This is a genomic window from SAR202 cluster bacterium (assembly GCA_016872285.1).
Classification (GTDB): domain Bacteria; phylum Chloroflexota; class Dehalococcoidia; order Lucifugimonadales.
Genome location: VGZZ01000019.1, coordinates 1 through 46,651, shown reverse-complemented (window position 1 = coordinate 46,651; position 46,651 = coordinate 1). Strand labels below are relative to the sequence as shown.

Genomic DNA, 46,651 nt, shown 5'->3' with positions numbered 1-46,651 from the left:
GGAGGTGGTGCGCCTGTCGGTGGAGGCGGAGGTGGTGCGCCTGTCGGTGGAGGCGGAGGTGGTGGCTGCCCACCCGGCTGCCCTTCAGGCGGCTGGGGGCACGGAGGACCGGCGGGGCCGCCGCATCCCAACGCCCCGTCAGGTAGGCCGCCCGCTCCAGGGCCCGGGCACGGCGGCTGGTTCGCTCCACCGCAGGGCCCTGCGCCCGCGCCCGGCTTAGGACATGGAGGCTGGCCGACAGCGCCGCATGGCCCTGCTCCGCCCGGAACACCATCAGGGTTCTGTGGGCATGGCGGTTGCTGAGGCGCGCCGCAGGCTATGGGTCCGCCAGGGAAATCAGGACATGGAGGCTGTGCTGGCGCGCCGCACGCGATGGGACCAACCGGGCCGCCAGGGCACGGCGGCTGGTTCGCTCCGCCGCAGGCCGCAGGCCCGCCAGGGAATGTCGGGCACGGAGGCTGGTCTTGCCCTCCGCACGGCCCCAGCGGGCCGCCGGGAAGCGGGAACTCAGGGCACGGCGGCTGACCTGCCAGCCCGCAAGGCCCCGCCAGCCCGGGGAAGTCCGGACAAATCGGCTTCCCAGGCACTCCGCACGGTATCAGCCCCTCCTTAAACTCCGAAAACCCTCCCGTATCGATTCCACCAAAGAACGACGTAAAGAAGGCTGTAGGATCAAACCCCGGCCCGCCCGGCGGGCCTCCCCCCGCAAATGGTACCGGCGGGAACTCTCCATAAAACTTGCCCACTACTTCATTCCCGCCGCCCTGCTTAAACGCGTTGCCAAAATTCTGGAACTCCGGCGGAAGCGCCGCCGGCCCCACAAAGAACTTGCCCGGGTCAAAGAACGACGCCGGGCCGTTGGGGCCAGCCGGCCCGCCAGGGCCATTCGGGCCTCCCTGGAACACCCTGAAAAAGTCCGGCGGTGGCAGCAGCGGCCCGCCTGGCCCACCAGGTCCGCCCCCTCCTCCTGGAGGAGCAGGCGGCCCCGCGATTATCGGTAGGAAGTTTGCTATTCCCTGGGCCAGGTTCCCATGATTGCCGAATATATCCGCCAGCTCCGGCGGCAGGAAGAAGGGTGGAGGCGGCCCTCCGGGTCCTCCCCCTGGGGGAGGTGGCGGCGGTCCCTGGAAATTGAACCCACCCGCAAGGTTGCCCACAGCCTTGGCCATGGCCTGGTTAAACGCTTGCGCCGGGTCTATCCCGGAACCGGCCTGGAAAACGCCTCGCGCCTCATCATCCAGTGCGAACAGCCTACCCGCCGCCAGCAACTCCGCCCCGGGAACGTTGGACAGGTCGTCCGTGTTCTGCAGTATCTCGAATATAGGTGCTTTAAATACGTTACCCGCGGGCTGCGGTATGTTCAGCGCGTCCCCCGCCTTGGCCTCGTAGAACACCAGCCCGGCCTGGCCGGGAACGTTGTCATCCGGTGGGGCCCCGCCTGCCTCACCACCCGGATTAGTTGGAACGCTATCGTCAGGCGGCGCTCCTAGCCGCAGGGTACCCTGTCCCGCCTTGGCGAAGGCCGCCACCACCACCGGCTGCGTGCTCTGCACCACCGCCAGCACCAGGTTCTCCTGCGCGTCCTCCCCTGCTCCTTCCGCCGCCGGCTCGAAGCCCAGCGCGAACACCGCCCGTCCCTCCCACTGCGCCGACGGCGCTGACTCCGCCGAGCCTAGCGAAATGAGGAGCATCAGCAGGGCCATCAGGCCAACCGTGGCCCACCTCAACGCTCCGCCGGACCTGGGCATAGCTAAATGTTGCGTCTTCACTTCTTGTTCACCTCAAAGCTGGCAATGGTCATGTAGCCCTTTCGACCACTACCTATTCCTTCAGCGTCCCGCGTATCGTTATTACTTCGCTCGCCGTCGCGATCTCGAAGACCGACGGCGGATATACCAGGTCCTCCCTCACGTCGGCGGTTATCTTCCCCCGCACCAACGCTATCCTGGCTGTGCGAGTCCGCACCGCCTCTCCCTCCCACGTGACCCTGTAGTTCTGCACCTGGACTTCCGTGCTTGGCTCCAGCACAATCACGCTCCCATCACTGAACGTCACCGACGCTCTGGACGCCGACGGCGTCCGTATCGAGTCCCCCACCGCCAGCGATACGTTTCCGCTCGCCGCCAGCCAGTTGCTCAGGCCGCTGACTCGGTATTCGCCCGTCCCTTCCTTGACCGCCAATTGGGCAATGACCGTCCTGACTATGGGCGTAGGCGAAGGAATCAGCGTTGGGGTAGGTGTTGGCGTGGCGCCGGGTCGGGTGGTGGCCGTGGCGGTAGGCGTAGCCGCAGCTGTGGGAACGACTGTGGGGGCCGATATTGAAATAGGTGTGGTGCCGGTAACCGGAGTGGGAATAGACGTCGGGGTGGCCGTGGGTGGTAGAGACGTGGCCGTGGGTGGTAGAGACGTGGCCGTTGGTGATGGCTCCATAGGTGTGGAATCACCGCCCCCTCCCGACGTGCACGCCAGAGCTATGAATAAGATCCCAGCCGCCGCCAGTAGCCCTCTTGCAAGGTGCATGGCGAACCTCTATTAATATTTCGGACTCTTCTAAGGGAAGCTGCCCGCAAGCCAGCTAACTACTTTACAACAGAAGTCCGAATTTGTACAAGGTGCTAACACCCTTTCTACTCGAAAAAGTCATTCCCAATCGCTCCAATAATAACCCCTATTATGAGCCTTTTCGTAATCTTGCTTGCTGCTAAAGCAACTTTCAAATGTTGTCACCTAAGCTAATGCCCGGCTTCTTGCGTTAACTGTACTTTCGGGCTATGTTCATACGGACTTTCCATCAGCGAGGCCACCATGCCCACCACCAAAAGCATCGGCATTGCCGTCTCCTCCTCCACCGCCGTCGAAGCCCTCGACCGCATCCAGCGCGCCGACACCTTCGGTATCCCCGCTGCCTGGATGACCACCAGCGCCGCCGGCCCCGACGCCCTCACCATCTTCGCCGCCGCCGCGGCCCGCACCCAGCGCATAATGCTAGGGACCTCCATCACCCCCATCTGGCCCAAGCACCCCATCGCCATCGCCATGCAGGCCCTCGTCGTCCATCAAATCAGCGGCGGTCGATTTCGACTCGGCCTCGGCCCCAGCCACAAACCCGGCATCACCGCAGCCTTCGGATTTGACTTCAAAGAACCCCTGACCCACCTCAAAGAACACATACAAATCATTAAAACCTTGCTTCATAAAGGCAAAGTGGACTTTGACGGCCGCTACTACCACGCCCACGCCTCCATCCCAACTACCGCTCCCGTGCCCATCATGGCCTCCGCCCTGCGGCAGAAGTCCTACCAGCTCTGCGGCGCCCATGCCGACGCCGCCATAAGCTGGGTATCCCCCTGGACCTATCTCCGCGACACCGCCCTTCCAGCCCTCCAGGCTGCCGCCAAGGCCGCCAACCGTCCCACGCCTCCCCTCATCGCCCACTGCCCTATCGCCGTCCACACCAACTCCGCCGAGGTCCGCCAGGCCGTCCGCGAGCAGCTCGGCTACTTCCCCCGGCTCCCCTTCTACGCCCGGATGTTCGCCGACGCCGGCTTCCCTGAAGCCCTCCAATCCGCCGCCTGGAGCGACGCCATGATCGACTCCGTCGTCGCCCACGGGTCGGACTCCCACGTAGCCGACAAGCTCAAAGCTCTCCTCGCCTACGGCATGACGGAAATCATCGCCACCCCCATCCTCGTCGGCCCCGACAAAAATGCCGCCTGGGACAAAACGGCGCGTCTACTGGCTGATGTTGGAAAAACGCTGGACTAGTCCTTACGGTTTTGTCTAGTTAAGAACGGAAAGCCGGGGTTTCAGGCAAATATTCGTCATGAAACGCCCTCTCTCAAACAAAAACCACCTAAAGACTGTCCGTACGGGTGGTGCAAGCGATTGGTCTCTGTTTAACATAGATTATGGTTTAAGCCACTCCCCACGGAAACCAGCGGCCCCTCAGAAGCGCCTCCGGCTGAAGTTGATAGCTTTAAGGAGCAGTAATGATTAACGTCCTGGTTGTTGATAACCACACCCTGGTACGACAGGGCATCATTCGTCTTCTCGCAGTCGATGACAGTATTAACATCGTCGGCGAGGCATCCAACGGCTTTGACGCTCTCGGAAAAGCCCGTGATTTGAAACCGGACGTAGTGCTGACCGATATATACATGCCTGGACTAGATGGCCTCTCCCTTACCGGGCTGCTCAAAAATGAGATGCCGGAGGTGCAAGTGGTCATCGTTTCTGCCTCATTGACCGAAGAGGACATTGTTGAAGGCGTGCGTTCGGGCGCCCGCGGTTTTATCCCCAAGAACACCGATGCCGCCAACATGATCAAGCAGGTGAAGCAGGCCGCCGCTGGCGGCGTAGCCCTGACCGAAGACGTGACTGCCAAGCCGGTTACCGCGCTGGCCCAAAAAGTCGAGCGGCGCAACAGCGGCAACTCCATCCTTTATGCTCCTCTATCTGAACGAGAAAAGGACGTTCTGGAATTCATGGCCCAGGGGAAATCCAACAAGTACACAGCAGACGCCCTGGTCGTGTCAGTCAACACCATCAGGGCCCACGTGCGCAGCCTTATGCAAAAGCTGAACGTGGAAAACCGCACCCAGCTGGCCATTTACGGCCTCAGGGAAGGCTTTGGATTGCACCGGGCTAAGCCGGTGGTTAACAGTCAATCACGGTCCGCCGCGCAGGCGCCTTAGACTGTCCTGCCATGAGTAAATTCCACTACTTAATATCGTAGCGCGAGATTAGCAGGGAGGTGCCAGGGGAGGTATTCCGATTGAGAACAACGCTGGCATTCAGTGAAGTAGACGTCGCCTAATCCCAATGAAACCTATGCCGGTTCTTATAAAAATAAAGCAGCACCAGCGCCGCGCCCGCCACTCCTCCCATCACCATCGCCCCGTCATCAACCAGCCCCCGGCTCACAAAATCCAACAACCCCAAAATCCACCGCGCGAACTGATAGCCGAAATACGCCCCCACCAACACCACCAGCCCCACCCCCAACACCCTCACCCACTGATTACTCGCCGGCCCGCGCCTATAATACATTTAACTCTTCTCCGATCATGGCTCTCTCTCCGTCGCAAGTGACATCCGGGAACTTGCATAAGGTGCCACTGCTACGTTCCATATTACTGATCCCAGCTCCATGAGCTATCTTTTCTGGTCTCCTCTCCCCTTGAACGCCTGGTGCTAGTTGAGGCCAGAGGTGTATGAAAGGACTGACTGGCCTCCAAGAAAATCCCTTCCCCCTTAATGGGGAAAGGCGAAGGTTGAGGACTCACCGTGGAGAGATGAGGGTGAAACCCTAGAGGCACGATGCTTTATCACTGCCGCCTGCCATGCTGCGCTTATACATTCTCTCGCTTCCCGCGGGAGAGACAATGGTTGGGCCTCCCGTATAACCCCGTTACCCCTCCTTCAGCGCCGGTATCACTTCCCTCCCCCATAACTCTATCGACCTCATCACATCCTTATGCGCCATCGGCCCCTCCTGCCCGTAAATTAGCAGGTGTCCCGCCTTCAGGTCGTCCCGAAGCATCTTCATCTTCTTAATCACCGTCTTCGGACTGCCGACGATTATGTTATCCATCTCCACAAGCTGCTCGTAACTCCACTTCCCAAACCCGGGCTGCACCCTCCGAGACGCTATCTTCGCCGAATCCCGGCTCCGATACCCTGGCGGGTCCATATGCTCCTCCGGCCCCGCGAAGCGATACTTCTCATTCCACATAAACCCTTTCCCTATCTCATACGCCTTCTCATCCGTATCCGCCACAAAGGCCCGCACCAGGTAGCCGTAATGCTCCGCGGTCGTCTTATGCCCTGCCTCGTGGGCCGTCTTGTGGTACAGGTCGTTTATCTGTATCGCGATGTCCTTGAGGCTGCCCAGGCATATGTACGTGTACCCGCGCTCCGCCGCCCACACCACGCTCTCGACGCTCGATGTCCCTGGGTACCATATAGGCGGGTGGGGCTTCTGTATCGGCTTCATCCACGGGTTCACCACACGGTGGTGGTAGTGCTTTCCCTCCCACCGAAACGGCCCGTCCGTGGTCCACGTCTTCACAATCAGGTCGTGGGCCTCCTGGAACCGCTCCATGTTGTCCGCCGGGTTAACATTGGCCTGTAGGCTCTCGACGGGCGTCCCCCTCACAAACCCTGATATAATCCGGCCCCCCGATATCACGTCCAGCATGGCGATCTCCTCCGCCATACGTACCGGGTCGTTCACCGGAATCACGTTCCCTAATATCGCTATCTTGCACCGGCTGGTCACTTTGGCGATGACCGCCGCATCGATGTTCACCGCTGGCTTCATACACCACCAGGCGTTGTGGTGCTCGTTGGTCATGATGCCGTCGAACCCCACCTTGTCCGCCAGCCCGTACTGCTCGTGGTACTGGTTATATAGTCGATGCGCCTTCTTCGGATCGAACAGCTTATTTGGCAGCGTAAAATACGAGTCCTTCTGGTGCTTCGACAGCGTCTCCTCATCCATGGGCGCGTAGCCCATCTCCGTAAACCAGTGCACCTGTACCGTCATATGGCTCCCCTCCTGCCCCTCTGGTCTCTTCCCACTTGAGGGGGAAGATTAAGATAGGGGGTCGGCTTCCAATTTTTCTACTTACTCGTCAAAAACTCCTCCACCGCCTCCAAAAACTCCCTCGGCTTCTCCACCTGCGGCACATGCCCGCACTTATCGATAATCTGCACCTTGGAATTCACCATCGCCTGATGAAAAAGCTCCGCGCACTCCACCGGCACAATCGCGTCCTGCTTCCCCCAGACAATCAACGTCGGCGTGCTCACCTTCTTCAAATACTGCGGCAGGTTCGGGTTGTGCATGTACGGCTGCCAGCACAGCCTCTGCGACATCTCCCTGTTCTGCCTCTCCACGTTCTGCTCCTCCGCCGTCAGCTTCCGACCATAGGTCTGCTCGTAGTTTGGTATCTGCTTCGTGTCATAAAACCTCAGCTTCTCCACCTCCGACCTCGGCGTCAGGAACAGCTCCGCAATCTCCCCTTTCTTTGGCCGAATCCCCACCGGCGCCCCCAGCGCCATCTTCTTTATCCCGTCCTGCCGCATCGACGCCATCTCCGCCGCCAGCCACCCTCCCATCGAAGACCCCATCAAGTAATACTCTCCGAATCCTAGGTGCCGTATCAGCCCGTGATAATAGTGCGCCAGCGCTGTTATCGAGTCCACCCACCCTACCCTCTCCGACTTGTTGTATCCCGGATGCGACGGCGCGTGTACCGTGAAATGCTTAGACAGCGCCTCATGGAACCCCAGCCACCCCTGACTCCCTCCCACCCCGTGCAGGACAAGCAATGGCGCGCCCCTGCCTCCCTTCAGCACCTGCAGCTTAGCGCCCTCGTAATCAATAAACTCTTCCTTCCAACTCTGCGCCATCTCCTTCTCCCTGCATATATTATTATGACCGCTCGTTTAAGTGCGTCCCTTCTGGTCTCTTCCACCCTTGAGGTCGATCTCCTTGATGCTATCTAATCGCGAGATCCCGATAGCATCGGGAGGGAAGATTAAGATGGGGGGGGTCGGTGGTGAAGGGAGGAGAGTCGTCCCTCTCTATCCTCTGCTCCTCGCCTTAGTGCTTCGCCTAACCTTATCCTTCGCCTTCGCCCTCGACGGCAGCGCCTCGCTAAACCTCTGAATCGCCTCAATATGCTCCGACGGCTTGAGCCCCGACTTCATACTGTTCAGGCTCACGTGCGTCGCCCCGTAGCTCTCCCACTTCTCCGCCGCCGCCGCCCACTCCTCCGGCGCCCTGTCTCTGGTATCGATGAACGCCTCCAGACCTATCTTGCTCGCGTCTCTTCCCGCCTTTTCCGCACTCGTCCTGATAATCTCCATCTTAGACTTGAAATCGTCCCCCAGGGTTGTGTCACGAGTCGTCGTTATCCACCCGTCTCCCAGGCGGCCCACCCTGTCCAGCACCTCCGGCGCGCTGCCGCCCAGCCATATCGGAATAGGCCGCTGCACCGGCATAGGCCGCAACCCCGCGTGTACAATACGATTCCACTTCCCTTCAAAATTTACCTTGTCCTGCGTCCACAACGCCCTCAGCAGCGCAATCTGCTCCTCGCTGCGCCTCCCGCGATTGTGAAAGTCCTCTCCTAGCGCCTCGTACTCAACAAAATTCCAGCCCGTTCCCACACCGATCCTGAACCGACCCCCGCACAGCACATCCAGCGTCGACGCCTGCTTCGCCACTAGCGCCGTCTGCCGCTGCGGCAGAATCAAAATGCCCGTCACAAACTCCATCTTCTTCGTAATAGCCGCCGCATAGCTGAACAGATCGAAAGGCTCATAAAACTGGTCCTCCAGCGTATACAGCCCTCGCAGGTTTGTATGAAAACTTGTGTCCGCGCCCAGAACGTGGTCAAAGGCCACCATGTGGCTGAACCCCAGCGACTCCGCGGCCTTAATGTACTCCCTAACAACCCCGGGGTCCGTGCCAATCTCCGTTTGCGGAAACACCACGCCTATCCGCATGTAATGCTGCCTGCCTGGTAGATTTTAGGCCAGTATCTATCCTGCCGAAGGATGTGTCAACGCCAAACCACTTTTCGACACTCTCCCACCATTCATAAACTAAATTAACCTTCTTATTGCCGGTGTACCCGAGTGCGCTGCAAAGCCACCTACAAAGTCTATGCCGCCCCGATGCCCCGGGGCGGTAGGGTACCAGCCCATTAAGTACGGCAGGATTACCAAATTCAGTTGTTAAACATCACGAGAGCACGATACTCATTCTCCTCCCTCCAAAGCCTAGCCACCCATCACCCGCAATGAGATACTAACCTGTAGAGGTACTGCGCAATGCTCCAAGGATTCCTCGAACTAAACCTCCACTCCCGCGTCCTCCGAGCCCTGGAGGCTATGGGCTTCGAAGAGCCTACCCCCGTCCAGGGCCAAGTCATCCCCCACCTCCTCGACGGCAAGGACGTCATCGTCCAAGCCCAGACCGGCAGCGGCAAGACCGCCGCCTATGGCATCCCCATTGCCCAGAAAGTGGACCTCTCACAGCCCAAAATCCAGGCCCTGGTCCTCAGCCCCACCCGCGAGCTTGCCCTCCAGGTCTCCGTCCACCTCAGTCAGATCGGCCAGTTCCTAGGCCTGCGAGTCGTCCCCGTCTACGGCGGCCAGTCGTACCACCACCAGACCCGCGCCATCCGCGCCGGCGCCCACGTCGTCGTCGCCACCCCGGGCCGCCTCCTCGACCTCATGGAGCAGCGTGTTATCTCTTTGTCCAACATACGAATTCTCATCCTCGACGAGGCCGATGAAATGCTCGCCATGGGCTTCCAGGAGGACGTTGAACGCATCCTCGACCAGGCCCCCCAAGACCGGCAGACCGCCCTCTTCTCCGCCACCATGCCTCAGGAGATCATCCGCCTCGCCAATTCCTTCCTCCACGAACCCCAGCGCGTCATCCTCACCAAGCCCCGCGCCGTCACCGTCGAGACCGTCGAGCAGTCCTACTACATGGTGCCTCGCCCCTTCAAAATCGAAGCCCTCACCCAGCTCCTCGACCTCACCTCTCCGCAGCTTGCCCTCGTCTTCTGCGCCACCAAGCAAATGGCCGCCGATCTGGGCCGCGAGCTTCAGTCGCGAGGCTACCGCGCCGCCGCCCTCCATGGCGACATGACCCAGGCCCAGCGGGAGTCCGTCATGGCGGCCTGCCGCGCCGGTCACCACGAAGTCCTCGTCGCCACCGATGTCGCCGCCCGCGGCCTCGATATCCCGGAGGTCTCCCACGTCTTCAACTTCGATATCCCCCAGGACGCCGACCGCTACGTCCACCGCATTGGCCGCACCGCCCGCGCCGGTCGCGCCGGCGAGGCTATAACCCTCATCAGCCCCCGCGAAAGCGGCCTCTTTCGCACCATCCAGCAGACCGTCGGCACCCGCATCGGCCGCAAAGAGCTCCCTACCGCCGCCGAAATCGAAGAACGCGAGCGCGCCGGCATGGTCACCGAGATGGAGCAGGCCCTCCTAGACGGCCAGTGGAGCGCCTACCGCCCCCTCGTCGAGCAACTCGCCCAACGTCACGACCCCCTGGACCTGGCCGCCGCCGCCCTCAACCGGGCCTTCGGCCCTGCCAAACCCCGCCAGGAAATCCCCCGCGTTCGCGCCGAGGAACCCTCACAGCGCCGTGGCCCCCGGGGCCGCTCCACCCGACCCTTCCACAAACGGCCCGGTGGCGGCCAGGGCCGCCACCCACGCCGCCGCTAGCCAATAGCGAAAGGGCCAACCGTATCTCGGTGGCCCCTTCTCCTATCCTATCGTCTCAGTTGTGACTTCTCTTAGGCTCTTGCAGACAGTCGTCGCTTGGCCGCTCTCCGCGCCCACCGCCACCGCCTGCGGGCGGAACGCATGCTATCGGTCATCGCGTTCGTGAACGGCATCGTCGGCGCGCTCCTTGCCCCACCTTAAGAAAGCCAGTATCCAGAAAAGGGCCGGACCCGCGAACATCATTATTTGGCCCAGCTGTTCCAGAACGTTGTCCCAGCGCAGCCCATCTCTGACACCCTCATCTCCAATGGTACCGCCTGCATAGGTGTCAACGTACCCGCCAACAAGGTATAGGATGGCGCCCAGCAGTCCCGTCGACAGGCCATAGAAAAAGTACCGGATTGGCCTGTCCGTTTGTATAACCCTAATCTCATGAGCAAAATCCGCGTAAGCGTCTCTGTCGTACCTGGTCGTCGTCACCCTCTCGCCGCGTGCTTCCGTATTTGGAGCGTTTCTCACATCCCTCATTGTTCCTCCCCTGGTCCCCTCCCTCTGGCCCTTCGGCCATTGAAGAGACTGGCTCTTTCCTTATGAATTTTCAGGCTTCGGGCCGTCTCATCGCCCAAAACCTTGATATTAGTATTGCTTTCTGACTAATCTCCCACATCCCTCAGGCGGCCAGTTGTAAGCAAGCAGTAATAGCTAATCCTTGAAGCAAGTATGATGAAAGCGCTGGATAAGCATTCTGTATATGCAGTCGCTGGTTCTTAAACAAGACTCTTCGCCAGGTTACATAGCGGTCGGTTGCTTGCAGATATGCAGGCGTAAAAATAGTTCCACCTATGATAAAATCCCCTCAAACTACCCTTAGGTACATACCCATCCCATGACCACTCGCCACCACACCGAAATCCGCTACCCCGCCACCGAAATCGATAAGAAGTGGCAGGAGCGATGGCAGCGCGACGGTATCAACAAAGTCAACGACAACGACCCTCGACCCAAGCGCTATGAGCTCACCATGTACCCTTACCCATCCGGCGACCTCCACATCGGCCACTGGTACGCCATGGCCCCCTCCGACGCCCACGCTCGGTTTAAGCGCATGCAAGGCCACAACGTCCTCCACCCCATGGGCTTTGATGCCTTCGGTCTCCCCGCTGAAAACGCCGCCATCAAACGCGGCATCCACCCCTACGCCTGGACCATCGACAACATCCAGCGCATGCGCGGCCAGCTCCGCTCCATGGGCGCCATCTACGACTGGGACCGCGAGGTCGTCTGCTGCCTCCCCAAATACTACAGGTGGAACCAGTGGTTCTTCCTCCAGCTATTCAAGGCCGGCCTCGCCTACCGCGCCAAGGCCCCCGTCAACTGGTGCCCCTCTTGCCAGACCGTCCTCGCCAACGAGCAGGTCGTCAACGGCGCCTGTGAGCGATGCGACACCCTCGTCACCCGCCGCGACCTGGAGCAGTGGTTCTTCCGCATCACCAAGTACGCCGACAAGCTCCTCGACTTTTCCGGCCTCCTCGACTGGCCCGAAAAAATCCTCACCATGCAGCGCAACTGGATCGGACGCAGCGAGGGCGTGGAAATCTCCTTCGACATCTCCCACTACCGACTCCCCGAAAGAGAAATCCGCACCTTTACTACCCGCATCGACACTATCTTCGGCGTCTCCTTCGTCGTCCTTGCCCCTGAACACCCCCTGGTGGAAAAGCTCACCACCCCTCAGCAAAAAGCCGCCGTCCAGACCTACGTCGATGAAGCCCGCCGCCTCTCTGAAATCGACCGCCTCGCCGCCGACAAGGTCAAGACCGGCGTCCCCCTCGGCTCCTACGCCGTCAACCGCCTCAACAACCAGCGCATCCCCATCTTCACCGCCGACTATGTCCTCACTACCTACGGCACCGGCGCCGTCATGGGCGTCCCCGCCCACGACCAGCGCGACTATGAGTTCGCCGCCAAATACCAACTCCCCATCGTCACCGTTATCAAGCCGCCCTACGGACAGCAGGCCCCCCAGGGCCGCGCCTACGAGGACGAAGGGATCATAGCCAACTCCGGCCTCTTCACAGGCCTCCCCTCCGCCCAGGCCAAGGGCGACATCACTGCCCAGGTCGAAATGAAGCAATGGGGCCGCCGTCGTATCACCTACCGAGTCCGCGACTGGCTCATCTCCCGCCAGCGATATTGGGGCACCCCCATTCCCATCATCTACTGCCCCAAAGATGGCATCGTCCCCATCCCCGAGGCCGACCTCCCCGTCCTCCTCCCCCCTGACGCCGAGTTTAAGCCCACCGGCGAGTCCCCTCTCGCCACCCATCCCTCCTTCTCCCATACAACCTGCCCCACCTGCGGCGGCGACGCCCGCCGCGAGACCGACACCATGGACACCTTCGTGGACTCCTCCTGGTACTTCCTTCGATACACCAGCCCCGGCTACGACCAGGGTGCCTTCGACCCCGCCAAGGTCAAGAAGTGGATGCCCGTGGACCAGTATACCGGCGGCGCCGAACACGCCGTCATGCACCTCCTCTACGCCCGCTTCTTTATCAAGGCCCTGCGAGACATTGGCCTCGTCGACTTCGGCGAACCCTTCCTCCGTCTATTTAACCAGGGCACCATAATCTCCGGCGGCGCCAAAATGAGCAAATCGCGAGGCAACGTCATCGCCCCCGACGACTACGTCTCCTCCCTCGGCGCCGATGTCGTCCGCGCCTACCTCATGTTCATTGGCCCCTGGGACCAGGGCGGTGACTGGACCGATACCGGCATCAACGGCTCCGCCCGCTGGCTTAACCGGGTCTGGGAGCTGGCCCAACGCAACCTGTCTGATCTACCGACCCAGAATGATGACACACCTACGCGCCGTTTCTTACACCAGACCATCCAAAAAGTCCACGACGACCTGGACAAGTTCAAGTTCAACACCGCCATCGCCTCTCTTATGGAGTTCGGCAACCACCTCTCCAAAGCCTGGGAGGAAAAAAGTGTCAGCGGCCCCATGTGGCATGAGGCCATCAAAAATATGCTCCTCATGATGGCCCCCATGACCCCCCATATCGCCGAAGAACTGTGGGAGCGCGCCGGCCACCCCTACTCTATCCACAACAAACCGTTCCCCAAATGGGACCCCCAACTCGCCGCTGAGGACGTGGTCACCCTCGTCATTCAAGTCAACGGCCGCGTCCGCGACAAAATCGAAGCCCCCGCCTCCGTCACCGAAGACCAGGCCAAAGCCCTCGCCCTGGCCAGCGACAAAGTCCAGTCCTTCATCAACGGCCAGCAAGTCAAAAAAGCCATCTACGTCCCCGGCCGCCTCATCAACCTCGTCGTCGGCTAGCATTTATCCCCCAGGAAAGGGGCCTAGGGCGGGGTGCTACGTCATTTCGAGCGAAGTCGAAAAATCTCAACGTTCCGTACGTTACATACACCTTACCGGCTACCGAGCTTCGCATGGCTCCTCCCATTTAGGTTCTCCCCCTTCGGCCTGGAAGGCGAAGGGGGAGTTAGACGCCTTCCTGAGTATGTCGAATGGGGGTGATGAGGTGATCTCTTTTTCTCTTCCCCTTCCAGCGGGCTGTACTCAGTCCCGATACAGTCGGGTAAGGGGCTGCAAGCTCGCCGTGGCGAGATAAAGGGGATGGTATCCCAATTAAGAACAACGCCTGTCTTTCAGCACCCCACATATGTACCGACCACCCCCATGCCTCCTTCCCCACCAACCCCTCTCCCTACCATCCCGCCCCGCTTTAGGTGTATCCTCTTCCTTCGTGAGTAGCCCAATACCCAACCCCAACCCGGCCGGTAACCCCTGTCCGCCACTCCCATGAACCTCCACCTCCCCACCCCATCCGTCATGCGCGACCGCAACTTCCGCCTCCTTTGGACCGCCGGCACCATCGCCAACTCCGGCGAGCTTGCTGAGACCATCGTCGTGGGCTGGCTCGTCCTCCAGCTCGGGGGCTCCGCCTGGGAAATCGCCCTCGTCGCCCTCAGCCGCACCGCCTTCATGTTCGCCTTCTCCGTCTTCGCCGGTGCCATCGGCGACCGCATCGATCGGCGAATCCTCATGGCCGCCTCCCACGGCGCCAACGTCACCGCCGTCGCAAGCATCCTTGTCCTCCTTATCACCGGCGACATCCAAATCTGGCACCTCTACGCCCTCGGTGCTGTCCACGGCATCACCCGCGCTTTCGACAACACCAGCCGGCGCGCCGTCATGTTCCAGATCGTTGGCGCCAAAGGCCTCATGCAGGCCATTTCCATGGAGCACATGGGCTTCAGCACCGGACGCATCGTTGCCCCCATCATTGCCGGTCTCCTCTTGGAAGTCACCGACAGCGCCATCAGCAACTTTGCCGTGCTTCTAGGTCTTTACTCCATCTCCCTCTACAGCGTCTTCAATCTCCGGGTCAAAGGTCTCCAAGATAAGAAACCCTCCACGCCGGTTCTCAGCAGCATTGTGGAAGGGTTTAGATACGCCTACACCACTCCCGTCATCGCCGCCGTCCTCTGCGTCAGCATGGTCATGAACGTCCTCTTCCAGTACAACGTCTTCATCCCCGTCGTCGCCCAAGACTACCTCCATGTCGGCGAGACCCTCATGGGCCTCCTCGCCGCCGCTGACGGCATCGGCAAAGTCTCAGGCTCCATTGTCGCCAGCGTTCTGGTCGGCAAGATTAAACGCCACGGGCGAATCTACCTCTTAGGCTCCTTAGGCCTGTCACTGTCCCTCTTGGGCTTCGCCCTCTCTCCCTGGTATGCTCTCTCCTTCTTCCTTCTAGTAGCTTTAGGCTTCTCCCAGATAGGCTTCTCGACAATGCAAAGCGGCATAATCCTTATGTCCACCCCCACCAAGCTCCACGGTCGAGTCATGGGCGTCCAGCAGTTGGCCGTCGGCACCGGCCAGTTGGGCAGCCTTGAGCTTGGCGCTATGGTGGCCCTCATAGGCGTGCCTGCCACTCTCGCCGTCAACGCCGCTGTCGCCATCCTTCTCCTGGGCCTCATCGCTGTCTTCATGCCTGCCCTCCGGCGTCCCCTTCAGCGCCTCCCAGACGAACCGCAGCCCCCAGTGCCCTCAACACCCTCGGGGCGGGGGCCGAGCGAAGTCCTTCGGCAGAAGGCGGATAGAGTCGAGGGCCCTGCCGCGCCGTGTCCTACTGACGTCAACTAAGACGCCCCATGCAACCCTCCTCTCGACTGCCCCTCCTTGACGTTCTGCGGAACCGCAACTTCCGATTCCTCTGGGGCACCGGCGTCGTTTCCGCCACCGTGGAAATGTCGGAAATCCTGGTCCTAAGCTGGCTCGTCCTCCAGCTTACCGACTCGGCTTGGTATGTAGCCCTCGTCGGCGTCTGCCGCACCGGCTCTATGTTCGCCTTCAGCCTCTTCTCCGGCGCCCTCGGCGACCGCTTCGACCGCCGTCGCATCATGATGGTTATCGAATGCATAAACATCGCCGTCGTCGCTTCCATCATCGCCATCCTCGCTGCCGACTTTATCCAGCCGTGGCACCTCTTCATCGCCGCTGTTATTCGAGGCGGCGTCCGCTCCTTCGACAACACCTGCCGACGTGCCCTAACCTTCCAGGTAGTCCAGTCCCGCACCCTCATCCAAGCCGTCTCCCTGGACCATGTAGCCTTCAGCACGGGTAAAATCGTCGGCCCCATCTCCATGGGCGCCCTCCTCCAAGTGACCGACACCGCCGTCTCCGCCTACTCCGCCATCGCCGCCTTCCACCTGGTTTCCCTTTTCTGTCTCTTCATGGTCAAAGTCGACCCGGCCTCCCCCGCTCCTCCCCGCCGCCCCGTCCTCGCCAGCATCACCGAAGGTATGCGGCACGCCTTCTCCACTCCACCCATCGCCGGCGTCCTCGCCATCACCGTTCCCATGAACACCATCTTTCAGTACCAACTATTCATACCCGTCATCGCCCGGGACCACCTCCACGTCGGCCCCGGCCTCATGGGCCTCCTTGCCGCCGCCGACGGTATCGGCTTCATCATCGGCTCCGTCGCCATTGGGCTATGGGGCCACCTCATCAAATATCATGGCCGGATATTCCTCATCGGCTCCCTTGGCGTCTGCGTCCTCTTGGCCGCCTTTGCCGTATCTCCCTGGTATCCCCTCTCCTTCCTCCTCCTGGTAGCCGTAGGCTTCTCTCAGGTCGGCTTCTCCACCATGCAGGCCGGAATCCTCCTTCTCGCCAGCCCCCAGAACTTCCACGGACGAGTTTTTGGCGCTCAGCAAGTCGCCGTCGGCACCGGCAACTTCGGCAGCCTCCAGATTGGCGCCCTCGCCGCCGTCTACGAAGCCCCCGCCGCCCTCGCCGCCAACGGCATCGTGGGCGCGGCCCTCCTCCTCATCATCGCCCTCCTCATGCCCGCCCTCCGGCGTCCCCTCCCGGGCGCCCACCCTCCCCCGACGCCAGCCCTCCACCCGTCCCTGCCCCAACCCACCTCCCCATCGGCAAAAACCTCCCACCATAAATAAACCTGCACAAAGCCCCACATACGATTGTTATTAGGATAGCTGTTATAAGATAGCCCGATAAGTGTTCTGTCTTTATCGGCGAGGTTTTTATGGCATCCCGTTCCCCTCTGGTGCCCCCTCTTCTCCTAATTGCAAAGGAGAAGAGGGGGATAGGGGGGTGATGAGGTGATCCTTATTTTCTTTCCCTCTTCTCCCGTAGTCGGGAGAAGAGGGACTAAGGGTGATGAGGGCACCCCACTTAAAGCCAAGGCTGGCTTTCCATACCAACCTTTCCCCACTACAATTGCCCCCATCACCTCCCATAGGAGGCCCTCATGCCCAAAACCCTCCAAATAAAAGTCGAGCGCATGACCAGCGACACCTTCGCCCCCTTCGGCCAGCTCATCGACCCCGGCGACGCTCCCCACAACCCTCCCAGGTCTTTCCCCGTCGACTTCCAGGGCGGAAAAACCCGAATCAGCGCCGCCTTCCTCCCCTACAAAGGCCTCACCTTCAGCATCCTGGAGCAGCACTTCAACGTCACCCAGTCCTTCCTCCCCCTCAGCGGCGCCCCCGCCATCGTCGGCCTCGCTCCCCCCACCGACCCCCACAACCCCCATGCCATCCCCTCTACCGAGGACATCCGCATCTTCCTCATCGACGGCTCCGTCGGCTACCTACTTAAGAAAAACACCTGGCATTCCGACCGCCTTCCCTTCTTCGCCCCAGGCTCCCGCATGGCCATCATCACCGACGAAGAGACCTCCGAAGACCTGAGACTCCATGGGGCCGCTAGCGACCCTCCCCAGAAATGGGGCGGCTGGAAACTCAACCGAATCGTGGACTACAAGTCCAAATTCGGCGTCTCCTTCCAGGCCATCCTCTCTTAACCGCCCTCCACCGTCCTCCGTCATTCCAGCGGAAGCTGGAATCTAGCCCTTTCCCCACTAGGGGCTGGATAGGGGTTGGGATATACGTCATTTCGGTGAGCCTTTAGCCCTGAGCGAAGTCTGTACTCGGACGTAGCCGAATGGGGTAGTCGAGAAACCTCAGCGTGCCGTCCGCTAACAACACCCCATCCCGCCAACCGGTGCCTTCCCAAAACGCTGGTCAACCATTCCGACACTAGTAATAAAACAGAATTGTCATTCTGAGCGAAGTCCGCCTCTGGCGGACGCAGTCGAAGAATCTGTTATGCCTAGAACCTAGCTTCTGCCATCCCTCACCACAACCCGTCTGGTAACGTAGGGGCGAGGTCGCCTCTCCCTAACTTCCCGTTACTAGCCCCTCCCAATTTCCCGCCTACTCCTTTCTCATAATTGCACTTCCCTCACAACTGGGCCGCCATAGAATTAAGGATTTCGGAGGTGTAGTGGCAGTGGATGCCTGGGATGGATGGCCCCTGGGACGATTCCTCTACTTTTTCACCGCCGCCGCCTACCTCATGGTCGGGACCCAGCTCACCCTCTTCCACTGGCGAGGCGCCTTCCGAAGCCGCTTCATGTGGGGGCCAGTCCTCTACACCCCCCCCTCCTCATCGCCATCGCCGTCCTCATGGGCATTGTCCAGGGAGACGTCATTGAAATCATCTACGTTATTATGTTTAGCATCGGCGTCGTTGAAGGCCTCATGGGAGCTATGCTGCACATCCGAGGCGTGGCCTCCTACATAGGCGGCGTCAACCTCCGCAACCTCATGGCTGGCCCGCCTTTCATTATGCCTATGATGTACGCCACCCTCAGCGGTCTCGCCCTCCTGGTCTATTATTGGGACGACATCGCAGGCACTCCTTAATAGACGACGCCATGCCCACCCGCTACTCCCCAGACGAATACCAAAAGCTGATGCAACGATGGGACGGCGTCGAGCGGCAAGTCATCGAAAATCGCCTCAAGACCAACTATTCACGCCCTCGCCTTGAGCAGTTTTCTGATGACGAAGCCACCACCCTTGCCGCCATCCTCCAGCGCCTCATCCCCCAAGACGAAGGCATCGACCTCGTCGGCTTCCTCGACTGGGCTGTCGGCAAGCCCCTGGGCCGCGGCGACCGCCAGCCCGACATGCCCGACGAACCAGAACTCTTCCATCAAGGCCTCCAGGGCATAAGCCAGACCGCCCAGGCCAAATTCAGCAAGCCCTTCCTCCAACTCTCACTAGACCAGCAAGATGAAGTCCTACGCTCCATCCAGAAAGGCCATGCGGAAGGCCAGGTCTGGCAGCGCATCCCCAGCAGCGCCTTCTTCCTCCGGTTATATGCCAAAGCCCTCATGGGATACTTCGCCCACCCCAAAGCCTGGATGCGCATCGGCTTCCCCGGCCCCGCCTACCCTGAAGGCTACCTCTGGCTCACTGCCGGGCAGACAAAACAACGCCACCGCCGCCAACCCGGCTGGGACAAATTCTAAAACTAAGCGAGAACATGACTTCCATCCCCCTAACACCTCATCCAGACCTTCATAACACCGTACGCTACAAAGCCGCCAATAAGACCTATGCCGCACACTTCAGTGTGTCGAGCACCTCTATTTACCTATATCAATCGCGAGACCCCGCATGATAATCGGGGCGGTAGGGTACCAGCCCCCCACTAATTCGCCCCGCTTAAAACAAAGGCCTCTTTTTAGAAGCCAGGAGGAGCCCCCATGAAACCCTCCCGCGACATCATGAAACATCACACCGGCCCCGTGGACGTCTGCATCGTCGGCGCCGGCGCCGCTGGCAGTACTCTCGCCAAAACCCTCGCCGAAGGCGGCATGTCTGTCGTTGTCTTAGAAGCCGGCCCCTGGCTCGACACCCAGCAAGACTTCGTCAACGACGAGCTCGCCATGCTCGGCAAGATTGACTGGGACGACCTCCGAATAAGCGGCGGCAACCACCCCATCAGCCTGGGCCGAATCAACACCGGCCGTGCCGTCGGCGGCAGCACGATCCACTTTACCTCCATCAAGCTCCGCCTCCACCCCCAGGACTTCCTCCGAGGCTCTATGCAGGGCAGCGGCCCCGACTGGCCCCTCACCTACGACGACCTCTCCCCCTACTATCGAAAAGCTGAAGAGTTCCTCAGCGTCTTTGGCCCCCACCACTTCCCTTGGGGCGGCTTCCACGGCCCATACCCTCACGGCGAACTCCCCCTCTCCGCCGGCGATGAGGTCATCGCTCGCGGCTTCGAAAAGCTCGGCATGCGATGGACTATGTCACCCCACGCCATACTCACAGGCACAAAAGATGGCCGTAGCCCCTGCATGTACTACGGCTTCTGCGTCAACGGCTGCAAGAGCGACGCCCAGAGCACTGCCCTCGTCACCTGGATCCCCGCCGCCGTCCGCGCTGGCGCTGAAGTCCGCGATAACTCTTTCGCCCTCCGCATCAACGTCGACGACAACGGCCACGCCAAAAGCGTCACCTACCTCCACGAGGGACGAGAGGCCGAGCAGCAGGCCAAAATCATCATCGTAAGTTGCTACTCCATCGAAACTCCCCGATTACTCCTCAACTCCGCCACCGGACAGTGCCCCGACGGCCTCTGCAACCGCAGCGGCCAGGTCGGTCGCAACCTCATGGTTCACCCCCAGACTGAGGTCTATGGCCGCTTCCCAGGGCCCATGGACCACTTCATAACCCCACTTGTCGGCATCATCTCGCAAGACCCTTACGGCACCCAAAAGGGCCGCGACTTTACCGGCGGCTACTCTATGGTCCGCAACGCCCACTTCCCCATCGACTTCATCGCCACCCTCCTCACCGGCAGGCCCGACCTCTGGGGCAAAAAGATGTTCGATGTTATGGACCACTACACCCACTGGACCTCCCTTGTCACCATGAACGAAATGCTCCCCCGCCAGGACAACCGTGTCACCCTGGCCCGCGAGACGGACAAAAACGGCGTGCCCGTGGCTCACGTGACCATGAGCTACGACGATAACGACAATAAAATGCTCCAAGCCGCCGCCCGCCACGGCGAGGAAGTCCTGCGCGCCGGCGGAGCCGATGAAATCCTCCACACCACCGGCTCCGGCCATCTCCTCGGCACCTGCCGTATGGGCATGGACCCCAACACCTCCGTCGTCGACCCCTTCTGCCGCTCCCACGACGTGAGAAACCTCTTCATCTGCGACGGCAGCGTCTTCGTCACCGCCGGCGCCCTCAACCCCAGCCTCACCATAGAAGCCCTAGCCCTCCGCACCGCCGACCACATCCTTAACCGCCTTCCTTGAGCGGTCAGCGCGTTCCATCCCCCGCTCTCGAATTCTCTCGGCGCACGCAACCCTATCGCCACTTCAGGTACCTCCCTAGAGCTTGGCCGCACCTCATTCTCGGAGCGAGCTGAGTATCTACCTCAGGTCCCCCCCCCCCTCTTCTCCTTACACAGGGCCTGCCCTGAGCTTGTCGAAGGGGGATGATGAGGTGATCTTATTTTCTCTTCCCCTTCCAGCAGGCTGTACTCAGTCCCGATGTAGTCGGGAAAGGGGCCAGGGAATGGTATCCCATACCGCTTCACAAGGTAACATCTCATCAAAACAGGCGTGCATAAAAAGAAAAAGCCCCTTCCTCTGCCGGTAAAGGCCAAGGAAGGGGCCTATAGGTATTCAGCCCAATTCTAGCCGGCTCGCGGCCTGGGTCTAGCTCATCTCCCTATTGCCGCCGCCCTCCATCTCGCCGCGTGCGCCGCCCGTTCCTCCGGCTCCCGCCTTACTGGTCTCCTCCTCCTCCACGTGGATGCTATTGTGCTTGTCGAGCTCTTCCTGATTTGTGAAGCTCGCGCCGCACTTCTCGCATTTCCACTGGTTCATGCCTCCCTGGCCCTGATTCATCTCTTGTTCTCTCACGGTGACCTCCTATGGTGTGATACCGGCCTTACGCCGGCCCTTCGCAACCTTCTCTATCCATTAGGCCCTGCCCTTCCGGGCTAGCCTATCGTTCCACCGTGTTCTCCATAAAAACACGGTTAATCTACTCAGATAAGCTGCCGCACCTTGCTTGATATCGCCGTCAGCGCTATCTTCTCTCTGTTTGGCTCCCCCCTTATTAGCGACTTCGCGAAGTTCGTCACCTGCTCCAGCGTCGCCTTCGGCGGCATCGGCGGCTCAAAGGGGTCCACCACCGCCTCAATCAGCGCCGGCCCCTCGCACTCCAGCGCCTCCTCCATCACCGACCCGCACTCCCTCGGGTCCTCTATCCTGAACCCTCTCCCGCCGCACGCCTCCGCGAACTTCACAAAATCGATTGGCTGCAGCTCGCATCCATACTCCGGGTTCCCCAGGAACACCATCTGCTCCCACTTAATCATCCCCAGCGTATTGTTCTTGATCACCACAACCTTTACCGGCAAGTTGTACTTTACGCACGTGGCAAAGTCCGCCATCAGCATAGAAAATCCCCCATCGCCCACAAACGCCACGCACTGCCGGTTCGGGTACGCCACCTGCGCCGCGATAGCGTAAGGCAGCCCGTTCCCCATGGACGCCAGCGTGCCGGACAGCGAAAACATCTGCCCCCTTCGAGCCGGAATATGCCGCGCCCACCACACCGCTATCGTCCCGCTGTCGGAAGAAACTATCGCGTCGTCCCTTAAGCGCATCCCCAGCTCCCACGCCGCCACCTGCGGCTTCATCGGCTTATCGTCGCGAGTGCCCTGGCCCTTCACCAGCTCCCACCAGCGGTCCATCCCCTGCTGCGCCTTATGAAGAAAACCCTTGTCATCCTTTTTCTCCAGCATTGGCAGCAGCGCCCGCAGCGTGCGACGGCTGTCCCCCACCAGGCCCGCCTCCACCGGGTAACGCAGCCCCACCCGCGCCGGGTCCAGCTCAATCTGTACACCCCGCGCCTGTCCGGGCTTTGGATAAAACTCGATATATGGGAACGTGCTGCCCACGATTAGCAGCGTGTCGCACTGCTCCATCACCTCCTGCGACGGCCTGGTGCCCAGCAGTCCTATCTGTCCTGTGGTGTACGGGCTGTCGTCCGGCACACACGCTTTCCCCAGCAGCCCCTTGATAATCGGCGCCTCCAGCTTCTCCGCCGCGGCCTCCAGTTCGTCCGTGGCGTGTAACGCGCCAGCCCCCGCCAGGATCGCCACCCGCTTTCCCGAATTCAATATATCGGCGGCCCGCAGCAGGTCCTCCCTGGACGCCATCCCCGCCCCTTCTGCCCACTCCTGTGACGTATGGTTCGGCACGTTCCGTTTGGAGCGTTCCCCGGGATATTCCATCTCCTGTATATCCACCGGAAACGCTATATGGCTCACCGTCCTGTAACTCAGCGACGTGCGGCACGCCAAGTCCACAACGTTCTCCACGTGGGACGGCCCCATAATCCTCTGGCTGTGCTGCGCCACGTCGGAAAATAGCTTATCCAGCTCCACGTCCTGTTGCGTGTGTGTCCCTAGCAAGTCGTGAAACGGCATACCTGTCAGCGCCAGCACCGGCTGTCTGTCCAGCTTCGCGTCGTACAGCCCGTTCAGCAGATGTATCCCACCCGGGCCGGATGTCGCCAGGCACACGCCTATCTTCCCCGTGAACTTGGCATACCCGCACGCCATAAACGCCGCCGACTCCTCATGCCTGACCTGAATGAACTTAATCCTGTCCTCGTGAGTCCGCAGCGCCTCCATAATCCCATTTATCCCGTCCCCAGGCATCCCGAAAATAACATCCACTCCCCAGTCATAAAGCCTGTCGATTAGGACTTCAGCCGCTGTGGTCGCCATAGAACGCTCCTCAAATAGCTCAAGCCAGCCATGAAATCATTGCGAGTCTTTCAATCTCTGCGGCCTGTTCCTCCCAACGCCATCCACTCTCCCCAAGACCGCAGGTCCAATTCCTTCTATATCCGCTTAATACAACGTCTTGACGATGCCCGCGTCGCGACTGTAAATCGCTCTCTATCTTTATCCTAAGCGGGAAGAGTTACTAACTGGTGATGCTCAAAAAGTATTCTCGTCCGTCCGAATGGATAGACATCCCCTATAGCCTCTCCACGCTTCCGTCCCATCCCAGGCTTTGTGAGACACAGGGAGAGACGCATGATGCGTCTCTCCCTGCAATTTCAACGCAACCCCTAATGGCTAATACCTGGTTGCGGAGCGACGGCTATGGACATCCTGCGATCCAAACAGCACCGGCGCTATCAGCCCCAATAGCAGCATCGACCCGCCGATTATCATGTACAGCCAGCCGTTCCTGTCATGTACGCCCAGCCATTCGTGAAATTCTGCGGCAGGCTCTATCACCACTATGAGGCCAAATGCCAGAGCCACGACACCTAGGAAGACCATCATAGCTCGGCTCAGGTTGGGTGCCATTCCGCCTAGGGCCAACAGCCCTCCAAAGCCTATAGTTATCAGCCCCATAAGCGTAGTATGGTGGAATGTCCAGACCGATGTGTGCGCCTGGATATCGTCAAACCCGCCTCGGATCACCGCCAGCGCACCCAGGACCATGAAGGCCACACCGCCAGTAAGCGCTATCATCTGCGCCGGGCTCCACGGCATCCAGCTCACGGAACGGTGGCTCTCTACTTCCTGCTCACCGACGTGCCTGTCCACTACCGGCCTGTCATCGTACCTCGTCGCCGTGCGCCGAGTCTGCGGATGGTCATGCGTCAAGTCGTCGTGCTCGTGATCGACATCTCGGTCATGTCTGTGTGGCGTTCTTACCATTTTTCACCTCTTTCTTTCATGCCTTCTGACAATGCGCAACGCCGAAAACTAGGTGGCTTTGGATCGTCACGTAGGTAAAAACTGTGATAACTGCTTTGGTGGGCCTGGCCCTTAATTTCATGAACACCCATTGGTCATTGAGGGACCTCTAGCCTGCTCTCCGCAGATGTCTTATAGCGGGCAGCGCTCAGCCGGTCTGCCCACCGCCCATAGATAGGTGGTTTACAAAGGCTCGGTATCTCCATCGTTACCCAGCCATCCGCCTGTCTTCCCATCCCAACCTTTGCGTCGGGACCGAGCGCTGCTTATTTCATTAAAACAGGCCCTCCCTAGCAGTTCCTACCACTAAAAGACTATTCAACATATATCCAAATGGACTGACAAACCCGTCAGATTTCGCATAAACGTGAATCATCTCTCTCTTCGACGGCTCCGAAACGCTAAAACGTCCTCCGTCCTCCCCTTGGTATCTCCTCGTCTTTGGCATACAATGAGCCGTCGTTTTTATGCCCCACATCTCCCTCCTCAACAACCTTCCATCAGCCCGCCCATGAGACCCCGCGCCGCCCTCCCTGCGGTCTTGCGAAACCCCAGGTTCCGGCTCCTGTGGTCCACCGGCGTCAGCTCCGCCACTGCCGAAATGTCGGAAATCCTCGTCCTCGGCTGGCTTGTCCTCCAGCTCACCGGCTCCCCCTGGCAGGTGGCCCTCGCCGGCCTCTGCCGCACCGGCTCCATGTTCGCCCTCAGCCTCTTCGCCGGCGCCGTCGGCGACCGCGTTGACCGACGAAAGGTCGTCCTCGCCTCCCTCTTCCTCAACGTCCTCGTCACCTCCTCCATCCTCGCTCTCCTCGCCTCTGAGGCGATTCAGCCCTGGCACCTCTTCGTAGGTGCAGTCCTTCGTGGCGGCTCCCGCTCCTTCGACAACACCAGCCGTCGTGCCCTCACCTTCCACGTCGTCGGCTCAAAGAACCTCATCCAGGCCCTCTCTCTGGACAACATCGGCTTCAGCATCGGACGAATCATCGGTCCCCTCACCATCGGCATCCTCCTCCAGGTCACCAACACCGCCGTCTCCGCCTACTCCGCCCTCACCCTCCTCCACCTCACCTCTCTTACCCTGGTGCTACGCCTTCGACTCGACGACCCCCCCTCCACCCTCCCCAAACGCCCCGTCCTCGCCAGCATCACCGAGGGCCTTAAATTCGCCTTCTCCACCCCCGCCATCGCCGCCGTCCTGGCCGTTACAGTGCCCATGAACGTCATCTTCCAGTACCAAATCCTCGTGCCCGTCGTTGCCCAGGAACACCTCCACGTAGGCCCCGGCCTCATGGGCCTCCTCGCCTCCGCCGACGGCCTCGGCACCATCCTCGGCGGCCTCGCCTTCGGCGCCTTCGGCGGTCGAATCAAGCGTCATGGCCTCCTCTTCCTCTTCGGCTCCATAGGCGTCTGCGCCTTTCTCCTCGGCTTCGCCATCTCCCCCTTCTTCGCCTTATCCTTCGCCTTCCTCTTCGGCCTCGGCTTCACCCAGGTCGGCTTCTCGACGATGCAAAGCGGCATAATGCTGATGGCCAGCCCCGCCAGCATGCACAGCCGGGTCCTCGGCGCTCAGCAACTTGCTGTCGGTCTGGGCAACAACGTCGGCGGGCTGGAAATCGGCGCCCTCGCCGGCGCCCTGGGCGTCACCACCGCCCTCGCCCTCAACGCCGCTGTCGTCCTCGGCCTCCTAGCCCTCCTCGGCCTCCTCATGCCCGCCTTCCGACGCCCTCTCCGCCGCATCGATGACCTCCCCGAACCCGCCGAGACCCCGGGTCCCCTCATCACCAACAAACCCGCCCGCGACGAACGTGCCGCCGCAACCATTCCAAAAGTTTAACGCCCACAGTCACAGAGAGTCCTTCGCCGAGGGTTCGAGAAGCCTCAACGTACCGTCCGTTGCCACTGCTCGTTTATTACTAAAATGCTAACGATTTGTCATTCCGAGTGGAGTGCCGATGTACTCATCGGGACATAGTCGAGGAATCTGTTCGGACTGATGCCTTGCTTCCATCATCGGTCAAGCAGGCCGCATTGAAGCCAATGCCCTCTACCCCTTCTTGTGGAGAAAAGACAAAGCGGACGCTACCTCCCCCTACCCTCCCATCCTCACCACCGCCTCAAACTCCTCCTTCGTCACCGGCTGCACCGACAGCCTCATTCCCCGCTTCAGCACCACCATATTCTTCAGCGCCGCCGACGATCTCATCATCTCCACCGTCACCGGCGACTTGAACCGCTTCTCCGCCTTTATATCGACCATATACCATATGGGGTTCGATTTCGTGCTCTTCGGGTCCGGATGGTCTGACTTCGAGTCCCACGCCGTGTGGTCCGGGTACCCCTCCCGAGTCACCACCGCCGTCCCCACAATCGACAGCGGGTCTACGCTACTGTGATAAAACAGCACCTTGTCCCCTTTCTTGATATCATCCCGCAGCGTATTACGAGCCTGAAAATTCCTCACCCCGTCCCACTCCGCCACCCCATCCTTCACCAAATCGTCATATGAATACGCGTTCGGCTCCGATTTGAACAGCCAGTATTTAGGCATGGCGACGCTCCTCCATCCATCTTCGGCGGGGATTATACACTGGATTCTTAGTGCCCAAACATGATTTTCGTCATCTAACTTTCTCTCCTTTGAGAGCGACGCTTGACCCAAATTGGTGGTAAAGTTAGAGCGTCCTCAGTTTCACTGTAGTAATGGGTGAACTCAATGGCAGGAAAATCGGAGACCGCAACCCTCGCAGGCGGCTGCTTCTGGTGCCTCGAAGCCGTCTTTGAGCAGCTCGCAGGCGTCAATAAAGTCGTCTCCGGCTACTCCGGCGGCCACGTTCCCAACCCCACCTACAGTCAGGTCTGCTCAGGCACGACAGGCCACGCCGAAGCCGTCCAGATCACCTTCGACCCAACCGTCGTCTCTTATAAAGACCTACTGAACGTCTTCTTCACCATCCACGACCCTACCACCCTCAACCGTCAAGGCGGCGACGTGGGTACCCAGTACCGCTCCGCCATCTTCTACCACGACCCCGCGCAAAAAAAGGCCGCCGAGCAAGCCTTCATCGAGTTAACTAAGGTCAAACTCTGGCCCAATCCCATCGTCACCCAGCTTCTGCCTTCCCAAATCTTCTACCCGGCTGAGGCCTATCACCAGGGTTACTACCGCGCCAACTCCTACCAGCCCTACTGCCAGCTAGTAATTGCCCCCAAAGTGGCCAAGCTCAGAAAGCAGTTCCTGGAAAAGCTTAAGAAGTAACTGTTCCCGCTCGAATGGAACGGCCAAGTGTTAATCTGGTTAGATTCCTACCGACAGAGCCTATGCTACCCCGATGTGTTGGGCGGTAGGGACCAACCACCCATCTACGGGGTGGGTATTCCCCCTAAACCTTCATCTCCACCAGCCCCAGCTTCGCCTCCACCGGCTTCGTCGACACCAGGTGCCGCTGCATATTCAGCTCCTTGGGGCTAAACCCCAGCGCCAGCCCTATCAACTGCGGCAGATGCAACACAGGCAAGTCGATCTTCTCGCCCTTGTGCGCCGCCGCGTCCGCCTGCTTCCCGTCCAGTTCCAGGTGGCACAGAGGACATGGCGTCACCATCGCCTCCGCACCCTTCCCCTTGGCGTCCAGTGTGTGGTCGCCGCACATAGCCAGCGAGTTCTCTTCGTTCGACGTCAATATCGGGAACCCGCAGCACTTCGTCCGGCCCGAACTCTTCACCGCCTCGCCTCCCAGCGCCTCGATAATGTTCTCCAGCGCGCTGCGACGCGTCTTCCTGAAGGCCCCGGGCACCATCAGTTCCGGCGGTCGAATCAAATAGCATCCGTAGAAGGGCGCCACCTTCAGCCCGTTCAGCGGCCTCACCACCAGCGTCTTCAGCTTATCGACGCCGTAATCCTCTACCACCGACCACAGCATGTGCCGCACCTGCGTCGTCCCCTTATATTCCAGTCCCTCCTCGGCCAAAAACTCTTTGTTGATATAGTCTCGATATTCCTTCTCCTGCAATCGAGCGTTGGCCTGCGTCAGCACCCCCTGGCACGTGCTGCAAATGGTCATCATCGGCAACCCCTTGGCCTCAGCCTTCGCCAGCGTCCGCGCGTTTATCGGGTCAGACACCTCCCGGCTCAGCACCCCCGCCCCCGTGCAGCCCACGTCCTTCATCTCCTTCAGCTCGAACCCCAGGCTCTCCGCCACCTTCACCGCCGATGGGTATAGCTCCGGGCACCCTCCCCGCGACACGCAGCCAGGAAAAAACGCGTACTTCATTACTTCTTCTCCTTCTTCTCAAACCCTTGCTGTCATTTATTGAAAAGTGCCAGTTGCCATCCGCCGACTCATGTTCTCACCTTCTCTCCCTCGATAGGGGAGAACAGAAGAGAGAGTGAAACACTAGCACTACGTTCCGTCCGCCAGGCTATACCACACCTTCCACGGCCTTCCCGTCTGGTCCTCTCCCTCCTTGAGGGGGAGAGTTAGAGAGTGGGGTCGTGGTGGAGGTTCAGGGGGACATCCCCTTCTTCCCACCTGTTCAGTTCTCCCACACGAAAGAGGCCTAACCATGCCCCTTCTCATCACCCTTCTCCTTCTTCTGCTTCGCCTCCACCTTCTCAAAAATCCGCCTGATATGCTCCGCACCGGGCCGCTTCGGATGCAGCACGTAGGGCATTGGCCGCTTTCCCTTCGCTCCCGCCTTCAGCGCGAACGGTAGCAGCTTCAGCAGCCCACGCACGTTCGTCAAACCCTCCGTCTCCAAGGCCAGCCGCCCTTCGTCTAGCCACCCGTGCGCCTTCACCGACCTGGCAAAGCTCCCATAATGTCCTCGCACGTACGACGGCCCCGCCTTGTGCTCCATGGCCTTGTCATGCATGTCGAATATGTAGTGCGTCGGCCTCACCCCACGAGGGCAGTGCTCCGTCGCCTCAAAGCAGTGCGCGCAATCCCATATGCCCTTCTTCAGGCTCAGCTTCTCCAGCCGCTCCTTGGTCCGCGAGTCCCGGGGGTCGAACACCGTTCGATACCCGTGCGCCAGCGCAGCCGGCCCCAAATACGTTTTGTCCACCGCGATGACCACACAGCCCTGGTCGCACAGCCCGCAGTTGGTGCAAGCCATCGCCTCCTGTAGCGCCCCGGCCTCCGTCGCCGACATGATATGCTCCCCCTCCGCCGGCGCAGCCTTCGGCTCAATCCACGGCTCCACTGCCCGCAGCTTCGACCAGTGGAACAGCTCCTCGTCATATCTAAGGTCTCGCACCGCCGTGGTCATCTTTATCGGCGCCAGCGATATCGCATCCTCCCCTTCCTCGTCCGCCCCCTTCAGCCCCTTCCCAACGGTGTACCGGCATGCGATGCGCCCGTCGCCATTGATAGCCATAGTGCAGCCGCCGCACATCCCCGTGCGGCACCCCCCGCCGAAAGCCAGCGTCGGGTCCATCTCCTCCCGAATTCTCGCCAGCGCGTCCAGCACCGTCGCATCCTTCTCTATATCCACCGTATACACCTGCCACGCCGCCTTCCCGTTGCTCGACGGGCTGCTCCGCTTCACCTTAATCTTTACTTCCATTACTCACTCCGATTATGTCATTCCGAGCATAGTCGAGGAATCTGGCCTCACTATGACCTAGCCACCAAGTTCAGCACTATGCAGCCGTCCGGTTCCTCCTTCCCCCTTGATGGTGGAAGGTGCAGGATGAGGGTGTAACCCTGGCACTACGTTCCGTCCGCCAGGCTCCACCACACCCTCCAGGGCTTTCCTTTGGTCCCTATTTACCTCTCGCTCGAAAAGTCTTCAAACCAACCCTTCCATTCTACTCCAATCCCCTACCCTTTTGGCTTCCACTTCGTAATCTTCACCGCCTCAGTCCCCACCTTTGGCCCCTCCGACGAAAAATTCACCACCGTATGCTTCAGCCAGTTTCTATCATCCCGATTCGGAAAGTCCGACCGATAGTGGCTTCCCCGGCTCTCCCCCCTCGCCAACGACGACGCCACTATCGCTGACGCCAAGTCCAGCATATTCCCCACTTCTCGATATTGCGCCGCGTTCTTCGCCCCCGCCCGCCCATACCTCTCCCTCAGCACCTCTATCGCCTTCGACGCCTCCTTCAGCCCCGATGCATCCCTCTTGATTCCCACCTTCCCATTCATCACCGACGACAGCTCCCGCGCTATTACCCCCGGCAAAATATCTCCGCTGGCCGACGCCAGGCTGCTCTCCAGTCCCTTCATCACGTCTCCCACCATCGGCGCTCCACCTCTCTCCTCCTTCGCATGCCCCACCGCCGACTCCCCCGCCCGGCGACCAAACACCACGCTATCCAAAATCGAATTCCCTCCCAGCCGGCCCGCCCCATGCGCCCCGTTGCTGGCGCACTCTCCAGCCGCATATAGCCCTGCCACACTGGTCGCCCCATGCGCATCCGTCTTTACCCCACCGATGGGCCGGTGCATCGCCGGCTTCACCGGTATCAAGTCCTTCGACGGGTCCAGCCCCTCCAGGTCCTTCAGCATCATTCGAGTCTCCGGCAGTCGGCCCGACAATACCTTTTTATCGACTCCCCGGAGGTCCAAAAACACATACCCGTTCTCTCCTCGGCCCGCCGATATCGCCTCCGCCGCCGCCCTCGATGCCGCATCCCGAGTCGCTCCCGCCCTCACGACTTCATTCCCGCCCTTGTCCGCCAGCTTCCCCCCCAAAGCTCGCGCCATGTCAGTAATCAGCAGTCCTCGGCTCTTCAGCGTCGTCGGCGCGAACTGCGCCATCTCCATGTCCCGCAGCGCCGCCCCCGCTCTATACGCCAGCACCACCCCGTCCCCCGTCGCCAGCAGCGACGCCGTGCTGGGCGCGTACACCCTCCCGAAGCCCCCCGTCGCCAGTATCGTCGCCTTAGATGTGAACGCCTCCAGCTTCCCGCTCTTCGTATCCCTGGCTGCCACCCCCCTGCACACCCCCTCCTCCACTACCAGCGCCTCGACGAACCACTCCTCATACACCGGTATCTGGTGCCTCAATATCTGTTCAAATAAAACCTGCTGGATAATATGCCCCGTCGTGTCACCCGCGTACGCCGTCCTCGCCTTCCCAGACCCAGGCAGCGCGGCTAGGTCTATCCGACCCTCCCCGTTCCGGCTGAACACCACGCCCATGTGTTCCAGCGCAATGACATCCCCCGGCGCGTCCTTGCATAGCGCCTCCACCGCATCCTGGTCATTCAAATACGCCCCCACTAAAATCGTGTCCTGCGCGTGCCCCTCCCACGAGTCCCCCTTCTTCAGTGCCGCGTTTATCCCCCCATGCACTCCCGACGACATGCTGCGCATCGGATGTTGCTTGGAAACCATCGCCACTTCCGCCCCCGCGGCCTTCGCCGCCAGCGCGGCCCTCATCCCCGCCATTCCACCCCCAACTACAACTACATCATGCTGCGGCAACTCATTTCTCCTCTCTAATGTCCCTTCCCTCATTTCTTGCGAAGGAAGGGCCAAGCTCGAAGACTCGCCTTGGCGAGACGAGAGATCCCCTTTTCTTCCTCTCCCTTGATGTGAGAGGATTAAAGTGAGGTTGAAGCCCTAGCTCCACGCTCCGTCCGCCAGGCTAGACCATACCTCCCACTGGGCTTCCCATTAGGTTCTCTACCCCCTTGAGGGGGAGAGTTAGAGAGGGGGGTCGGGGTTCTGGCGGAAGGGTTATCATTAAATCCTTCGCCTTCAAAACCGGCCTTTTTACGCACTAACCGAGCGTGAGGCCATTGTATTGGAGGCCGATTAGGGTGTCAATTCAGGAATAAACAGCCCTGACCGCTGCCCCTCATTTAACGGCTGTAGCCACAGGCACAACAGGCAACGACATGCTGCGCCACTCAGCAAGCCCGCCCTCCAGCGCCGCCACGTTGAAGCCCATCGCCTGTAGCTCCTGCGCCGCACGGGCGCTCGTCGCCTCGTTTCTTCAAGTGCAGTAAGTGACTATGAGTCGGTCCTTGGGCCGGCCCGCCGCCCATTCAGATATCCTGTCCGGCTCCACACGAATGCTTCCAGGAATCTGACTCCCGTCCGCCTCGTAGCTGGACCGAGAGCGGACGTCCAGCACTATCGGCGCCAAAGGCTGGCTAAGTAACGCGTGAAGCTCCTTGGATTTTATTCGTGATACCGTCTCCGTACCTGGCGCGAACAGCCCCGCCGCGGTGCTCTCCCGTTCCTCTTCGAGCGTCTCCGATGCCACCTTTCGCGCGTACATCGCGGCCGCCGGCGCCGCCGTCGCTCCGTGTAACGCCACCGAAGTTATTACCACAAACCCCACGGCAGACAGCAGCAGTTCCCCCTCGGGCAGCCCGGCTTGCACCGCCAGCAAGGCCAACAGCAAAGTGCTTAGTCCCCTAGGCCCAAACCAGACTATGAACGCCTTTGCCGCCTGGCTCATCCTAGCTTTAGAAAGTAAGGCCGTCAGTACAGCAGGCCGAACAGCAACAATAACGATTGCTGCCAGGGCTATGCCTTCCAGGGGGTTCACCCTGCCAAGGATGCCAGATAGAACGGCCCCAAAAAGCAAGAACGCGAAAAGCATCGCCATCTCAGAGGTCGTTTCTCCGTATTCTAGAAAGCAGTCGCACAGCTTCTGGCCGAAGACCACTACCCCTAGGCCGGCGGCAAAGGCCGCCAGAAACCCATCCCCGCCCGCCGCAGTCGCCGCCGAGTACGCCGCCAGCACCATACCCAACCCGTACAAAGCCTGATGCTCCCGCCGAATACTCAGTCGCGTGTCAGCCTGGGAAATCAGCCAGGAGCCTACCCCTCCAATCGCAAGTCCAATTACCGGACCCACGACCGGGGTCTTCGCCAGAAAAGCGCTCCATTCGCCCGCGTCGTCGAAATGGCTCCCAGCGACCGCGATGAGTATAAGAATCACCGGCAGCACTATTATATCATTTAACCCCGCTTCTATCTGAAGGGTCTGCCTGATCGACCGCGGAAGGCGCGAGTCTCTTAGGATATCTCGAAGCACCACAGGGTCAGTGGAAGCAATAGCCGCGCCGCCAATGAACGCGACTGTCCATGACAACCCTAGCATTAGCCCCAGCGGAAGCGCGCCCAAGGCCATAACCAGTGCCGTCCCCGGCACCAGGACCAGGAATGGCACCACCCAGCGCCTGCCTAACTCACGAATGTTCAGCTTCACCGCATCCAGGAACAGCACCAGCGCCAGGCTCAGGGTCGCCACTACCTCTAGCAGCCTGTTCTCAGGCGTAAGGTCTATGACCCCGAAGACCGGTCGTCCCAGCAGCAACCCCAGGACCAAAAACAACAAAGGAATCGAGATATGCCAGCGGTCCACCACCCGCGAAGCCAGCGCAGCGACCGCTATTATCAGTCCGACAAGGCCAAATGCCAGCGACACATCGGGCACAGATCTGCCTCTTTATTGCCCATATACGGATAAAAAAACTTCCTCTCCGTTATCATAGACATCCGCTTGCTCCCCCGCTATCCTTTCACCCAAATGACCACTCCATCCCCCAAGACCACAGGCGTCTGGCCCGCCCATTTCATCGACGACGCCATCACCCACGGCCACGTCCGACCCCACGGCGCCCTCCCTCCCATCCCGCCCGAAAATATCCAGCCCGCCAGCCTTGACCTCCGCCTCGGCGAAGTCGCCCACCTCCTCCAGTGCAGCTTCATCCCCGGCGCCGAATCCGTCACCTCCAAGCTGCGACACCTCTCTATGGGCCAAATCCGCCTCGACCAGCCTGAAGGCGCCATCCTCCATAAAGACCAGGCCTATCTAATCCCCCTCATGGAAGAACTAGCCCTCCCCGACTGCCTCAAAGCCCGCGCCAACCCCAAAAGCTCCACCGGCAGGCTGGACATCTTCACCCGCGTCATCACCGACCACGGCCATCAGTTCGACGAAATTAAAGAAGGCTACCACGGTCGCCTGTTTTTAGAGCTCGTATCCCGCACCTTCACCATCAAGGTCAAAAGCGGACTTTCCCTAAACCAGATCCGCTTCATCCAGGGCAACCCCAACGTCACGCCCCAAAAAATCCTCCGCGAGCCCGCCTCCGAATCCCTTCTCTATGACGACTCTAAGCCCCTCGACCTCGAGGCCCACCAGGCCATCAACAGCGACGGCATCCTCCTCAGCGTTGACCTCAAAGGCTCGCCCGCTGCCGCCACCGTCGGCTACAAAGCCCGCGCCCACGCCTCCCTCCTCGACTTAAGCGCCCGGACTAAATACCGGCCCGAGGACTACTGGGATGAAATCAAGCCCGACCGCGCCGGCAAGCTAATTCTCGAACCCGAAGTCTTCTACCTCCTTATCTCCTCCGAAAAAGTCCGCATCCCCCCCGGCTACGCCGCTGAAATGGCCGCTTATGAACCCACCAGCGGCGAGCTCCGCACCCACTATGCCGGCTTCTTCGACCCAGGTTTCGGCGTCTACCCCAAGGACAAGCCCCAGGGCACCAAAGCAGTCATGGAAGTGCGCGCCCGCGACGTCGCCTTCATGATCGAGCACGGCCAAAAAGTTTGCAAACTCCGCTTCGAAAAAATGGCCGCCCGCCCCAAAAAACTCTACGGCCTACAAATCGGCTCCTTCTACCAGGGCCAGAACCTCATCCTCAGCAAACACTTCGTCCCCGCCAGCGCCATCGGCCAGCAAATCGCCGGCATCTCCTAAGCGGGAGCGTAGCTCTTAAATGCCAGCACGCCTAGTCATCTCCCTCTCCTCCCCTCCCGCCCTCCGTCCCCTCCTCCGCCGCACCGCCCGCGCCGCCCTTCACCTCGCCCACCCTGACCCCACCTCCCTCTCCATCGCCGTCGTCGACGACGCCACCATCCGTCGCCTCAACCGCGACTTCCGCGGCGAAGACAAAGTCACCGACGTCCTCTCCTTCTCCCCTACTCACTCCGGCCCCTGGCAGGGGGACACCACCCCTACCCCAACCCCCGACCCTACTTTCCCCCTTCTCCCCGACGAGGGACCTCCCCCCCTCGGCGAAGTCGTCATCTCCCTCTCTCAAGCCCAGAGACAAGCCAACCGCGCCCGCCACCCCATAGAACGAGAACTCGCCCTCCTCACCATCCACGGCATCCTCCACCTCCTCGGCCACGACCATCAGACCCCCACCCAAAAAAAGAAAATGTGGGCGCTGCAAGACCAGGCCCTCAAACATCTCTTCAAAGACCTGCCTGCTGCAAAATGATCCCTCCCTTATTTAATTATTGCACCCTCAACTATATTCCTCTAAACTCATCCCATGCCTGCCAAAAAACCCAACCGACGCCTCTCCGCCTGGCAGACCTTCCTTCAGACCCATGCCCTCGTCGTCAGAAAGCTGGAGCGCGAAATGGAGGACCTCCAGGGCACACCTCTCACCTGGTATGACGTCCTCCTCCACCTCAAAAACGCCCCCGGTGGCCGCCTCCGTATGCAGACCCTCGCTCGTCACGTCGTCCTCACTCGCAGCGGCCTCACACGCCTCATCGACCGCATGGAAGCTCACGGTCAGGTCCGCCGAGAGGACTGCCCTGAAGATCGGCGCGGCTCCTTCGCCGTCATTACCCCCCTCGGCCTCCAGGTCCAGAAGAACTGCGCCACCCTCCATCTCCGCGGTATCCGTAACCACTTCACTCGCCACCTCTCCAATTCCGATTTGGACGCTCTTCATGCCATCCTCTCCAAAGTCCTCAAAGCCAACAAGGCCTAGCCGCTTCCCCTCGCCATCCATGAACACCCTGCCCGACTATCTGCAACCCGGCCTGGACATCGTCCTCGTCGGCATCAACCCTTCCCAAATCTCCGTCCAGCGCGGCCACTACTTCGCCAACCCCCGCAATCGATTTTGGCCCGCCTTCAACCGCTCCGGCCTCGTGCCTGTCCCCCTCTCCAGCGACCAGGACCATACCCTGCCTGCCTACGGCATCGGCTTCACCGACGTCGTCAAGCGCCCCAGCAGCCAGGCCAGCGCCCTCACCCCCCAGGACTTCCGGCAGTGGGCCCCCATCCTCAAACAGAAGCTACTCCAATCCCGGCCCATGATCGTCTGCTTCCACGGCCTCATGGCCTGCAACGGCTACCTCCTCTACGCTGAAAACTCCAAGGCCAAAGCCACCCTTGGCCTCCAGCCCGCCTCCATCGGCCAGTCCACCGTCTTCGTCGTCCCTAATCCCAGCCCCACCAACGCCCAGTTCTCCCTTGACACCCTCGTCAATTGGTATAAGCAGCTAAAAACCCTCCGCGACCAGTTGAAGCTGACATGGACGCCACCCTCCGTACCTTCCTAGCCGTCGACTTACCCCCAGGCGCCAAGGCGGCCCTGGCCTCTCTCATCGCCAGGCTTAAATCCGCCGGCCTCAACTCCGTCCGATGGGTCAACCTCGATACTATCCACCTCACCCTAAAATTCATGCCCGAGACCCGCCCCTCCGATGTTGAGCGCATCCTCACCGCCTCCAAACAAGCCCTCCGCAGCACCCAGCCCTTTCCCCTCTTCTTAACCCGCCTCGGCGCCTTCCCCAACCTCCGCAGCCCTCGAGTCCTCTGGGTCGGCGTCGAAGGCGACCTCCCCACCCTCCAACACACCCAATCTACCCTCGAGTCCCACGTCTCTCCCCTCGGCTACCCCTCCGACCCCCGCGGCTTCAACCCCCACATCACCATAGGCCGCCTCCGAGACTCCATCCCACCTCAATCCCGCTCCCTCATCGAACCCCTCATAGAATCAGAACCTAGCCTCGGCAATCTATCCTGGACAGCCAAGGAACTCATCTACATCCACAGCACCCTCACGCCCCAAGGCCCCATCTACCGCACCCTCGGCTCCATCCCCCTCAACTTGTCATCCTGAGCGAAGCCTGTACTCAGGCGTGGTCGAAGGATCTGTTCTGTCTGCCACCAGATCTCGCCTCCTACTAGGACGATTCCACTACTTATGTAGGGGCGAGGTCGCTCGCCCTTCCCATTCATCCCTTCCCTCCCATCCCACTACCCATGCTTTAATCTAGCCGCCATGCAGTCGCATTCTCTTACGCTAACCCCACTCCCTCCATATAACTTCGAATTGACCCTGGGCCACCTCGCCTCCTTCCAGGGCGCCCTTACCGCCGATGTGTTCCACGACGGCGCCTACCAGCGACTCCTAGACATCGACGGCAAACTCTTCCTCGCCACCGTCCGCTCCTCCGGCGCTACCGACAATCCCCAACTCCACCTCACCATCCAGGCTGAATGCGTCACCAAAGCCGACATCCGCCGCGTCAGTCAAATCATCCAATGGATTCTCGGCGCCGACCCCTCCCTAAACGGCTTCTACAAGATGGCCGCCAAAGATCCCATCCTCGCCCCTTTAACCCAAAAACTCTATGGCCTCCACATGGCCCGCACCCTAACCGTCTTCGAGGCCTTTGTCCACGCCGTCACCGCCCAGCAAATCGCCTCCACTGTCGCCCGCCTCATCCGAGGCCTCCTCCTGGAAACCTACGGCCGGCGGCTATCCCTAGACGGCCACCTCTACTACGCCTTCCCCTCTCCATCCGCCATCGTCGACGGCGGCTTTGACCGCCTGCGAAACCTCAAGCTCAGCGCCCGCAAGGCCGAATATATCCTCGATGTCGCCACCGCTGCCCACACTGGCGCCCTCGACCTGGAAGGCCTCCGCTACCTCGACGACGACGCCATCAGCCAGACCCTCCTCTCCCTGCGAGGCGTCGGCCCATGGACCGTCCACTGGCTCATGATCCGCGCCCTGGGCCGCCCCGACGCCTTCCCCGCCGGAGACCTCGCCCTCCAGCGCGTCGTCTCCCACTTCTATTTCAAAGGTCGCGCCCTCTCCGCCAAAGAACTAGACGCCTTCTCCCGCCGCTGGTTCCCTTACCGCTCCTTTGTCACCACCTACCTCTTCGCCGCCCTCCGCCGCGGCTTCATGGCCTTCTAGCAACGTCATTTCGAGCGTAGTTGAGAAATGTCAACGGCCCTTCTGCTGTACGCCACAGCTAGCCAATCATAACTCGCCCAGCCGGATCTCATCTGGTCCTCCCCCTTTTCCTCGTGTGGAAAAGGAGGAGTTAGAGGGGGAATTGGTGCAATCTTTTCTCTTCCCCTTCCAGCAGGCTGTACTCAGTCCCGATGCAGTCGGGGAAGGGGCTAGGGGATGGCATACCGACCGAAAACAAGGATTGCCCCCGAGAATCACCCCCTACCAAACCACCCCTCCCCTCTCTGCTATACTTTCCTCGCGGGCGAAGCAACCCGAGGAGACACATATGGACAACCCCCTTGTGGGCGTCATCATGGGCAGCAAGTCAGACTGGGAGACCATGTCCCACACCGTCAATACACTCAAAGAACTCGGCATCCCCCATGAGGCACGCGTCGTCTCCGCCCACCGTACCCCCGACTGGATGTTTGAATACGCCTCCACCGCTGAAAAACGTGGCCTGGAAGTCATCATCGCCGGTGCCGGCGGCGCCGCCCACCTCCCCGGCATGACCGCCTCCAAGACTCTTATCCCTGTCCTCGCCGTCCCCATCCAGACCCACGCCCTCAACGGCATGGACTCCCTCCTCTCCATGGTCCAAATGCCCGGCGGCATCCCTGTCGGAACCCTCGCCATTGGGCGGTCTGGCGCCATCAACGCCGCCTTGTTCGCTGCCGCCATCCTCGGCAACAAGCGCCCCGAAATCCGCCAGCGTCTCCGCGCCTACCGCCAGTCCCAGTCCGACTCCGTCTACAACGATCGCCTCTCCCTAGAACAAGGCAAAACCCTCGCCTAAATTGGCATCCATGAGCTGATCTAGCCATGACGAGAAGCCTGGTACCAGTCTTATGTTACCCCCTTGAGTCCTTCGCTCTTCTTTCCTCTCCCTTGATGGGAGAGGATAAAGGTCGAAGACTCGCTGTGGAGAGTGAGGGTGAAGCCCTAGCACTACGTTTCGTCCGTCAGGCTAGAACACACTTCCCACTGACCCCCCTATCCGAATCCATTCCCGCGTCCAATTGGAAGACAAGGCAAGAGCGCTAGTTATCCCCATGACCACCTCCTCCCCCATACTCCCCGGCTCCACCATAGGCATCCTCGGCGGCGGCCAGCTAGGCCGCATGATGTCCATCGCCGCCAAACGCATGGGCTACCGAGTCATCATCCTCGATCCTATCCCTGACTCTCCCGCCGCCCAAGTCTCCGACGGCCAAATCGTCGCCCTCTATGACGACATCGATGCCGCCCGCCGCCTCGCCGCCGCCTCCCGCGTCGTCACCATCGAATTTGAAAACATTCCTGCCGCCACCCTTGAAGCCATCGAACCCCTGGTCCCCGTCCGACCCTCCAGCCGAGTCGTCCGCGTCTGCCAGCACCGCATCGCCGAAAAGACCTTCCTCCGTGACCATGGCTCCCCCGTCACCGCCTTCCGCGCCGTCAAAACCCAAAGCGACTTGCAGTCTTCTATCAAGGCTATTGGATGCCCCTCCATCCTCAAGACCGCCACCGGCGGCTACGACGGCAAAGGCCAGCTCCGCCTCGACTCCCCCACCCAGGCCGCCGAAGCCTGGCAATGGCTCCAGGGCCGAGAGGCGATCCTGGAGGCCTTTGTAAACCTCGACAAAGAAATCTCCGTCATCGTCGCCCGCAGCCCTCAAGGCCAGGTCGTCTGCTACCCTCCCTCCGAAAACACTCACGCCCACCACATCCTGGACACCGCCGTTATGCCCGCCGTGATACCTGACACCCTTCTCACCCAGGCCCGGGACATCGCCACCCGCATCGCCGTCGCCCTGGATATCGTCGGCCTGCTCACCGTTGAAATGTTCGTCGCTAAAGATGGCCGCCTCCTAATCAACGAACTCGCCCCCCGACCCCACAACTCCGGCCACCAGACCTTCGACGGCGCTATCACCTCCCAATTCGAGCAAGCCGTCCGCGCCGTCTGCGGCCTCCCCCTCGGCTCCGCCGACCTCTACCACCCCACCGCCATCGCCAACCTCCTCGGCAACCTCTGGTCCCCCCATGAACCCAACTGGCAACGCGTCCTCGCTATGCCTGACATCAAACTCCACCTCTACGGCAAATCAGAAGCCCGCCCAGGCCGTAAAATGGGCCACCTCACTGCCTCCGCCACTACCCCCCAAGAAGCCCTCCAAAAAGTCATCCAGGCCCGGGTAAAACTCTCCACATAAGATTGTATGTGGCATAAATTTGGCGTACAATATCGTGTGTACAAAGGGATGAAATGGCTATAGAACGTCTGGATGTGCGTCTTGACCAAGAACGACGCCGCAAGCTGCAGGAACTGGCGGCAGAGCAGGGTACACCTGTTTCCGAAATCGTGCGACGGCTCATTGATATGGCGTATGAAGACACCCTAAAGGCCCGCCGCAGGCGCGCAGTCGAAAAAATGAGCCAAATGGCTATAGAAGACGTTCCAGACCCTGAGACCCTGAGCCGCCAGCTTGCGGAGACGTATGAGTCCCGCGGCCTTTATTGATACAAATATACCCATCTACGCAGTTGGCCGAGATCATCCATTGAAGGAACCCTGTCTTCAAGTGATGCGTCTGGCTATGGAGCACCCTCGAGCCTTCTTGAGTGATGCTGAGGTTCTTCAGGAAATTATCCACCGCTACCTTTCATTGCGGTTATGGCCTCAAGGACGTGAGGTTTTTCAGGCCTTCAGTGACGTCATGGAGGAACGAATAGAGGCTATATACGCCGGCGACATTCATCGCGCCGCAGTCTTAGCGGACTCTTATAAGAACCTCGCCGCGCGAGACCTTGTGCATGCGGCGGTAATGCAACGTTTAGGCATACACCGCATCATCTCGGCCGACACAGGCTTTGACCGCTTGCCCGAGTTTGAACGGCTGGATCCTGCCAAATTAGCTGGCTGGCAGCGCTCTGTGCTCCCCTGAACTTCTCCCCCAGCACCATTCGTATTGTTGATATCAGATCAGTCAATTCTCTAAGAAAGCTCCACACGTTGTCCATATTCTTTAGGCTCCTGGCTCTCCTCTCCATCTTCCTCCTCTCCCTCGCCTCCGCCTGCGCCGACAACCCATCCTCTAACCCCGCCTCCACCTCCCTCCCCACCGCCACTGCCTTGCCCACCACCTCCACACCCACCCTAGAGCCTGGCGAATACGGCGGCACCCTTACCCTCGCCAACCGAGGCGACCCTCCCGCCGCCTTCGACACTATGCGCACCTCCAGCATCGCCCTCCACCATCCCGGCGGCGCCCTCTTCGGCCCCGGCAACCTGGTCAAGCGATGCCGCGAAAACGTCTTCTTCATCTGCCCCGACCTGGCCGAACGATGGTTCCCCAATGCCGACTTCTCCAAGTGGACCTTCCAAATTCAGCGCAACGCTTACTGGCACGACGGCACGCGCTTTACCGCCGACGACGCCAAGTTCTGGCTCGACCTCGCCGTCTTCGGCTACCAGAACAGAGACCGCGTCCGCGCCCCCGCCTACTTCAAAGGCGAGCTCGGCGATGTTAAGCAGGTCGATGTCCTCCCCGGCAGCCAGTTAGTCGTCACCCTCACCGGCCCCTCCTTCTTCTTCCCCGATAAGCTCACCAACCCTCGCCTTAAAATCGCCCACCCCAAACACCTCATGCAGCCCCGCCTTGAAGACGGCGAGGTCAGCGTCGCCCCCCTGGATGTCGGCCTCGTCGGCGCCGGCCCCTTCAAAATCGAAAAGTACCAGAAGGGCAGCCTCATCAGCCTCCGCCGCTTCGAGCGCTACTGGGAAAAGGACGCCCAGGGCCGCGCCCTCCCCTACCTGGACGGCATCGACTTCGTCGTCATCGAAGATCCCGCCGTCATGGACGCCGCCTTCCGCTCCGGCCGCATCGACGGCGGCGCACGAGGCGAAGGCCACTATCTCACTCTCGAGCGCCGCTCTCAGTATGAAGAGTCTATGAAGGACAGAGCCTACTTCGGCGAAATCCAGGGCGGCCAGTTCCGCCTCGCTTTCAACACCCTCAAGCCCGGTCCCTGGCAAGACGTTCGAGTCCGAAAAGCTCTATCCCTATGGATCAATAAAGCCGCCGCTATCCCCTCCGCCCTCGGCGGACAGGGCGTCCTGACCGGCCTCATCAGCCCCAATAACCTCATCAGCAGTCCCGACTTCCTTCTCTGGCCCGGCTACAACAAGAACACTCGAGACCAGGACATGGCCGAAGCCAAACGCCTCCTCGCCGACGCCGGCTACCCTAACGGCTTCTCCATGGACCACCTCTGCCGCAACAACACCATAGCTCGATGTGAGTTCCTCCACGGCCAGCTAAAAGACCTAAACGTAAACCTTAGCCTCCGCGTCGTGGACGAGGCCGAGTGGAACGCCGCCCGCGTCACCCTGGACTACGACTCCCAGCAGGGCGCCTTCTTCAGCCCCGTCACCCCGGAAGCCACCGAATCCGTCTTCGGCGTCTTTAGCAACAACCCGGACTCCTACGCCAAGCACCAGGACTCCCATGTAACCACCCTCTACTCTCGCCTCCGAGACCTCCGCCAGGAACGCCCCCGCGTCGAGGCCTGGCGTGAAATCGAACGCTACCTCGTCCTGGAACAGGCCTACGTCATCCCCATCGCCGCCACCCACCAGGTAGTCCCCTACCGTAACCATGTAAGAGGCGTCGCCATCCCCGCCGAAGACGGCCACGCCAACACCGACTTCGCCACCGCCTGGCTCTCCCGCTAACTCCCTTCTCTTTTCCTCTATTGACGGAACCTCTTGACAGGCAGGGTTTCGGATGCGAAGCTCCCCATGCTCAATCCCAAGGCTATCCTAGGTGCTTATCCCAGGTTAGCAGCGCAAGAGAGCACGAGTGGTTGTTGGATGAAGATGAAGGGAGGGGGTCAACATGAAAAGGTTCTTAGGTGTAGGAATTCTGGTAGGGCTGCTGGCAATCGCGTTGGTGTCATCCGTCAGTGCGCATGAAGGACACACCTCGTGCGCTGGAGGCGCCCCTGGCGTAATCGCGACCATCCCAGGCGTTCCCACCGGCCCGGGCGAGGGCCCATCTGGGCCGGGGTTTGTTGCCCCCGTGGCCAAAGCCGGAGCCGCTGCTGAGACCATCGCAGCTATACACGAAGTTTATTGTCATCAGCCGCCCGGACCGCCGCCAGGGCCTGCGACGTCATAGCCGAACTACCTCCCCGAGGACTGCCGTGTAATAGGATCCAGGAGGTCGCGTAGGGCGTCCGCAAAGAAGTTGACGCTAAACACTGCCAGCGCAATCGCCAGCGCGGGGAAGAGGGTTAGCCACGGAGCCGTTTCCAGGAACTGGTGGGCCGCCTCCTGCACCATACGGCCCCAGGAAGGGTCCGGCGGCGGGACGCCCAACCCCAGGAAGCTCATGCCTGCCTCGATGGCGACGGCCTCCCCGACCAGGGCCGCCCCTAAGACCGTGATAGGGCCCAGGCTGTTGGGTAGGAGGTGCCGCAGGAGAAGCCGCGCCGTGCCGGAGCCGTGGACCACCGACTTCATCACGAAGGCCTCTTGCTTGAGACCGACGGTGAGGGAGCGCGAGAGACGGGCCATGATAGGCGTGAAGGCGGCGGCGAGGGCGATGAGCAGCGCGTTGGAGGACGGGCCGAAGCCGGCGACCACCAGCATCGCCACCAGAAGGGGAGGGAAGGCCAGGAGCGCGTCTAGGAGCCGCTGAATAACAAGGTCCAGCCAGCCGCCCTTGAGGCCGGAAACGATGCCGATAAGCGCGCCCAGGAGGGTGGCTATGAAAGCCGACGAGACGCCGATGTATAAGGAAACTCGCGCACCGTGGATGATGCGGGAGAAAGCGTCGCGGCCAAAGGTGTCGGTGCCCAGGTAGAAGTCGCCGCTGGGGGGATGAAGACGGTTGGGGATGTTATGGGCCAGGGGGTCGTGGGTGGCAATAGTGTCGGCGAAGGCGGCGGCCAGGCACCATAGCAGGAGGACCAGGGCGGCCAGGAAGCCGATAGGCCGAAATCGGGCGAAGGCCCAGATTTGGGAGGGGAGCCAGAGGAGGGCGTCGAGGGCGGCCCGCATGGGGCGTCGAGACATCGAGGCGGCAGTGGTCATGGGTTGGAGGGGAGGATGCGCGGGTCAATGCGGGCGTGAAGGATGTCGGTGGCGAGATTGAGGGTGAGGACGAGGAAAACGAAGGCCATGGCTAGAGTCTGCACCACGGGGTAGTCCCGGCTGGCGACCGCCGAAGCCATGGCCCGGCCCAGCCCCGGCAGGCCGAACACCACCTCCAGCAGCACCGCGCCGCCCAGCAGCGACGCCGCCTGGATGGCGGTCACGCTGGCGAGGCCGCCCAGCGCGTTGCGCAGCGCGTGGCCGAAGAGGACTCGATTTTCCGACAGGCCTTTGATTCGGGCCAGGGTGATGTAGTCCTGCCGCAGCGCCTCCAGGATGCCAGCCCGGATAACTCGTGTGGCGACGGAGGCGAGGCCCCAGGCGAGGACCAGGGCAGGCCATAGCACCATCGTCAGGTGGTCGATAGGGTTTTGCCAGGGCTGTTTGTAGATGATAGGGGGCGTCCACCCCAGGAAGTAGGTGAGGCCCAGGATCACCAGCAGCCCCGCCACAAAGCTGGGCAGCGTCTGGCCGGCGATGGTGATGGTGCGTATGAGGTAGTCAGGCCATCGGTCCTGATACACGGCGGCCAGGACACCCAGGGGGATGGAGACGAGAAGGGCCAGGGCCAGGGTATACAGGATAAGCAGCAGCGTGATCGGCGCCTGGTCCCACAGCGTGGTGCGCAGGGGCTGGCGGTCGGCCAGGGAACGCCCGCCAAAGGTGCCGTCGACAAGGCTGAGAAGCCACTTGCCGTACTGAAGCGGGAGTGGATCGCGGAGGCCCAGCTCCCGCCGCAAGCTTTCCAGCTGCTCCTGCCGGTGGATAGACTCGCCTGACCCGCCAAGCACTGCCTGGGCCACGTCGCCGGGCAGGACTCGGATGATAAGGAAGATAAGGATGGATGCAATAAGCAGCGTAGGTATGAAGAGGAGGAGGCGGGTTATAAGGTGGCGGGTGAGCATTTCCGCTCTTTATACCATATCGGGGCCACAAGGCGGATTGCGCTCATTTAGAAGCGCGTATATCTGTAGTCGGGATATGCTGCCCACCACCCACCAGTCCAGCAGACAGTAGTGGGGGCGGGTTTCACGTAATTCCGATCCGCCTGAGGTGGAAGGAATCTCAACGCCCTGTCCGCCACCATTACCCCCATTTCACCAGCTCGACATAGGCCTTGGCGGCGGCCTTGAGAGCATAATGGGGGCAGTAGAGTTGTTTTCTCAATTTTTCAAAACAACCTCCCTAGATATTCGATTTTGGGGAAAAAAGTTTTGGAGGAACGAATCAGGATTCCAGGCGTGAGTCAGGCACAGATTCGATTTCCGATTCGTCGCTTTCCAAGGGGCCATAGACCTTGTCGATCTCGGCCCGGGTCCTGATCATGTTCATAAGGTTGCGACCCAGGCGATATACATCGGCAGGGGTGGCGTAGGGATCGCTGGCGCTTTTAACGTACCTGATGCGGGCAAGGGCTACTTCCGGGGTAAGGTCCAAGTTCTCCATAGCAATGACTTCTTTTATGAGCTCAAGGTCACGGGCTGGGGTAAGCTTGGAGTAATAGCCGTTCTTAAAGGCGTTCTGGTTGCCGGGCTGGCCGCCGCGTCGGCGAGGAGGGAGGGAGGCCGCTTTTGCTTGAGCCCTTGCCTTATCCTTGGCCTCTTTCCTTGCCAGTTTTTCCGCTTCCTTCTTCTCCATCTCCTGAGCGGCCTCTTTTTCGGCGGCTTTTCTTTTGGCTTCCTCAATGGACTGGTGCTCGGCGAAGCGCGTCGCTTCGACTTCTTCGGTGTAGAGGTTAAAGCAGGCGCCGTCGCATTTGCCGGGGGGAGGGCTGAGCAGGTAGGGGTTGAGGCAGTTGTCGTCGCAGAGGAGGAGGGGATTGAGGTGGTGGCGTTTGATGTTGAAGTTGGTGATGGGGACGCCCATGATTTCCTTGCGAGGGGGCGGGAGAGGGCCGTTGGGGTCGGTGGTCATGGATTCCTGCCTTGTAGGTAGGGTGGCAGAAATAATAGAACATGTGTTTGTCTTAAGGCAAGGGGCCGCATGACATTAAAAATATGGTTACCGAAATAAAGTGATTGTCTCAAAACTACGGTTACCGAAATCCCAGGGAGGTAGCCGTGAACCGGGAGAGCATTGGCGAGTACGCTCAGCGTCAAAGGGAAAG

General features: G+C 60.5%; 42 protein-coding genes. 23 read left to right on the top strand and 19 right to left on the bottom strand.

From position 1 onward, the window contains the following. Together FJ320_06800 and FJ320_06795 are read right to left on the bottom strand one after the other, a co-directional pair. The coding region (locus FJ320_06800) for a hypothetical protein (GenBank protein ID MBM3925685.1) at positions 1–1,748 on the bottom strand (1,748 nt) is incomplete at its 3' end. A gap of 73 nt (positions 1,749–1,821) precedes the next feature. Then, complete coding sequence (locus FJ320_06795; GenBank protein MBM3925684.1) at positions 1,822–2,520, bottom strand: FecR domain-containing protein; 699 nt, start codon at positions 2,518–2,520, stop codon at positions 1,822–1,824. A 285-nt stretch (positions 2,521–2,805) separates the two neighbouring features. Here FJ320_06795 and FJ320_06790 point away from each other — a divergent pair, with 285 nt between their 5' ends. Together FJ320_06790 and FJ320_06785 are read left to right on the top strand one after the other, a co-directional pair. Further along, positions 2,806–3,765 (top strand): LLM class flavin-dependent oxidoreductase, encoded by a 960-nt coding sequence (locus tag FJ320_06790; protein MBM3925683.1) that lies wholly within the window; start codon positions 2,806–2,808, stop codon positions 3,763–3,765. Positions 3,766–3,989: 224 nt separating this feature from the next. Next, on the top strand, positions 3,990–4,694 hold the full coding sequence (locus FJ320_06785; protein MBM3925682.1) for a response regulator transcription factor: 705 nt from the start codon (positions 3,990–3,992) through the stop codon (positions 4,692–4,694). Between the two features lie 118 nt (positions 4,695–4,812). Here the strand turns inward: FJ320_06785 and FJ320_06780 are convergent, their stop codons facing one another. From FJ320_06780 to FJ320_06765, 4 genes are all read right to left on the bottom strand, one after another. Next, the gene (locus FJ320_06780; GenBank protein ID MBM3925681.1) at positions 4,813–5,049 is read right to left on the bottom strand and encodes a hypothetical protein; all 237 of its coding nucleotides are present in this window, start codon (positions 5,047–5,049) and stop codon (positions 4,813–4,815) included. A 361-nt stretch (positions 5,050–5,410) separates the two neighbouring features. After that, positions 5,411–6,547, bottom strand: a complete 1,137-nt coding sequence (locus FJ320_06775) for an LLM class flavin-dependent oxidoreductase (protein MBM3925680.1) — start codon at positions 6,545–6,547, stop codon at positions 5,411–5,413. Between the two features lie 77 nt (positions 6,548–6,624). Beyond that, a complete protein-coding gene (locus tag FJ320_06770; GenBank protein MBM3925679.1) occupies positions 6,625–7,416 on the bottom strand; it encodes an alpha/beta hydrolase in 792 nt (263 codons plus the stop codon). A 174-nt stretch (positions 7,417–7,590) separates the two neighbouring features. Then, positions 7,591–8,517 carry an LLM class F420-dependent oxidoreductase gene (locus FJ320_06765; GenBank protein ID MBM3925678.1) on the bottom strand — a complete coding sequence of 309 codons (927 nt, stop codon included), beginning with the start codon at positions 8,515–8,517 and terminating at the stop codon, positions 7,591–7,593. 327 nt (positions 8,518–8,844) lie between these two features. Here FJ320_06765 and FJ320_06760 point away from each other — a divergent pair, with 327 nt between their 5' ends. Continuing rightward, on the top strand, positions 8,845–10,260 hold the full coding sequence (locus FJ320_06760) for a DEAD/DEAH box helicase (GenBank protein MBM3925677.1): 1,416 nt from the start codon (positions 8,845–8,847) through the stop codon (positions 10,258–10,260). Positions 10,261–10,404: 144 nt separating this feature from the next. On the opposite strand, the gene FJ320_06755 is transcribed toward FJ320_06760, so the two are convergent. Next, complete coding sequence (locus FJ320_06755; protein ID MBM3925676.1) at positions 10,405–10,788, bottom strand: hypothetical protein; 384 nt, start codon at positions 10,786–10,788, stop codon at positions 10,405–10,407. A 358-nt stretch (positions 10,789–11,146) separates the two neighbouring features. Here FJ320_06755 and FJ320_06750 point away from each other — a divergent pair, with 358 nt between their 5' ends. The 7 genes from FJ320_06750 to FJ320_06720 all read left to right on the top strand — a co-directional run bounded on the left by FJ320_06750 (position 11,147) and on the right by FJ320_06720 (position 20,951). Continuing rightward, on the top strand, positions 11,147–13,606 hold the full coding sequence (locus FJ320_06750) for a leucine--tRNA ligase (protein ID MBM3925675.1): 2,460 nt from the start codon (positions 11,147–11,149) through the stop codon (positions 13,604–13,606). A gap of 486 nt (positions 13,607–14,092) precedes the next feature. Then, positions 14,093–15,439, top strand: coding sequence for an MFS transporter (locus FJ320_06745; protein MBM3925674.1), 1,347 nt, complete (start codon positions 14,093–14,095; stop codon positions 15,437–15,439). An 8-nt stretch (positions 15,440–15,447) separates the two neighbouring features. Further along, the gene (locus FJ320_06740) at positions 15,448–16,758 is read left to right on the top strand and encodes an MFS transporter (GenBank protein MBM3925673.1); all 1,311 of its coding nucleotides are present in this window, start codon (positions 15,448–15,450) and stop codon (positions 16,756–16,758) included. A 314-nt stretch (positions 16,759–17,072) separates the two neighbouring features. Beyond that, the gene (locus FJ320_06735) at positions 17,073–17,627 is read left to right on the top strand and encodes a hypothetical protein (GenBank protein MBM3925672.1); all 555 of its coding nucleotides are present in this window, start codon (positions 17,073–17,075) and stop codon (positions 17,625–17,627) included. A 613-nt stretch (positions 17,628–18,240) separates the two neighbouring features. Continuing rightward, positions 18,241–18,531 carry a hypothetical protein gene (locus tag FJ320_06730; protein MBM3925671.1) on the top strand — a complete coding sequence of 97 codons (291 nt, stop codon included), beginning with the start codon at positions 18,241–18,243 and terminating at the stop codon, positions 18,529–18,531. Between the two features lie 11 nt (positions 18,532–18,542). Continuing rightward, positions 18,543–19,142, top strand: a complete 600-nt coding sequence (locus FJ320_06725; protein ID MBM3925670.1) for a gluconate 2-dehydrogenase subunit 3 family protein — start codon at positions 18,543–18,545, stop codon at positions 19,140–19,142. Positions 19,143–19,379: 237 nt separating this feature from the next. Further along, positions 19,380–20,951 (top strand): GMC family oxidoreductase, encoded by a 1,572-nt coding sequence (locus FJ320_06720; protein MBM3925669.1) that lies wholly within the window; start codon positions 19,380–19,382, stop codon positions 20,949–20,951. A 405-nt stretch (positions 20,952–21,356) separates the two neighbouring features. Here the strand turns inward: FJ320_06720 and FJ320_06715 are convergent, their stop codons facing one another. From FJ320_06715 to FJ320_06705, 3 genes are all read right to left on the bottom strand, one after another. Further along, complete coding sequence (locus FJ320_06715; GenBank protein ID MBM3925668.1) at positions 21,357–21,563, bottom strand: C2H2-type zinc finger protein; 207 nt, start codon at positions 21,561–21,563, stop codon at positions 21,357–21,359. Between the two features lie 128 nt (positions 21,564–21,691). Continuing rightward, entirely contained in the window at positions 21,692–23,443 is a 1,752-nt protein-coding gene (locus FJ320_06710; GenBank protein ID MBM3925667.1) for a pyruvate oxidase, read from the bottom strand. A 357-nt stretch (positions 23,444–23,800) separates the two neighbouring features. After that, positions 23,801–24,394, bottom strand: a complete 594-nt coding sequence (locus FJ320_06705; GenBank protein ID MBM3925666.1) for a hypothetical protein — start codon at positions 24,392–24,394, stop codon at positions 23,801–23,803. 490 nt (positions 24,395–24,884) lie between these two features. Here FJ320_06705 and FJ320_06700 point away from each other — a divergent pair, with 490 nt between their 5' ends. Next, the gene (locus tag FJ320_06700) at positions 24,885–26,267 is read left to right on the top strand and encodes an MFS transporter (protein ID MBM3925665.1); all 1,383 of its coding nucleotides are present in this window, start codon (positions 24,885–24,887) and stop codon (positions 26,265–26,267) included. A 255-nt stretch (positions 26,268–26,522) separates the two neighbouring features. Here FJ320_06700 and FJ320_06695 read toward each other — a convergent pair whose 3' ends face one another. Then, the gene (locus FJ320_06695; protein ID MBM3925664.1) at positions 26,523–26,981 is read right to left on the bottom strand and encodes an EVE domain-containing protein; all 459 of its coding nucleotides are present in this window, start codon (positions 26,979–26,981) and stop codon (positions 26,523–26,525) included. 165 nt (positions 26,982–27,146) lie between these two features. Here FJ320_06695 and msrA point away from each other — a divergent pair, with 165 nt between their 5' ends. Beyond that, complete coding sequence (gene msrA / locus FJ320_06690; protein MBM3925663.1) at positions 27,147–27,689, top strand: peptide-methionine (S)-S-oxide reductase MsrA; 543 nt, start codon at positions 27,147–27,149, stop codon at positions 27,687–27,689. Between the two features lie 124 nt (positions 27,690–27,813). Here the strand turns inward: msrA and FJ320_06685 are convergent, their stop codons facing one another. The 4 genes from FJ320_06685 to FJ320_06670 form a co-directional block, all read right to left on the bottom strand. Next, a complete protein-coding gene (locus FJ320_06685) occupies positions 27,814–28,701 on the bottom strand; it encodes a heterodisulfide reductase (protein MBM3925662.1) in 888 nt (295 codons plus the stop codon). Between the two features lie 286 nt (positions 28,702–28,987). Then, on the bottom strand, positions 28,988–29,995 hold the full coding sequence (locus tag FJ320_06680; GenBank protein MBM3925661.1) for a hypothetical protein: 1,008 nt from the start codon (positions 29,993–29,995) through the stop codon (positions 28,988–28,990). Between the two features lie 257 nt (positions 29,996–30,252). Continuing rightward, complete coding sequence (locus tag FJ320_06675; protein ID MBM3925660.1) at positions 30,253–31,896, bottom strand: FAD-binding protein; 1,644 nt, start codon at positions 31,894–31,896, stop codon at positions 30,253–30,255. A gap of 481 nt (positions 31,897–32,377) precedes the next feature. Continuing rightward, on the bottom strand, positions 32,378–33,832 hold the full coding sequence (locus FJ320_06670) for a hypothetical protein (protein MBM3925659.1): 1,455 nt from the start codon (positions 33,830–33,832) through the stop codon (positions 32,378–32,380). 93 nt (positions 33,833–33,925) lie between these two features. On the opposite strand from FJ320_06670, the gene FJ320_06665 reads away from it, so the two are divergent. From FJ320_06665 to FJ320_06615, 11 genes are all read left to right on the top strand, one after another. After that, positions 33,926–35,107: a 2'-deoxycytidine 5'-triphosphate deaminase gene (locus tag FJ320_06665; GenBank protein MBM3925658.1), complete on the top strand. Its 1,182-nt coding sequence runs from the start codon at positions 33,926–33,928 to the stop codon at positions 35,105–35,107. 19 nt (positions 35,108–35,126) lie between these two features. After that, positions 35,127–35,633: an rRNA maturation RNase YbeY gene (gene ybeY, locus FJ320_06660; protein MBM3925657.1), complete on the top strand. Its 507-nt coding sequence runs from the start codon at positions 35,127–35,129 to the stop codon at positions 35,631–35,633. A gap of 54 nt (positions 35,634–35,687) precedes the next feature. Further along, positions 35,688–36,137 carry a MarR family transcriptional regulator gene (locus FJ320_06655; GenBank protein ID MBM3925656.1) on the top strand — a complete coding sequence of 150 codons (450 nt, stop codon included), beginning with the start codon at positions 35,688–35,690 and terminating at the stop codon, positions 36,135–36,137. Next, positions 36,097–36,714 (top strand): mismatch-specific DNA-glycosylase, encoded by a 618-nt coding sequence (locus FJ320_06650; GenBank protein ID MBM3925655.1) that lies wholly within the window; start codon positions 36,097–36,099, stop codon positions 36,712–36,714. Before FJ320_06655 ends, FJ320_06650 begins: the two co-directional genes overlap by 41 nt. After that, entirely contained in the window at positions 36,687–37,277 is a 591-nt protein-coding gene (gene thpR, locus FJ320_06645; protein ID MBM3925654.1) for an RNA 2',3'-cyclic phosphodiesterase, read from the top strand. The genes FJ320_06650 and thpR overlap by 28 nt, the downstream gene beginning before the upstream one ends. Positions 37,278–37,439: 162 nt before the next feature. After that, the gene (locus FJ320_06640) at positions 37,440–38,363 is read left to right on the top strand and encodes a DNA-3-methyladenine glycosylase 2 family protein (GenBank protein ID MBM3925653.1); all 924 of its coding nucleotides are present in this window, start codon (positions 37,440–37,442) and stop codon (positions 38,361–38,363) included. Positions 38,364–38,691: 328 nt separating this feature from the next. Further along, positions 38,692–39,201, top strand: coding sequence for a 5-(carboxyamino)imidazole ribonucleotide mutase (purE, locus tag FJ320_06635; GenBank protein ID MBM3925652.1), 510 nt, complete (start codon positions 38,692–38,694; stop codon positions 39,199–39,201). A 256-nt stretch (positions 39,202–39,457) separates the two neighbouring features. Then, on the top strand, positions 39,458–40,600 hold the full coding sequence (locus FJ320_06630; GenBank protein MBM3925651.1) for a 5-(carboxyamino)imidazole ribonucleotide synthase: 1,143 nt from the start codon (positions 39,458–39,460) through the stop codon (positions 40,598–40,600). A 53-nt stretch (positions 40,601–40,653) separates the two neighbouring features. Continuing rightward, positions 40,654–40,908 (top strand): ribbon-helix-helix protein, CopG family, encoded by a 255-nt coding sequence (locus FJ320_06625; GenBank protein ID MBM3925650.1) that lies wholly within the window; start codon positions 40,654–40,656, stop codon positions 40,906–40,908. Then, entirely contained in the window at positions 40,886–41,332 is a 447-nt protein-coding gene (locus tag FJ320_06620; protein ID MBM3925649.1) for a type II toxin-antitoxin system VapC family toxin, read from the top strand. The genes FJ320_06625 and FJ320_06620 overlap by 23 nt, the downstream gene beginning before the upstream one ends. Positions 41,333–41,400: 68 nt before the next feature. After that, complete coding sequence (locus tag FJ320_06615; protein ID MBM3925648.1) at positions 41,401–43,122, top strand: ABC transporter substrate-binding protein; 1,722 nt, start codon at positions 41,401–41,403, stop codon at positions 43,120–43,122. A gap of 220 nt (positions 43,123–43,342) precedes the next feature. On the opposite strand, the gene FJ320_06610 is transcribed toward FJ320_06615, so the two are convergent. The 4 genes from FJ320_06610 to FJ320_06595 all read right to left on the bottom strand — a co-directional run bounded on the left by FJ320_06610 (position 43,343) and on the right by FJ320_06595 (position 46,458). Next, positions 43,343–43,528, bottom strand: a complete 186-nt coding sequence (locus tag FJ320_06610; GenBank protein MBM3925647.1) for a hypothetical protein — start codon at positions 43,526–43,528, stop codon at positions 43,343–43,345. 44 nt (positions 43,529–43,572) lie between these two features. Continuing rightward, on the bottom strand, positions 43,573–44,484 hold the full coding sequence (locus tag FJ320_06605) for an ABC transporter permease (protein ID MBM3925646.1): 912 nt from the start codon (positions 44,482–44,484) through the stop codon (positions 43,573–43,575). Beyond that, on the bottom strand, positions 44,481–45,449 hold the full coding sequence (locus tag FJ320_06600) for an ABC transporter permease (GenBank protein MBM3925645.1): 969 nt from the start codon (positions 45,447–45,449) through the stop codon (positions 44,481–44,483). Before FJ320_06600 ends, FJ320_06605 begins: the two co-directional genes overlap by 4 nt. A gap of 322 nt (positions 45,450–45,771) precedes the next feature. After that, entirely contained in the window at positions 45,772–46,458 is a 687-nt protein-coding gene (locus tag FJ320_06595; GenBank protein MBM3925644.1) for a cell envelope integrity protein TolA, read from the bottom strand. Positions 46,459–46,651: the final 193 nt, after the last annotated feature.

Coding starts and splice junctions, on each gene's coding strand:
- FJ320_06780 (MBM3925681.1), bottom strand. CDS start 5,049: ATGTATTATAGGCGCGGGCCGGCGAGTAATCAGTGGGTGAGGGTGTTG.
- FJ320_06795 (MBM3925684.1), bottom strand. CDS start 2,520: ATGCACCTTGCAAGAGGGCTACTGGCGGCGGCTGGGATCTTATTCATA.
- FJ320_06620 (MBM3925649.1), top strand. CDS start 40,886: ATGAGTCCCGCGGCCTTTATTGATACAAATATACCCATCTACGCAGTT.
- FJ320_06605 (MBM3925646.1), bottom strand. CDS start 44,484: ATGACCACTGCCGCCTCGATGTCTCGACGCCCCATGCGGGCCGCCCTC.
- FJ320_06640 (MBM3925653.1), top strand. CDS start 37,440: ATGCAGTCGCATTCTCTTACGCTAACCCCACTCCCTCCATATAACTTC.
- FJ320_06750 (MBM3925675.1), top strand. CDS start 11,147: ATGACCACTCGCCACCACACCGAAATCCGCTACCCCGCCACCGAAATC.
- FJ320_06775 (MBM3925680.1), bottom strand. CDS start 6,547: ATGACGGTACAGGTGCACTGGTTTACGGAGATGGGCTACGCGCCCATG.
- FJ320_06735 (MBM3925672.1), top strand. CDS start 17,073: ATGCCCAAAACCCTCCAAATAAAAGTCGAGCGCATGACCAGCGACACC.
- FJ320_06745 (MBM3925674.1), top strand. CDS start 14,093: ATGAACCTCCACCTCCCCACCCCATCCGTCATGCGCGACCGCAACTTC.
- FJ320_06705 (MBM3925666.1), bottom strand. CDS start 24,394: ATGGTAAGAACGCCACACAGACATGACCGAGATGTCGATCACGAGCAC.
- FJ320_06650 (MBM3925655.1), top strand. CDS start 36,097: ATGCCATCCTCTCCAAAGTCCTCAAAGCCAACAAGGCCTAGCCGCTTC.
- FJ320_06655 (MBM3925656.1), top strand. CDS start 35,688: ATGCCTGCCAAAAAACCCAACCGACGCCTCTCCGCCTGGCAGACCTTC.
- FJ320_06740 (MBM3925673.1), top strand. CDS start 15,448: ATGCAACCCTCCTCTCGACTGCCCCTCCTTGACGTTCTGCGGAACCGC.
- FJ320_06685 (MBM3925662.1), bottom strand. CDS start 28,701: ATGAAGTACGCGTTTTTTCCTGGCTGCGTGTCGCGGGGAGGGTGCCCG.
- FJ320_06665 (MBM3925658.1), top strand. CDS start 33,926: ATGACCACTCCATCCCCCAAGACCACAGGCGTCTGGCCCGCCCATTTC.
- FJ320_06600 (MBM3925645.1), bottom strand. CDS start 45,449: ATGCTCACCCGCCACCTTATAACCCGCCTCCTCCTCTTCATACCTACG.
- FJ320_06630 (MBM3925651.1), top strand. CDS start 39,458: ATGACCACCTCCTCCCCCATACTCCCCGGCTCCACCATAGGCATCCTC.
- thpR (MBM3925654.1), top strand. CDS start 36,687: ATGGACGCCACCCTCCGTACCTTCCTAGCCGTCGACTTACCCCCAGGC.
- FJ320_06765 (MBM3925678.1), bottom strand. CDS start 8,517: ATGCGGATAGGCGTGGTGTTTCCGCAAACGGAGATTGGCACGGACCCC.
- FJ320_06680 (MBM3925661.1), bottom strand. CDS start 29,995: ATGGAAGTAAAGATTAAGGTGAAGCGGAGCAGCCCGTCGAGCAACGGG.
- FJ320_06625 (MBM3925650.1), top strand. CDS start 40,654: ATGGCTATAGAACGTCTGGATGTGCGTCTTGACCAAGAACGACGCCGC.
- FJ320_06790 (MBM3925683.1), top strand. CDS start 2,806: ATGCCCACCACCAAAAGCATCGGCATTGCCGTCTCCTCCTCCACCGCC.
- FJ320_06610 (MBM3925647.1), bottom strand. CDS start 43,528: ATGACAATAAACTTCGTGTATAGCTGCGATGGTCTCAGCAGCGGCTCC.
- FJ320_06770 (MBM3925679.1), bottom strand. CDS start 7,416: ATGGCGCAGAGTTGGAAGGAAGAGTTTATTGATTACGAGGGCGCTAAG.
- FJ320_06720 (MBM3925669.1), top strand. CDS start 19,380: ATGAAACCCTCCCGCGACATCATGAAACATCACACCGGCCCCGTGGAC.
- msrA (MBM3925663.1), top strand. CDS start 27,147: ATGGCAGGAAAATCGGAGACCGCAACCCTCGCAGGCGGCTGCTTCTGG.
- FJ320_06725 (MBM3925670.1), top strand. CDS start 18,543: ATGCCCACCCGCTACTCCCCAGACGAATACCAAAAGCTGATGCAACGA.
- FJ320_06710 (MBM3925667.1), bottom strand. CDS start 23,443: ATGGCGACCACAGCGGCTGAAGTCCTAATCGACAGGCTTTATGACTGG.
- FJ320_06675 (MBM3925660.1), bottom strand. CDS start 31,896: ATGAGGGAAGGGACATTAGAGAGGAGAAATGAGTTGCCGCAGCATGAT.
- purE (MBM3925652.1), top strand. CDS start 38,692: ATGGACAACCCCCTTGTGGGCGTCATCATGGGCAGCAAGTCAGACTGG.
- FJ320_06695 (MBM3925664.1), bottom strand. CDS start 26,981: ATGCCTAAATACTGGCTGTTCAAATCGGAGCCGAACGCGTATTCATAT.
- FJ320_06785 (MBM3925682.1), top strand. CDS start 3,990: ATGATTAACGTCCTGGTTGTTGATAACCACACCCTGGTACGACAGGGC.
- FJ320_06760 (MBM3925677.1), top strand. CDS start 8,845: ATGCTCCAAGGATTCCTCGAACTAAACCTCCACTCCCGCGTCCTCCGA.
- FJ320_06700 (MBM3925665.1), top strand. CDS start 24,885: ATGAGCCGTCGTTTTTATGCCCCACATCTCCCTCCTCAACAACCTTCC.
- FJ320_06595 (MBM3925644.1), bottom strand. CDS start 46,458: ATGACCACCGACCCCAACGGCCCTCTCCCGCCCCCTCGCAAGGAAATC.
- ybeY (MBM3925657.1), top strand. CDS start 35,127: ATGCCAGCACGCCTAGTCATCTCCCTCTCCTCCCCTCCCGCCCTCCGT.
- FJ320_06755 (MBM3925676.1), bottom strand. CDS start 10,788: ATGAGGGATGTGAGAAACGCTCCAAATACGGAAGCACGCGGCGAGAGG.